Annotated in this window: 55 protein-coding genes and 1 tRNA gene (1 of these 56 running past the window's edge); 28 read left to right on the top strand and 28 right to left on the bottom strand. The window is 39.3% G+C overall.

Features of this window, described 5'->3' with window-relative positions; all coding sequences use genetic code 11:
- The 14 genes from I2F31_RS09300 to ispH form a co-directional block, all read right to left on the bottom strand.
- Nucleotides 1–725: the 5' portion of a sulfite exporter TauE/SafE family protein gene (locus I2F31_RS09300; protein WP_195768915.1), read on the bottom strand. 49 nt of this gene lie to the left of the window's left edge; the window shows 725 of its 774 coding nt (coding positions 1–725); it begins with the start codon at nt 723–725; the stop codon falls past the left edge of the window.
- A 15-nt stretch (nt 726–740) separates the two neighbouring features.
- Nucleotides 741–1,649 carry a tRNA pseudouridine(55) synthase TruB gene (truB, locus tag I2F31_RS09295; RefSeq protein WP_195768914.1) on the bottom strand — a complete coding sequence of 303 codons (909 nt, stop codon included), beginning with the start codon at nt 1,647–1,649 and terminating at the stop codon, nt 741–743.
- Between the two features lie 339 nt (nt 1,650–1,988).
- Nucleotides 1,989–2,360: a 50S ribosomal protein L19 gene (gene rplS / locus I2F31_RS09290; RefSeq protein WP_195768913.1), complete on the bottom strand. Its 372-nt coding sequence runs from the start codon at nt 2,358–2,360 to the stop codon at nt 1,989–1,991.
- Between the two features lie 146 nt (nt 2,361–2,506).
- Nucleotides 2,507–3,247 carry a tRNA (guanosine(37)-N1)-methyltransferase TrmD gene (gene trmD, locus I2F31_RS09285; RefSeq protein WP_195768912.1) on the bottom strand — a complete coding sequence of 247 codons (741 nt, stop codon included), beginning with the start codon at nt 3,245–3,247 and terminating at the stop codon, nt 2,507–2,509.
- Nucleotides 3,248–3,289: 42 nt separating this feature from the next.
- Nucleotides 3,290–3,838, bottom strand: a complete 549-nt coding sequence (gene rimM, locus I2F31_RS09280; RefSeq protein WP_195768911.1) for a ribosome maturation factor RimM — start codon at nt 3,836–3,838, stop codon at nt 3,290–3,292.
- Nucleotides 3,839–3,855: 17 nt separating this feature from the next.
- Entirely contained in the window at nt 3,856–4,113 is a 258-nt protein-coding gene (gene rpsP, locus I2F31_RS09275; protein ID WP_195768910.1) for a 30S ribosomal protein S16, read from the bottom strand.
- A gap of 129 nt (nt 4,114–4,242) precedes the next feature.
- A complete protein-coding gene (locus tag I2F31_RS09270; RefSeq protein ID WP_195768909.1) occupies nt 4,243–4,677 on the bottom strand; it encodes a type IV pilin protein in 435 nt (144 codons plus the stop codon).
- Nucleotides 4,671–5,096, bottom strand: coding sequence for a type IV pilin protein (locus I2F31_RS09265; protein ID WP_228285103.1), 426 nt, complete (start codon nt 5,094–5,096; stop codon nt 4,671–4,673). The genes I2F31_RS09270 and I2F31_RS09265 overlap by 7 nt, the downstream gene beginning before the upstream one ends.
- A 19-nt stretch (nt 5,097–5,115) precedes the next feature.
- Nucleotides 5,116–8,757: a pilus assembly protein gene (locus I2F31_RS09260; RefSeq protein ID WP_195768907.1), complete on the bottom strand. Its 3,642-nt coding sequence runs from the start codon at nt 8,755–8,757 to the stop codon at nt 5,116–5,118.
- 20 nt (nt 8,758–8,777) lie between these two features.
- Nucleotides 8,778–9,587: a pilus assembly protein PilX gene (locus tag I2F31_RS09255; protein ID WP_195768906.1), complete on the bottom strand. Its 810-nt coding sequence runs from the start codon at nt 9,585–9,587 to the stop codon at nt 8,778–8,780.
- Nucleotides 9,588–9,589: 2 nt separating this feature from the next.
- On the bottom strand, nt 9,590–10,432 hold the full coding sequence (locus tag I2F31_RS09250) for a PilW family protein (protein WP_195768905.1): 843 nt from the start codon (nt 10,430–10,432) through the stop codon (nt 9,590–9,592).
- Nucleotides 10,432–10,959, bottom strand: coding sequence for a type IV pilus modification protein PilV (gene pilV / locus I2F31_RS09245; RefSeq protein WP_213014855.1), 528 nt, complete (start codon nt 10,957–10,959; stop codon nt 10,432–10,434). Before pilV ends, I2F31_RS09250 begins: the two co-directional genes overlap by 1 nt.
- Nucleotides 10,959–11,387, bottom strand: a complete 429-nt coding sequence (locus I2F31_RS09240; RefSeq protein ID WP_228285101.1) for a pilus assembly FimT family protein — start codon at nt 11,385–11,387, stop codon at nt 10,959–10,961. Before I2F31_RS09240 ends, pilV begins: the two co-directional genes overlap by 1 nt.
- Before the next feature lie 84 nt (nt 11,388–11,471).
- Complete coding sequence (gene ispH, locus I2F31_RS09235; protein WP_195769026.1) at nt 11,472–12,422, bottom strand: 4-hydroxy-3-methylbut-2-enyl diphosphate reductase; 951 nt, start codon at nt 12,420–12,422, stop codon at nt 11,472–11,474.
- A gap of 130 nt (nt 12,423–12,552) precedes the next feature.
- Here ispH and gmk point away from each other — a divergent pair, with 130 nt between their 5' ends.
- The 9 genes from gmk to bfr all read left to right on the top strand — a co-directional run bounded on the left by gmk (nt 12,553) and on the right by bfr (nt 21,584).
- A complete protein-coding gene (gene gmk / locus I2F31_RS09230) occupies nt 12,553–13,173 on the top strand; it encodes a guanylate kinase (protein WP_195768903.1) in 621 nt (206 codons plus the stop codon).
- Nucleotides 13,174–13,248: 75 nt separating this feature from the next.
- Nucleotides 13,249–13,527 carry a DNA-directed RNA polymerase subunit omega gene (gene rpoZ / locus I2F31_RS09225; protein WP_092748667.1) on the top strand — a complete coding sequence of 93 codons (279 nt, stop codon included), beginning with the start codon at nt 13,249–13,251 and terminating at the stop codon, nt 13,525–13,527.
- 199 nt (nt 13,528–13,726) lie between these two features.
- Complete coding sequence (locus I2F31_RS09220; protein ID WP_195768902.1) at nt 13,727–15,847, top strand: RelA/SpoT family protein; 2,121 nt, start codon at nt 13,727–13,729, stop codon at nt 15,845–15,847.
- Nucleotides 15,848–15,866: 19 nt separating this feature from the next.
- Complete coding sequence (locus tag I2F31_RS09215; protein WP_195768901.1) at nt 15,867–16,247, top strand: RidA family protein; 381 nt, start codon at nt 15,867–15,869, stop codon at nt 16,245–16,247.
- A gap of 320 nt (nt 16,248–16,567) precedes the next feature.
- Nucleotides 16,568–17,680, top strand: a complete 1,113-nt coding sequence (locus tag I2F31_RS09210) for an ABC transporter ATP-binding protein (protein ID WP_195768900.1) — start codon at nt 16,568–16,570, stop codon at nt 17,678–17,680.
- Nucleotides 17,681–17,719: 39 nt separating this feature from the next.
- Nucleotides 17,720–18,742 carry an extracellular solute-binding protein gene (locus I2F31_RS09205; protein ID WP_195768899.1) on the top strand — a complete coding sequence of 341 codons (1,023 nt, stop codon included), beginning with the start codon at nt 17,720–17,722 and terminating at the stop codon, nt 18,740–18,742.
- Between the two features lie 89 nt (nt 18,743–18,831).
- Entirely contained in the window at nt 18,832–20,502 is a 1,671-nt protein-coding gene (locus I2F31_RS09200) for an ABC transporter permease (protein WP_195773813.1), read from the top strand.
- 228 nt (nt 20,503–20,730) lie between these two features.
- Entirely contained in the window at nt 20,731–20,925 is a 195-nt protein-coding gene (locus tag I2F31_RS09195) for a bacterioferritin-associated ferredoxin (RefSeq protein WP_213014854.1), read from the top strand.
- A 188-nt stretch (nt 20,926–21,113) separates the two neighbouring features.
- Entirely contained in the window at nt 21,114–21,584 is a 471-nt protein-coding gene (gene bfr / locus I2F31_RS09190; RefSeq protein ID WP_195768897.1) for a heteropolymeric bacterioferritin subunit Bfr, read from the top strand.
- Nucleotides 21,585–21,631: 47 nt separating this feature from the next.
- Here the strand turns inward: bfr and I2F31_RS09185 are convergent, their stop codons facing one another.
- The gene (locus tag I2F31_RS09185; RefSeq protein WP_195768896.1) at nt 21,632–23,251 is read right to left on the bottom strand and encodes an O-antigen ligase family protein; all 1,620 of its coding nucleotides are present in this window, start codon (nt 23,249–23,251) and stop codon (nt 21,632–21,634) included.
- Between the two features lie 189 nt (nt 23,252–23,440).
- Between I2F31_RS09185 and I2F31_RS09180 the strand changes: the two genes are divergently transcribed.
- The 3 genes from I2F31_RS09180 to I2F31_RS09170 all read left to right on the top strand — a co-directional run bounded on the left by I2F31_RS09180 (nt 23,441) and on the right by I2F31_RS09170 (nt 25,454).
- Nucleotides 23,441–24,208, top strand: a complete 768-nt coding sequence (locus tag I2F31_RS09180) for an META domain-containing protein (protein WP_195773811.1) — start codon at nt 23,441–23,443, stop codon at nt 24,206–24,208.
- 389 nt (nt 24,209–24,597) lie between these two features.
- Nucleotides 24,598–25,089 (top strand): BLUF domain-containing protein, encoded by a 492-nt coding sequence (locus I2F31_RS09175; protein WP_195768894.1) that lies wholly within the window; start codon nt 24,598–24,600, stop codon nt 25,087–25,089.
- A 104-nt stretch (nt 25,090–25,193) separates the two neighbouring features.
- A complete protein-coding gene (locus I2F31_RS09170) occupies nt 25,194–25,454 on the top strand; it encodes a hypothetical protein (RefSeq protein ID WP_195773810.1) in 261 nt (86 codons plus the stop codon).
- Between the two features lie 204 nt (nt 25,455–25,658).
- Here I2F31_RS09170 and I2F31_RS09165 read toward each other — a convergent pair whose 3' ends face one another.
- The 4 genes from I2F31_RS09165 to tpiA all read right to left on the bottom strand — a co-directional run bounded on the left by I2F31_RS09165 (nt 25,659) and on the right by tpiA (nt 27,448).
- Entirely contained in the window at nt 25,659–26,039 is a 381-nt protein-coding gene (locus I2F31_RS09165) for a CDI toxin immunity protein (protein ID WP_195768892.1), read from the bottom strand.
- Between the two features lie 126 nt (nt 26,040–26,165).
- Nucleotides 26,166–26,250: transfer RNA gene (locus I2F31_RS09160), tRNA-Leu, on the bottom strand.
- Nucleotides 26,251–26,303: 53 nt separating this feature from the next.
- Entirely contained in the window at nt 26,304–26,639 is a 336-nt protein-coding gene (gene secG / locus I2F31_RS09155) for a preprotein translocase subunit SecG (protein WP_195768891.1), read from the bottom strand.
- 14 nt (nt 26,640–26,653) lie between these two features.
- Complete coding sequence (tpiA, locus tag I2F31_RS09150; protein ID WP_195768890.1) at nt 26,654–27,448, bottom strand: triose-phosphate isomerase; 795 nt, start codon at nt 27,446–27,448, stop codon at nt 26,654–26,656.
- A gap of 228 nt (nt 27,449–27,676) precedes the next feature.
- Here tpiA and pilB point away from each other — a divergent pair, with 228 nt between their 5' ends.
- Genes pilB through coaE form a run of 4 tightly spaced genes read left to right on the top strand, consistent with a single transcriptional unit; the run spans nt 27,677 to nt 32,185 of the window.
- A complete protein-coding gene (gene pilB / locus I2F31_RS09145; RefSeq protein WP_195768889.1) occupies nt 27,677–29,473 on the top strand; it encodes a type IV-A pilus assembly ATPase PilB in 1,797 nt (598 codons plus the stop codon).
- Between the two features lie 23 nt (nt 29,474–29,496).
- A complete protein-coding gene (locus tag I2F31_RS09140) occupies nt 29,497–30,720 on the top strand; it encodes a type II secretion system F family protein (protein WP_195768888.1) in 1,224 nt (407 codons plus the stop codon).
- The gene (locus tag I2F31_RS09135) at nt 30,720–31,583 is read left to right on the top strand and encodes a prepilin peptidase (protein ID WP_195768887.1); all 864 of its coding nucleotides are present in this window, start codon (nt 30,720–30,722) and stop codon (nt 31,581–31,583) included. The genes I2F31_RS09140 and I2F31_RS09135 overlap by 1 nt, the downstream gene beginning before the upstream one ends.
- Nucleotides 31,583–32,185: a dephospho-CoA kinase gene (gene coaE / locus I2F31_RS09130; RefSeq protein WP_323127574.1), complete on the top strand. Its 603-nt coding sequence runs from the start codon at nt 31,583–31,585 to the stop codon at nt 32,183–32,185. Before I2F31_RS09135 ends, coaE begins: the two co-directional genes overlap by 1 nt.
- Here coaE and rlmB read toward each other — a convergent pair.
- Both rlmB and ppnP read right to left on the bottom strand, forming a co-directional pair.
- Entirely contained in the window at nt 32,171–32,923 is a 753-nt protein-coding gene (rlmB, locus tag I2F31_RS09125; protein ID WP_195768886.1) for a 23S rRNA (guanosine(2251)-2'-O)-methyltransferase RlmB, read from the bottom strand. The two genes, coaE and rlmB, sit on opposite strands and share 15 nt — an antisense overlap.
- A gap of 104 nt (nt 32,924–33,027) precedes the next feature.
- Nucleotides 33,028–33,351, bottom strand: a complete 324-nt coding sequence (gene ppnP / locus I2F31_RS09120) for a pyrimidine/purine nucleoside phosphorylase (RefSeq protein ID WP_195773808.1) — start codon at nt 33,349–33,351, stop codon at nt 33,028–33,030.
- A 272-nt stretch (nt 33,352–33,623) separates the two neighbouring features.
- Here ppnP and recN point away from each other — a divergent pair, with 272 nt between their 5' ends.
- The 3 genes from recN to ruvX all read left to right on the top strand — a co-directional run bounded on the left by recN (nt 33,624) and on the right by ruvX (nt 36,359).
- Nucleotides 33,624–35,288, top strand: a complete 1,665-nt coding sequence (gene recN, locus I2F31_RS09115) for a DNA repair protein RecN (RefSeq protein ID WP_195773807.1) — start codon at nt 33,624–33,626, stop codon at nt 35,286–35,288.
- Nucleotides 35,289–35,374: 86 nt separating this feature from the next.
- On the top strand, nt 35,375–35,929 hold the full coding sequence (locus I2F31_RS09110; protein ID WP_195768883.1) for a YqgE/AlgH family protein: 555 nt from the start codon (nt 35,375–35,377) through the stop codon (nt 35,927–35,929).
- Nucleotides 35,922–36,359 carry a Holliday junction resolvase RuvX gene (ruvX, locus tag I2F31_RS09105; protein WP_195768882.1) on the top strand — a complete coding sequence of 146 codons (438 nt, stop codon included), beginning with the start codon at nt 35,922–35,924 and terminating at the stop codon, nt 36,357–36,359. The genes I2F31_RS09110 and ruvX overlap by 8 nt, the downstream gene beginning before the upstream one ends.
- A 2-nt stretch (nt 36,360–36,361) precedes the next feature.
- On the opposite strand, the gene I2F31_RS09100 is transcribed toward ruvX, so the two are convergent.
- Genes I2F31_RS09100 through I2F31_RS09090 form a run of 3 tightly spaced genes read right to left on the bottom strand, consistent with a single transcriptional unit; the run spans nt 36,362 to nt 39,671 of the window.
- The gene (locus I2F31_RS09100; RefSeq protein ID WP_195768881.1) at nt 36,362–37,375 is read right to left on the bottom strand and encodes a biotin/lipoyl-binding protein; all 1,014 of its coding nucleotides are present in this window, start codon (nt 37,373–37,375) and stop codon (nt 36,362–36,364) included.
- Between the two features lie 8 nt (nt 37,376–37,383).
- On the bottom strand, nt 37,384–37,593 hold the full coding sequence (locus I2F31_RS09095; protein ID WP_195768880.1) for a DUF1656 domain-containing protein: 210 nt from the start codon (nt 37,591–37,593) through the stop codon (nt 37,384–37,386).
- Nucleotides 37,590–39,671 carry an FUSC family protein gene (locus I2F31_RS09090; protein ID WP_195773806.1) on the bottom strand — a complete coding sequence of 694 codons (2,082 nt, stop codon included), beginning with the start codon at nt 39,669–39,671 and terminating at the stop codon, nt 37,590–37,592. Before I2F31_RS09090 ends, I2F31_RS09095 begins: the two co-directional genes overlap by 4 nt.
- Before the next feature lie 248 nt (nt 39,672–39,919).
- Here I2F31_RS09090 and I2F31_RS09085 point away from each other — a divergent pair, with 248 nt between their 5' ends.
- Nucleotides 39,920–40,699, top strand: a complete 780-nt coding sequence (locus tag I2F31_RS09085; protein ID WP_195768878.1) for an IclR family transcriptional regulator — start codon at nt 39,920–39,922, stop codon at nt 40,697–40,699.
- A gap of 45 nt (nt 40,700–40,744) precedes the next feature.
- Here the strand turns inward: I2F31_RS09085 and pgsA are convergent, their stop codons facing one another.
- Both pgsA and uvrC read right to left on the bottom strand, forming a co-directional pair.
- A complete protein-coding gene (gene pgsA, locus I2F31_RS09080) occupies nt 40,745–41,335 on the bottom strand; it encodes a CDP-diacylglycerol--glycerol-3-phosphate 3-phosphatidyltransferase (protein ID WP_195768877.1) in 591 nt (196 codons plus the stop codon).
- Between the two features lie 166 nt (nt 41,336–41,501).
- The gene (uvrC, locus tag I2F31_RS09075; protein WP_213014858.1) at nt 41,502–43,256 is read right to left on the bottom strand and encodes an excinuclease ABC subunit UvrC; all 1,755 of its coding nucleotides are present in this window, start codon (nt 43,254–43,256) and stop codon (nt 41,502–41,504) included.
- 322 nt (nt 43,257–43,578) lie between these two features.
- Between uvrC and I2F31_RS09070 the strand changes: the two genes are divergently transcribed.
- The 6 genes from I2F31_RS09070 (at nt 43,579) to I2F31_RS09045 (ending at nt 52,251) form a co-directional block, all read left to right on the top strand.
- Entirely contained in the window at nt 43,579–45,630 is a 2,052-nt protein-coding gene (locus I2F31_RS09070) for a 3-hydroxyacyl-CoA dehydrogenase NAD-binding domain-containing protein (protein WP_195768875.1), read from the top strand.
- Nucleotide 45,631: 1 nt separating this feature from the next.
- Complete coding sequence (locus I2F31_RS09065) at nt 45,632–46,795, top strand: acetyl-CoA C-acyltransferase (RefSeq protein ID WP_195768874.1); 1,164 nt, start codon at nt 45,632–45,634, stop codon at nt 46,793–46,795.
- 103 nt (nt 46,796–46,898) lie between these two features.
- The gene (locus I2F31_RS09060; RefSeq protein ID WP_195768873.1) at nt 46,899–47,564 is read left to right on the top strand and encodes a DsbA family oxidoreductase; all 666 of its coding nucleotides are present in this window, start codon (nt 46,899–46,901) and stop codon (nt 47,562–47,564) included.
- Nucleotides 47,565–47,756: 192 nt separating this feature from the next.
- A complete protein-coding gene (locus I2F31_RS09055) occupies nt 47,757–49,907 on the top strand; it encodes a TonB-dependent receptor (protein ID WP_195768872.1) in 2,151 nt (716 codons plus the stop codon).
- Between the two features lie 27 nt (nt 49,908–49,934).
- Nucleotides 49,935–51,155, top strand: a complete 1,221-nt coding sequence (locus tag I2F31_RS09050; RefSeq protein WP_195768871.1) for an MFS transporter — start codon at nt 49,935–49,937, stop codon at nt 51,153–51,155.
- 7 nt (nt 51,156–51,162) lie between these two features.
- Nucleotides 51,163–52,251 (top strand): siderophore-interacting protein, encoded by a 1,089-nt coding sequence (locus I2F31_RS09045; protein ID WP_195768870.1) that lies wholly within the window; start codon nt 51,163–51,165, stop codon nt 52,249–52,251.
- A 6-nt stretch (nt 52,252–52,257) separates the two neighbouring features.
- Here I2F31_RS09045 and I2F31_RS09040 read toward each other — a convergent pair whose 3' ends face one another.
- Nucleotides 52,258–53,187: a helix-turn-helix transcriptional regulator gene (locus I2F31_RS09040; RefSeq protein WP_195768869.1), complete on the bottom strand. Its 930-nt coding sequence runs from the start codon at nt 53,185–53,187 to the stop codon at nt 52,258–52,260.
- Between the two features lie 571 nt (nt 53,188–53,758).
- Here I2F31_RS09040 and I2F31_RS09035 point away from each other — a divergent pair.
- Together I2F31_RS09035 and I2F31_RS09030 are read left to right on the top strand one after the other, a co-directional pair.
- Nucleotides 53,759–54,382 carry a LysE family translocator gene (locus I2F31_RS09035; RefSeq protein WP_195773805.1) on the top strand — a complete coding sequence of 208 codons (624 nt, stop codon included), beginning with the start codon at nt 53,759–53,761 and terminating at the stop codon, nt 54,380–54,382.
- 196 nt (nt 54,383–54,578) lie between these two features.
- On the top strand, nt 54,579–55,511 hold the full coding sequence (locus I2F31_RS09030; RefSeq protein WP_195768867.1) for a hypothetical protein: 933 nt from the start codon (nt 54,579–54,581) through the stop codon (nt 55,509–55,511).
- A gap of 47 nt (nt 55,512–55,558) precedes the next feature.
- Here the strand turns inward: I2F31_RS09030 and htpG are convergent, their stop codons facing one another.
- Entirely contained in the window at nt 55,559–57,481 is a 1,923-nt protein-coding gene (htpG, locus tag I2F31_RS09025; RefSeq protein ID WP_195768866.1) for a molecular chaperone HtpG, read from the bottom strand.
- Nucleotides 57,482–57,671: the final 190 nt, after the last annotated feature.

Genomic DNA, 57,671 nt, shown 5'->3' with positions numbered 1-57,671 from the left:
AGTACTAAAAATATTTTACGAACAAAGCCACTGCCATACTTAATCGCCACACGCACCCCAACGACTGAACCCACTACATTGGCCATGGCCATCATCAAACCAATCGTTAGTAGTACATGCCCTGTGGGTGCTAAAAAGCTTAAAGCCGCCAAATTAGTCATAAAATTACCAATTTTAGACAATGCAGATGCATGTAAAAAATCTACCCCTAAAAATCGAATAAAGAAGAAAATAAAAAAGCTACCTGTCCCTGGGCCAAAAATACCATCATAAAACCCAATAATCAGACTACCAATGGCTGCTAAAATGAGAACTTTTGTTGTCATCTCTAACTGTGTATGCACCTGACCGAAGTCTTTTTTCATAAACGTATAAATGGCAATCACAATCAGCATAACCAACACAAAAGGGCGTAAAACCGACTGTGGAATCATAGACAAACAAGCAGCACCTGCAAATGAACTCACCAAAGCACATATTGCAATAATAATTAGTAGTTTCCACTGCAACTTTACTTTCTTTGCAAAAGTATAGGCGGCCGATGCTGTACCAAAAATAGAGGATAATTTATTTGTACCAATCACAGTTGCCGTAGACATCTGCGGAAATGTACTCATTAAACCGGGAATCTGGATAAGACCACCACCACCAACAGCTGCATCTATTGCCCCTGCAGTAAATGCAAAGCCAATTAAAGTAATGGCTGTAAATACATCAATATCCATATCCGATCCTGTTATTTAATTTAAATTGAGTACACGCTTTGGTACTAGACGTTTTTTATTGGTAATTTCAGCAAGCCCTAAACAGCGTTCACCATCAAAGACCAATACTTTTTCTGCTTCTTCTGCATCGATATTACTTTCTAAGCCATTACAAAAATAAGAGGCTCTACCTTCTGGTACTTGTACTTTTGGTAAATATGACACCGCTTCAAAAGCAGGGAGTAATAATTCTTCTCGTTGCTGTTCAGTTAAGCTTTCCAAATATTCAATGGTATATTCTGGAATAATATGAAAATGTCCTGTCGCTGTACGATGCAAGGCAGACAAATGTGCGCCACAGCCAAGTGCTTCACCAATATCTTCACCTAATACACGGATATAAGTGCCTTTTGAACACACTACATCTAAAGTGAGCGTATTTTCAGTCCATTCAAGTAGCTGTAAATGCTCTACAAACACGGGACGTGGCTCTCGCTCTACCGTAATACCCTGCCGTGCAAGTTCATATAGTGGACGACCTTGTTTCTTTAAAGCCGAATACATCGGTGGAATTTGTTGCGTATGACCACGAAAAGTAGCCAATACTTGCTCAATTTTTTCTTCTGTTAATACTGGAACAGGACGCTTGTGTAAAATTTCACCCTCTACATCACCTGTAGTTGTGGTTTCACCTAACTTCAACGTGGTCTGATAACGTTTTACCGACTCTAATAAATAATGTGAAAACTTAGTCGCCTCACCCAAACAAATCGGTAAAAGCCCTGTTGCTAAAGGGTCTAATGCACCTGTATGACCTGCTTTTTCTGCACGAAATAACCAACGTACTTTTTGTAATGCTGCATTAGAGCTTATATCCAAAGGCTTATTAAGTAGAAATACGCCATGAATACGACGACGTGCTATTTTTTTCTTTTGTACAGACATGATTTATACCACCACTAAACAGCCCGCTATATTAACAAAGCACTTTATAATCATCAGCAGAATTTTAGATTTTTATCAAGAATGTATTGAATGATAGATGTAAACTTTCCTAAAACGATAAATTCAAATCATACCTAGACTATATATCACTCATTTTTGCCAACTCTTATGACGTCATCATATTTTCATTCACAATGCCTGATGGTCAATATCGTAAAGTCTATATTTTACTTATATCTACCGGATAAATATATTTTCTATGCAACAGTACAGTCGTTATTTTAAATGAAAATTAAAGCATAAAAAATGCGCCTTAATTGGCGCATTTTTGAATATCTCTTATTTTGCTTTACGTGCAGGAAGCTTTTCACGAATACGTGCAGCTTTACCAGACAATTCACGTAAGTAGTAAAGTTTCGCACGGCGTACATCACCACGGCGTTTAACTTCTACTTTAGCAACGATTGGTGAATGTGTTTGGAATACACGTTCAACACCAACACCGCTAGAAATTTTACGTACTGTAAATGCTGAGTTCAAGCCACGGTTTTTCTTTGCAATAACCACGCCTTCAAAAGCCTGAAGACGCTCACGGTCGCCCTCTTTTACTTTTACTTGAACAACAACTGTATCACCTGGTGCAAATGCAGGAATATCTGATCTTAATTGTGCATTTTCAACAGCTTGAACTAAAGGATGTTTACCACTCATTGTGGGAATCTCCAATAATGCGGCGAAGGTTTAATCTTCTCAACCGCTGGGGATAGAGGCTAAATACGCGTATCGACCCGTTTATCTTCCCCTTTACCATTTAAAATGTGTAAAGAGCCTATCTGATTCACTTAATGATTAACTCATTAAGCTTTAAATTCTTTCAGCCATTTTTTTTGCTGCGTTGTCAGTGTAGCTTGTTCGACCAATTCAGGACGACGCTCAAGCGTACGCTGATAGCGTTGTAAAAAACGCCATTTTTCAATATTACCGTGATGCCCAGACTTAAGGACTTCAGGTACAGTAATACCTTCAAAATGATCAGGCTTTGTGTATTGTGGGCAATCGAGTAAACCGTCCACAAAAGAGTCTTGCACCGCAGACAACTCATCAGACATGGTATTTGGCAACCGCCGAATAAGTGTGTCTAATAAAACCATCGCAGGAAGTTCACCACCAGACAAAACGTAATCACCAATAGACCACTCTTGGTCTACATAGCGCTGAATTAAACGCTCATCTACACCTTCATAGCGTCCACAAAGTACAATCATACCGTCATAATCGATCAGTTGATGTACCTCATTTTCATGAAGTGTTTTTCCTTGCGGCGACATATACACAACAGGTACATGTTCACAGCCTGCTTGCTTTGCAAGTTGTTTGGCATGATGAATTGCTTTTGCCAAAGGCTCAGCCATCATAACCATGCCAGGACCACCACCAAATGGACGTTCATCCACTCGCTTGTAGTGACCTTCTGCAAAATCACGAGGGTTAATACAGTGTACTTGTACAATGTCTCGTTTTATTGCACGGCCGCTAATGCCATAGGCTGTAATCGCTTCAAACATTTCAGGAAAAAGCGTAATGACTGCAAAAAACATCGCAGATTCCTCTATTCCCTGCTGTTCCAACCCAATACAGGGTTAATAATCTACGCCCCAGTTGACGTAAATACGACCAGCTTCTAGATCAACGTGTTGTACAACGTCTTTATGCCAAGGGATCATGCGTTCTTCCGAGTCAATGCTATCTGGGGTTGCGTGAACCACCATGACATCATTTGCCCCTGTTTCAAACAACTCATAGATGCGACCAAGATTAACATCCTGCTCTTGCTCATCTAAACTCAAAACGGTTAACCCTTTTAAGTCAGACCAGTAATACTCATCTACGCCTGCTTTTGGAAGTTGTGCTTTATCAACCCAAATTTCAGCACCCACTAAAGCATCTGCTGCAGTGCGATCACTCACACCTTTTAATGCAACAACAAGGCCTTTACCATGTGGTTTCCAACGTTTTACACTCATTGTTTGCCAGCCCTCTTTGGTTTTAACCAACCAAGGAAGATAGTCAAACATATTGCTCATAGGTTCTGTATTTGAATACACCCAGAGCCACCCATTTAGTCCATATGCTGAACGTAACTGCCCAATCTGTATATGATTTTCGGGTACATTCTGTGTTGGTTTCATGGGCTATTACCTACAACTTACGCAACAACAGTTGCTTTTTTAGCTTGAGCAGCTAACGCAGCAACACGCTCAGAAGGTTGAGCACCTTGAGCAACCCAGTGTGCATAACGATCAACATCTAAACGAAGTTTTTCCGCTTGACCTTGAGCAGTTGGGTTAAAGAAACCAATACGTTCGATGAAACGACCGTCACGTGCATTACGGCTATCTGTAATGATCACTTGATAAAACGGACGTTTTTTAGCACCACCGCGTGCTAGACGAATTACGACCATGTTAATACTCTCACATGTTGATAAAACTTTCTAAGCTCGGCTGAGCCTAAAAAGGCGGTTATTTTACGACATATTCTTGTAAAGTGAAAGGTCAAAGTTTGAGTTATTCACAAATTTGAATTTTAGAAGTTAGTTTGTCCAAGTCGATTGTTTAAAATTACATTCAGTTTGACCTTGTGTCCAAGATCTTTGTCCATCTTGGTTTAAGCAGACCCAGCCATTGCCATTTTGAGTTCCACTAGTCTCTGGTTTTGCTGTAAGCGTATAGCCCATTTTGTCTGTATCTACGTCTAAAGTAAGGTTGTATTTGGCAACACCCTGACTTGGATAATTTGCTGTCCCCCCCACACTAGCAAGCGTTGCTCCACTATACGTACGGTTAATCGCAATATAACTTTGTAACCGAGTCGCAACTCTCATCATTTCAGCTTGTACATCTGCTCGATTCGTATTCACTACATGATTGGTATAAGAGGGATATGCTATGGCTGCAAGCACGCCAACAATAGCAACCACAATCATGAGTTCAACAAGGGTAAACCCTTTTTGTTTTACATTTACCATGCTTCCGCCCCCGTACCACAGCCTGTTTTGTCTATATTACTAAATGTAGTATTTTTACAACGCGTACCACTACTGGTCATTAAGAATGAGGCTTGCTTAGCATCTGATGTCGTATTTTGAGCCACTATGGACCAATCTAAGCCAGTTGTATCCGTACTCGTCAACAGTTTTCCAGATTGGTCTGTAAGTGTAAAGGCATACCCCTGAACTGTACCCAAAGTAGAATTATAGTCAATATAGCTAAAATTTCGTGCCTTGTAGCGTTCTAACAAGACACTTTCATTTTGCATTGCCTGTACTGCCCGCTCTTCATTCACCTTGCGTACATAGGCCTGATAACTTGGCATAGCAACTGCCGCTAAAATAGCAACAATTACGACCACAATCATCAGCTCAATTAAGGTAAAACCTCTATTCATCATTGCGATCACCTAAAAATCACTGCCCCACCTCAGCCCAACTTCTCGGGATGATTTTTTGATTATTTTTATACTTGTTAAATGGATTTGTGCCATTTAGAACAGAAGCCACTGTAGACACCAATGTACGGTCATAACCATCTGCTGCTGGAGATACAACTGATGGTGCAACTATTCCTACACCAATTTCATTTTCTTTAACACCACCATTACACTGACCATAAGGCATACAGAATAGACTCACAGAACTTTTACCTTTCACACCCGCACCACATGCACCAGATACGCCATTTTGAGTATTGTTAAATGTTGTCACATACATATCATTATTTACAATGATTGGCATTTGAGAGACTTTTCTCGTTTGTAATGCATTCACAGAAGTCGTTTTAAACCCATAGTACCAACCTGCCGATGTCTCTACGTTTGCATCACCCATGGCAACAATTTTTTTGGCAACACTCGTATTATTAAGTGTTGCATCTTGGCTACTTAAGCCATCCACATCAGTATAGTAATATTTGCCCTGATTATTCTTATCTATATTAAAGAGTCGACTTTTAACGACATCTTTATCATAGATATTGTAAATTGCATCGTCTTTATAGTTACTATCTGTGGTATTGAACATCGGAGAACTTCTATTACCAGATCCAATTGAAAGTACTGCAAAGAGCTGATTATCTTTTCTATATAGTGAAAATGCAGGCATATCATAAAAGCGTGGGCTGTACGGACCATTATTTAAGTTCATTAAGCGAACAGGTGTTTTGGCAAAAAGACTGCTGTCTGGTGCATTGTTATTTAAATCTATACGCCATACTTGCCCACCTAAATCACCAAAATACAAGTGATCTACTAAGCCATCTAAATTTCGATCGACCGTTCGAATTTGACTCACTACACTATATTTCATCTCTGGTGCTGTCGTATATTGTACTGTTGCACTGGTATTACTTGCTGTCGCATTCGCTCCAGCCCACCACAGCAATTCACCTGTCAGTGCATCAAACATATAAACGCCCGCACCTTGCTGCGTCGATTGATTATATGATGGGGATTCATACCCAGCATATGTCCCCTTTTTACCCACAGAGTAATCAAAATAACCATCACCACCGTAACCGCCTGCGTCATATCCTCCACTAATAAACAGCACAAGACGTTTTTTTTGATTCCAGTTTACCCAACCCACTGTTGGTTTTGCCCAGCTTTGCCCTAAGAATGCCAACTCAGGATAATTTTTCGCTGTCACATCACTAGATTTGGAAAAGACTTTTTCATTTTGTGGACCAACCCTAAATAAAAGTGATGGATTGTCCATATCTTTGAGATCAAGCGCATAATAACCACGCCCCCCCATACGTAAGCCACCATAAATAATTTGCTTACCCACAGCATTATTTTCACCCTCTCCAACAGTCACACGCCCAGCACTGCTGTCTTTACTCACGTATTCGGTATAACTGGTCCACGGGGCATCTATGCCATAAAACAGACTTCCAATACCATCAGATGTACTATCTACTTTAGAAAAAGCTTGTTTTTGTGTATCAATAATCTCACTCGGTACAAAAGCAAATTTTTCAACACCACTCACCGCATCCACGACGTGAAGTAACCCTTGTGTTGTACCAAAAACAATATAATCTTTGCGCTCTTTGGTCACAATATTATTATTTTCAACCTTAATAATCCCTTCATTGGTCAGCAACAGCGGTGATGAATGCAAAATCGAACCGACCTGTCTTAATTCATCAGTGGCTTTTAAGTCATTCATGGTACTCGGTACATTATTTAAATCAATATTAAAGCCAAGTAGTGATAATAAATAACCTTTTTCTGAGCTCGAACCTTGTAAGTCCGTCATACCAATTTTTCTTAAATTGTTGGTGGCAAACCCATCACGGTTCGTCCACACCACTCGGTTAAACTCACTGTCATTTTTAACGCCTAATGGGAGTCTGGCTTTGCCCCCTCCAACCAAGTCAGTTGAACTCTGTGCCCAAAAATCATAATTACTAATAATTTCACCGGCACTATTTTGAATGTTATTTTGATTTTGGTCTTTTAAGAAACCTCCATCGACCACATATTTTTTCAAATTACCCAACCAGAGTTGATAGTTTTTATCTGGTGTAGGTTGAAACTGCGAAAAATACGCGGTATTTCGAAGTGCCAATGGATTTAAGTTATCTATTGGTACTGTTGCCGATCCTGTGGTCACTGGCGGTACTTCGCCTGTGGTGTTATTAATAAATGTGTTTACACTGGTTACAACATCTTGTGCATTCGATCCAACATACCAGCCACCTTGGCCATACACGCCCCATTTGGCCGCATTTTTTACATTTGGTCCAGCATTAGAGTTATTAATATTATCAATATTTTGTTGCTGTGTCAGCGACGGACTATATGAGGTTAAACCATTAAATTCACTACCAAAACCAACCACTGCTGTTTTAATTTGACGCCCTAAAGGATTTTTAGTTTTATCTAACAAAAGCTGTGAAAAGTCACCAATACATAACCATGCATTATCATCGCCATATACCCTCGGCCAGCCAGACTGATAAATATCATAATAATTACCTTTAATTTCAGACAATTTAAGTAGATTTGCCGAACAAATTTGTGAAGAAGCATAACTAGGTGTTAATGCATTATTCATGATATTTTTTGAACGCTCTGGCGTTGTTGCATTTGGTTGACCATCTGTTAACACATAAATACCTTGGCCAGTACATTGTGTATTACCACTATTGAATGAATCTGGTTTTTTGTATTGTGTCGCAGAATTTTTAATATCTGCCGCTACCGCATAATCCATGCCACTTACATCAGAAGGTTTTGTCGTCGTACCCATCAGATACGCTGCTACCTCAGCATAAGCATGTGCTGTTGGTGTACCATTATATGCACTTAACTTCGCAATCTGTGCTAACAGCGTTGTTCTTTGATCATCATTACCACTGACAGTCGCACTCAACGGCTTTGCGGGATCTATAATATACCCACTTCGTCCTTCCCCATTATAAGAAAATGCAGCGAGTCCAATCACCTTATCATCTGAGAGTCGTGACACAATTGATGAACCCTGCAATACCGCAAACATCCCATCTTTGACTTTGGTGATACGGTCATAAAATTTTTGTTCACTGTATTGTACATAATAGGTTGTAGAGCCCGATGTAATGGTTTTATAGTTGCTTAATTCACGAGTTGACGGTGTTGGTATACTGTAGTTGCAATCCGCTTGACTAGTTGATGGTGGATTCCCCCACCAGTAGCTTTTACAACTTTGAAAGGCACTTCCATAACGATATGTGGTTTTTTTATAAAAATATGAGATATTGCTACCCGTAGGCTTAACACTACAGTAATTCCGAGTATATAAGGGGGTTGTTGTTGAATCTTCTGACTGAGTACTAACGAAATCATATCCACTTGGTATATCACAAGCACTCTTACCTGCGATATTAGCCGCCATACTCCCAGAAATATCTAAGAGAAACATGATCGTTGGTGCTGACTTTGTTCCTGCCTGATAAATTTCAATATCACTACTATGGCTAGCCTGTGTTCCCCCACAAGCCATGATCAATAAACCAATCCACTGAGCATTTTTAAAAGTCAGTGTAATACGTTGATTTAAATTCATATTTATCATTACACGACTCTCTACACTCGTTGATAATCAGTTTGGATTAAATTGTAATCACTATATTGCGTTGAAAACGGAACACCCAATTCTTGTAAGCAGGCTGAAATGCTTTTCAAACCAGTTGCTGTTGGTGTTGATGTCACGGGAGCGACTGGGTTGTTCATATGAGAATTAAGACACGCATTAATATCTGTAGCAGATGCTGTAGACATACTCGGCATTAAAGACACCGCATAGACACGAATCACCTGATTATTCTGTGTATTGCTTGCACTACCAGCAGTTGCATTGAGTGACTGGGCATCGGTACCCACGGTATACCCTGTAAAAGCACCAGATTCACTAGATGTGGTAGATGTACCAATATTTTGGATAGACACTTGCGTTAAAATTGCATTACGGCCACTGGTAAAAAAAGTACGATTCCCTTTACTCACTTGACAGTACCCCAATGTACCAGACAGCGTTCCATTTGGCGCAGATGCACCATCTTGCCACTCTATCATGCTGTATTGCGTCACATTAAAAAAATCTGCACTATTTTTTTGATAACAAAATACAATTTCTGGCGACTTAGACATACTGTTCATAGAACGCCCTAAATTACCACTAATGGTAAGAATAAGTGCCTGAGATGCATTTTGTACTTTCATTAAAGCCGCATCAGAGCTTTGAAACAGCAATTGTCTCGCCTGAGCATTGGTTGCAATGTTTAATGAGGTCATGCTTTGTCTAACAATCATTGCTCCTATCATGGCCGTTAAAACAAGTACACACAATACAATAACTAGGGTCGCCCCCTTTTGGGTAGATAGACTGTTCTTCATAGTCAAAGACCTCCACCAATTGCATTACGCAAAGCCACTGTTTGCTCTAATACAACACGCAGGTTGTTTGTTTGTTTATCTGTTGTAAGATCACTCAATTGAACTGTCCGATCCAATACACGTACACTTTGACCTTGATTTAATGCAATATTTGTTCCTACCGTTTGGTTTGATCTCAGCAAAATTCCAAGTTTAACGCCCACAATATTATCTACACCATTGTATTGGTTAATCGCAACGTCATTTAAAGCACTGTCACTGCTTCGTTGAACAGATAAAAGAACGCGTAAATAATCCACGCCTGGCATGATTAGCTGAGCATTAGATGCTAAACTATTCACATTACCCCCTCGGTTTGACGCACAAACCAGCCCACCATTTTGTCTGACAAAATAGCGCTCAACAACATATCTACTCTCTGTCACTTGCTGTCCAGTACAGTCAAAAAAACGTTGGTTAACTTGGTCTTGCGATACAAAATACTGTATTGTTAATTGATCACTATTTACAACATCAATATGATTAGATGCACTTTTAGTTGCTTCATTTAATGTTACTAAATCTGAGCTGACTCCCACTAGGTTTTTACCACTCAACACAATTCCACCATTGGCTGAGTCATTATTTACAGTCGTTCCACTCCCACTAAAATTTGATTTTCTTATATTTCTTACCATATATTCTAGTGAAAAGTTTGACCCATCTTGAATTTCAGCAGTGGCTTGTTGTAACGCCTGACTACGCTGACCTGAAAGAAATAACATTAAGGCAATCGATGAAATCATTGTGCCAAGCAGTAGAGCTACCATGAGTTCAACCATTGTAAAGCCTTTTTGCATGTACATTAAAAGACCTCCATGACGATACATTTGGCGTTATCGCGGTATGTAAAACCATTGGCACTACTGACGGTACAAGAGTTTAAGTTTTCAGAATTTGCTGTGCTATTACTTGGTAAAGTTTTTCCCCATGCAACATAAATACACTGTTTACCATTTGAACCACTTGGACAAACTTGCATACTCATTGACATCCCTAAAGCCAGTGCATTGAAATAAGATTGTTTCACATCAAAGTCCGCTTTTTGAGCAGGAGTACAGTAGTTATTAAAACAATTTGAACCACTTTCTTTTTGACTTGTGGTGGTTGCCATTTCTGATGTATATGTCAAAATTTGTGCACTATTTATTCTTATTTTTTCAGCTAGATCTCGAGCAACATTTATGGCTAAAATACGATTTGATGCTTCTGCTCCAGCTTCAGAGGCCCTTAACTGCAAGCCAACAAAGCCTAAAATAGCAATCGATAGAATGAGTAAAGCCACTAAGACTTCAATCATCCCCACCCCCTTTTGCACCATAGAAAACTTCATCAACACACCCCATTTGCTGTCAATATGACCGTGCCAAAACGCGTTAAAGTAAAATTACTGCTCTGTGAAATTTTGCTATTACATATTGAAAAATTAGTATCAGAAGCTAAATTAGTCACCCCAACCAAATTGAATGTAACGCTGGCCAAATTGGGTGCTTTCAATACATTGTACCCAGACGGGCTCCAATTCAAAGTATCTGCAGTATCTGTTGTTTGACTATTTAAAGTTACCGTGACATCACGCCTTAAAGCAACGGCTTGGCTACGAGCCTTTGACAACTGTGCAATTAAACTTTGCATGTCCCTATTCAAACGCTGTCGTTCTAGCATATTCGAGAAAGAAGGTACTGCCATAGTGGCAATAATAGCCATAATTGCAATGGTAATCATTAGTTCAATCAGTGTAAAACCTCGTATGAATTTCAACAATACCCCCAAATAAAGTCAGCTCCAACAGCATGATAAAAAAAAGCGGACACTAAAGCCCGCTTTCATTGTATGCTGTTTTCGTTAAGATTGTACTACTTGTATTCTTAATTCTTTCGGTAAACTAAAAGTAATGTTCTCTTCACGCCCATCTAATTCTTGCGGTGCTTGTGCTCCCCAATCTTTTAAACGCTGAATCACCTGTTTAATTAAAATTTCTGGTGCTGAAGCCCCTGCTGTCACACCAATTTTACTATTGGGCTTAAACCAATCTGCTTGTAGCTCTTGTGCATTGTCAACCAAAAAAGCCGTTTTACCCATACGCTCAGCAAGCTCTCTTAAACGATTGGAGTTTGAGGAGTTTGGAGAACCCACCACCAACACCACATCACACTGCTCGGCTAGATCTCTGACGGCATCCTGACGATTCTGCGTGGCATAGCAAATATCATCTTTACGTGGCCCTTTAATTTGAGGAAATTTCTCACGTAATGCATCAATCACTTTGGCTGTATCATCAATAGAAAGCGTCGTTTGTGTAACAAAAGCCAAATACTCAGGATTAATGACCTCAAGTGCAGCAACATCTTGCTCATCTTCAACTAAATAAATTCGACCACCATATTGCAAGTCATATTGCCCCATGGTGCCTTCAACTTCCGGGTGACCATGATGTCCAATTAAAATTGCCTCTCGTCCCTCTCTTGCATATTTGGTCACTTCTATATGTACTTTCGTGACCAACGGGCATGTTGCATCAAATACTTTTAAGCCACGGCGTTTAGCTTCTTCTTGCACCGCCTTTGACACACCATGAGCACTAAAAATCACAATGTTGTCATCGGGAACTTGATCAAGCTCTTCTACAAAAATTGCACCACGTTGACGTAAATCATCAACGACAAATTTATTATGTACCACTTCATGTCGCACATAAATTGGGGGATCAAAACATTCAAGTGCTCTGTTCACGATGGCAATGGCACGATCAACCCCTGCACAAAAACCTCGTGGATTCGCCAATACAATTTCCATAAAATCCTCAATCACACTCGAAATAACTGATTTTTTGCGTTTATACGCCATTCAAATCAAATAAACTATTCAGTTTAGCGACAGTCTACTTTAAAATAGAGAAGATATTTTATCATATCAGGAAAATATCATGTCAGGCCTCTTGTTTGTTGTTTCTGCTGCATCAGGAACAGGCAAAACCTCTTTGGTAAAAGCCCTACTTGAGCGTGTGACCAACTTACACGTATCTGTATCGCACACCACCCGTGGCCAACGCCCTGGCGAACTCAACGGTGTTCACTACCACTTTACCTCAAAAGATGACTTTCTAAACCAAGTCAAACAAGATGGCTTTATTGAATATGCCGAAGTATTCGGTAACTATTATGGTACATCTCAAGCCACTGTACGCCAGCAACTTGAACAAGGCCATGATGTCTTGCTCGAAATTGATTGGCAAGGTGCAGAACAAGTACGCCATATTTTCCCACAAGCCAAACAAATCTTTATTTTACCGCCAAGCCAATTTGACTTACGCCAACGCCTTTCAAACCGAGGCACAGACAGCGTAGAAATCATTGAGCACCGTTTAAGCTGTGCCGTTGAAGACATGCAACAATATACACATTTCGATTACGTGATTATTAATGATGACTTTAACAAAGCCTTACATGACCTTGAGTCTATTGTGAGTGCAAATCGACTAAGTATGCAACAACAAGCCATACGCCATCAGGCACTGATTGAAAAATTATTACGTGCAGAACAATAAGGTCGCTTGAGTCTGGCCGAAAAGCGATTTATAATGATCGACTTGGTTAATTTTAACTCACACTAGAGATATATTATGGCACGCGTAACCGTTGAAGATTGTTTAGAACATGTAGATAACCGCTTTGAGTTAGTACTTGTAGCTAGTAAACGTGCGCGCCAACTGTCACGTCAAGGTCTTGAACCAACTGTTGAATGGGACAATGACAAACCAACCGTCGTTTCACTACGTGAAATTGCACTTGGCCATGTAACCAAAGACATTTTAAAGCAACGTGATCAAGACTACCAACGCTCTAACTTAGACCTTGCTTTATCTGCAAACAACTTAGGTTTAGACAACTTTTCATTTTAAGTCTACATCTAAAAACAAAGCCTAGTCCGTCATGCTAGGCTTTTTTTATTGACTAATTTCCAACCAATATGGCTAAAAAGATGATATTGATTGGAAAATACACTGACTTTTAACACAGAAAATTTGACAAATGCGACAGAATGCTTTTGATTAGAAGACTCACATCCTGTTTTTATCTACACTCACAAAAGGACGTTTTATGCCAGGCGAAGAAGTCAGCCAAGCCAGACGGCAGCTCAAAGAAATTATCGATGTCTATTTAAATGAATACGACATAGCACAGATATTGGCTGCATGCGACTTTGCCGACCTTGCACATGACGGCGTAACACGTAAAAGTGGTGAACCCTACATTTTACACCCAATTGCGGTATGTTGTATTTTGGCAGGCATGCGTTTAGACCGTGAAACGCTCATGGCCTCTTTACTGCATGATGTCATTGAAGATACTCACTTTACCAAAGAAGATATTATCGAACGTTTTGGTAGAACTGTTGCCGAACTAGTCGATGGCGTAACGAAACTGACCCACTCCAGTGACAAAGAGTTTAATAAAGCGGCCTCTTTTCGTAAAATTATTCAAGCTACACTCCAAGACCCACGTGTCATTATTGTAAAGTTGGCTGACCGCTATCACAACATGACCACACTTGAAGCATTACGACCAGATAAACGTGCCCGTATTGCACAAGAAACCTTTGATGTTTTTGTACCGATTGCTCGTATTGTTGGCATGAATGAAATTGCCGATCACTTAGAACACTTGTGTTACCAAAACCTCGACTTAGATACTTTTGATCAAGTGCAACAAGCATTAGAGAAAACACGTCCTCAGCGCTGTGAATACCAAAAAATATGGGAAAAAAATCTACACCAACTACTTGAACAGCATCAAATTCAAGGCCAAATTAATAAAAAGAATAATAATATTGAACTGCTACGTCACTTTTTCAAAAATGAAATTAATTTAGACCAACTTACTCGCAGTCATACTTTTGAAATCACTTTAGGCTCAATTGCAGATTGCGACCGTCTGACTGACATCTTAACAGATAACTTTAAAGTCGTTCATTTTGAAGATAATATTCGAAAACCACTCCCTGGTGGCAATCAGTCTTTAGTCATGAAACTTAAAGGTGAAAAAACCACGCTATCGCTCACCATACAAACCGAGTTAATGCAAAAGGCTGCCCGTTTAGGTGTGATTTTAGGTGAAAATGCACCACAAGCGTGTCGCTCAGCCATTCAAGCTTCTATGCAAAACTTAACAGCACTCATAGATACCGACTGCGCTAAAACCACATTTAACTATTTGCTTGACTACTTACACCAAGAAAAAATCTGGGTCTATACTCCACATGGTCAATTACATGAGCTTCCTCAAGGAGCAACCGTCGTTGACTTTGCCTATTCTGCGAGCCTATTTTTAGGCAATCATGCCATTGGGGCAAAAGTAGATGGAGAAGTAAAACCGCTATCTACACCACTACATAGCGGTCAAGTGATTGAAATTATTACAGATGTATTAGCGACCCCCAACCCAGACTGGCTAAGCTTTGTAAACACACAAAAAGCACGTCGTGCCATTCAAAATATATTACGAGAACAAAGTCCAGAAGAACAGCGTGTATTAGGCCAACAAGCGTTGACACGTGCTTTTAGACTATTTAATAAATCGACCAAAGACATTACTCAAGATCAGTGGCAAAGTGTCTTACAGTGGCGTCACATTGACTCTACCGAACGCCTGTATGAGCAAATCGCTGTAGGAGACCTTCTCCCTCAACTTGTGGCTAATCACTTATTTGCCGATGAAGTCAAAAGCCATAGTGACTCCCCTCGTCTTATTCAAGGCACAGAAGGTGTAGATGTAAAATATGCACGTTGTTGTAACCCTGTCCTTGGTGACCCAATTCAAGGGCATTTATCACGTAGAGGCTTGATTGTTCATCGCACACGTTGCAACAATTTATTGCATGAACAACATCTACATCCAGAAAGTATGATGTCACTGTATTGGAATACCGATAAAAGTGATGACATTAACTTCTCTGCATTTTTATGTATTCATCTAAAAATGGATGATGAACAAATTTCCGAATTAATTTACCAATGCCGTAAGTCACAAATTGGCGTAGAGTTTGTACATACCCAAGGCAAAAAAACTTACGTCAATATTGTGGTACACAACCGAAAAGAAATCGCTCACGTGATTCGAGATTTACGCATACACTTTGGTTTTCCACGCATACTCAGACAAGACATTCCCTTCTCTGCAAATGCAGACAGCCAGAAAACATCTGTACCCTCTCACTCATAAAATATAAAAGGATCTCTGTATGAGCCGTAAAGTGATTCATAGCGACAATGCACCTGCTGCCATTGGTACATACTCTCAAGCAATTCTTGTTGAAAAAACACTATACCTTTCGGGACAAATTGGCCTAAACCCAAAAACGATGGAACTTGTAGAGGGTATTGAAGCACAAATTCGTCAAGTCTTTGAAAATGTAAAAGCAGTGTGTGAGGCAGCCAATGGAAGCCTTGCAGATATTGCAAAACTCAATATTTTTCTTACTGATTTATCTCACTTCCAACTGGTTAACCAAATTATGGGAGAATACTTTGTTCAACCATATCCAGCCCGTGCTGCGCTTGGTGTTGCAAGCCTGCCCAAAGGTGCATTAGTTGAGATGGATGGTATTGTTATTATTGGGTAAAGCTAAGCCCAGTGATTGCCTCTAATCTGAGAGATTATGAACTTCTGAAGAGAAGATTCCTCCTACGAGACACTCTCTTCCTGAAAAACACTACCTCGCATACAGTGTTTCTCAACCAAGTTGATAATGACTTTACAATGAAAGCGACCATCGCTCTACACACTTAGAGCAAGGTGGCTTTCATCCTTAACTCCACTGCTACACGCATTCATTTTTCAATAAAAAACACATGTAGTCTTCTACAACACCCGCTCTTTATACAATTCTTTAATCTATAAAATAACTTAATGAAGTATAAAAATTAAAATGCTAGTATTGAAATGATTATCACTTCTTATTACGTCATTTCTGCTATGTCTTCTTTGCGTATTGAAAATCTCAGCAAAACATTTGGTCAACACAATGCTATCCTTAATGCCTCATGGGAAGCAGAACATGGTGAAATTATCTGCCTACTTGGGCATTCAGGCTGTGGAAAAACCACCATGTTACGCCTACTGGCAGGCTTAGAAACACCAAATCATGGCTGTATCCGCTTTGAAAATCGAATTTTATGGAGTAGCCAACACAATATTGCTACAGAGGCACGTAATATTGGTTTAGTCTTTCAAGACTATGCACTTTTTCCACATCTCAACGTATTTGATAATGTCAAATTTGGCTTAACTCATTTAAATAAATCAGAACAACAACATACCACCAAAACTGTTTTACAACATGTTGCTTTGTCTCAACACGCAGAAAAATATCCCCACACTTTGTCTGGAGGCGAACAACAACGTGTGGCTTTAGCGCGTGCTTTAGTAACAAAGCCTGACATTTTGCTTATGGATGAACCCTTTTCAAACTTAGATCGCCAACTACGAGATCGCATTCGCCAAGATACAGTTAATATTTTAAGAAAAAGTGGTACAACAACCATTATTGTGACACATGACCCTGAAGAGGCACTGCAAATTTCTGATCGAATTATTTTGATGCATGAAGGAAAAATCATTCAAATTGGAACACCAAAGCAACTGTATGACACACCCAATTGTTTATTTGCTGCTGAATATTTTTCGACCATCAATAAAATCCCTTGTACTTTAAAAAACAATACCTTGCATAGCACCTGCGGACAATTCGAATTTAATCATCAAAATAAGCTGAGCCTTACAGAAAAAGCACCACAAGAAGAATATAGATATTGTTTTCGTCCTTACCACGTAGCGCTCAGCGAAACACCACAGCATATTCAAAGCATCGCTGCCACCGTCATTTCAAGCCACTATTTAGGGCACCAACAGTCAGTACACCTCCAAATCAACAACTCCACTCACAATATTCATGCACAAGGTATTTTCCACTGTCCAACGCATGAGGGACAACAACTCTTCATCCACATTCAGCCACAGCAGGGCTTTGTTTTTTCTGAAGATTCAATACATTAGTTTTGCTCCATTTTCACCGACTTCAATATGAGACGAAAAATGAAAAATATACTTAAACGTTATACATTAGGTGGTTTGGCCTTTCTGGGCTTGACACTGAGTAGCGTGCTACAGGCAGCAGAAGTTAACCTCTATACCACACGAGAACCAGGACTGATTCAGCCTTTACTCAATGACTTTAGTCAATCTACAGGGATTAAAGTAAATACAATTTTTGTCAAAGAAGGACTTGTAGAACGGGTAAAAACTGAAGGACGACGCTCTCCTGCAGATATTTTAATGACCGTTGATTTTGGTAATTTAATAGATTTAGTCGAAAATGATTTAAGCCAAAAGGTCAGCTCTAAAGTATTAGATGCCTCTATTCCTGCCAATTTACGTGCTGCCAACGGGCATTGGTATGCCCTTTCAATGCGTGCTAGAGCCGTATATGCATCGAAAGATCGTACTCAATTTACAGCGATTCATTATGAAGACCTTGCTGACCCAAAATACAAAGGTAAAATGTGTATTCGCTCAGGTGCACACCCTTACAACACTGCTCTCATTGCAGCCTATATTGCACATCATGGCGAAGTAAAAGCAGAACAATGGCTACGTGGCATCAAAGCTAATCTCGCCCGCTCTGCAAGTGGCGGTGACCGTGACGTTGCTCGTGATATTTTAGGTAACATCTGTGATCTTGGAATTGCCAATACCTACTATGTTGGTACCATGAGTAATGGCGATGATCGACAAAAAAGTTGGGCAAATGCCATTCATGTCGTCCTACCAACCTTTAAAAATGGTGGTACTCACGTTAATGTCACGGGTGCTGTACTAGCCAAACATGCACCAAACCGTAAAGAAGCTGTTCAACTACTTGAGTTTCTTGCATCAGACCGTGGTCAAGCCATCTATGCACAAAGTGGATATGAATACCCAGTGAATAAATCTGCCAAAATAGACCCGATCATTGCAAGTTTTGGTCCATTGAATGTAGATAACATTCGCCTAAGCGATATTGCCAAATATCGTAAAGTAGCTAACCAGCTTGTAGATAAAGTTCAATTTGATCATTAACTCATCGCTAAAGTGATTCGTTATATGCTTTTGTGATAACGAATCACTGCCAATCCAATATTCATTACAGCCGATTTCATTTTTATCCTATGCAAAGTTCTCACACTTCTCATTCACGCTTTAAATTTGGCTTTTGGCTCAGTTGCTTACTGGTCTTTCTTGTTGCTTTGCCTATAGTTGCACTGCTGTGGACTGCATTACAGGGTGATCCTGAAATTTGGTTGCATCTCATTCAATACACTATTCCCCCAACCCTACTCAATACCTTCATTTTACTGTTCGGTGTTGGCGTTATTAGCATTTTCATCGGTACAAGTAGTGCGTGGCTGGTCACAGCCTATGAGTTTAAAGGGCGTTCAATCCTTGATTGGGCTTTACTTCTACCTTTAGCTGTACCCACTTATATTATTGCCTATAGCTATATCGACCTGCTACACCCAATCGGGCCTGTACAAACCATACTCAGAGAACGCCTAGGTATCACCTCTGTTAATACTTTTATTCCAAATATTCGTAGCTTATGGGGCTGTATATTTTTACTCAGTTTTGTGCTGTATCCTTACGTTTATTTAAGCACACGTGCACTGTTTACCATGCAGTCGGCAAGTTTGATTGAAGTTGCAAGAACACTCGGATTGGGCCCCATCAAATTATTTTATCGTGTCGCAATTCCTTTAGCACGACCTGCGATTGCTGTGGGTGCTAGCCTTGCCCTCATGGAAACCATCAATGATGTTGGGGCAACTGAGTTCTTAGGGGTAAAAACCCTTACCCTATCTATTTATTCTACATGGGTAAACCAGTCTAATTTGGCAGGTGCGGCTCAAATTGCGATGTTTATGCTGCTGATCATAACAGGTCTAGTCACTATGGAGCGTTTAGGACGACGCAAACAACGCTACAATATGTCCTCTCAACGCAGTCGTACAATCAGTCGAATACATGTCACTGGGTACAAAAATGTTCTATTCTTCGCAGGTGGCTGTATTCCTGTTTTATTTGGCTTTATCATTCCTACAAGCTATTTAATCATTGAAGCTTTTAAACGTGTTCGATTTAATGGATTTTCTGATCAACTCTTACATGTCTCACTCAATACACTCACCTTGTCTTTGATTGCAACGCTTGCCACTATCGTGATCGGTCTTATTTTAACCAGCACCATGCGTTTTACAGGTATATTCGCTCTTGGACGCTTGGCTAGTTTAGGTTATGCAATACCAGGTACCGTACTTGCCATTGGTGTCATGTTAGCACTCGGTTTTATTGATCGGACTGTTGGTGATTTTCTAGAATTTAAAATGGGAATTTCAACAGGGCTACTTTTTTTAGGCACAACATTTACTGTCATTTATGCATATAGTACCCGTTTCTTAGCCATCGCCGTGGGTACAACAGAAGCAGGATACCATCGAATTAGTCCACGTTTAGATGATGCTGCACGCAATCTAAAACACAAGCCAAGTGCGATTTTATACAAAATTCACCTACCTCTCTTACGCCCTGCACTTATATCTGCGGCATTGCTTATTTTTGTCGACTGTATGAAAGAACTGCCAGCAACATTACTTTTACGCCCAATGAATGTTGAAACATTGGCTACTTTTTTATATGGAGAAGCTGCTAGAGGTACATATGAAGATGGTACCATTGCAGCATTACTTATTGTTATTGTTGGCTTAATTCCTGTTATTTTGTTGGCTTATATTAGTCAAAAGCGTGAATATACTGTAAAACCATTAAAAAACACACACAAATAAAAGCGACCCAATACGTGTAGGATCCGTCCTCCGCATTGCTAACGATATAAATAACTAGAGGTTTTAATATCGTACAGCATAAACATTATAAGTGAACATTTTACAAGAGTGCCCTACTACTCACATTTTGAAAAATAGCTATCGCTTTGATAACTACAAAAACGATCTTGACAATCGATAATAATTATCAATAATGTAACCATTCTCAAATAAATGTGAGTTCATCTGATGTACGTGTGCTTGTGCCGAGGTATCACAGACCAAGATATTAAAGATGCTGTACAAAATGGTGCAGAAACCTTTCGTGATGTACGTGATCAACTTGATCTTGCAACGTGCTGTGGTCGCTGTGCACCTGAAGCAAAAAGTATTATTCGTGAAGAACTGTCTGAAATTGCGGCTCGTATTTCTGTAGCAGCCTAAACGCAAACTAAACGATTACCCCTGCTTTATCCCATCAAATCAAACACTGTATATAATTGTTTTTGATTATGATTTCCATTTGCTGTTCAAAAAACAACTCGCTTTGTATGCCATGCTTCGTTAGCATATACCCTATATAGATTGCCTTGTAATCACATAAGGCACCAAAATTGTGTGGAGTATATGAAATGAAAGGCAATCGTGACGTTATTAACCAGCTTAACCAAGTGCTATACCATCACCTTACTGCAATTAACCAATATTTCCTACACTCTCGTATGTTTAATGATTGGGGTATTGAAAAACTCGGTGCAGCCGAATATAAAGAATCTATTCGTCAAATGAAACATGCCGATAAAGTCATTGAGCGTATTTTATTTCTAGAAGGTCTACCTAACTTACAACACTTAGGTAAACTCTATATCGGGCAACACACGCTAGAAGTATTACAGTGTGATGTACGTAAGGTCAAAGAAAATATTGAAGCACTGGCACTGTGTGTAAAGATCGCTGAAGACAAACAAGATTATGTAACCCGTGATTTCATCCAAGAAATTTTAGAATCTGAAGAAGAGTATTTAGATTGGGCAGATACGCAAATTGACTTAACTGAAACCGTAAGCATTGAAAACTACATTCAAAGCAATTTAAGTAAATAATAGCCTTTTAAAAAAAAGCACATCAAAATACGATGTGCTTTTTTATATTAGGGCCGTTTCGCCAATTGATCAACCGCATAATTGACACGATACAACCCTTTAATCAACTGTAACTGATGTTCAGCCTGTTGTTGCTGATGGTTAAATGCTAAAAGTTGCGCATATTTATACAAATCATATTCTGTTGGCGAGACCAACACAGCACGGTGAAACTGTTGTACTTGTTCAGGTGAAAGCGAGCCAAAGCGGTTTAGTGCATACCAACTACAACGGGCTTTGTATTCTGTAAGCAATATAATTTGACTGCTTGCTGTTTTATCTACCCCATTTTCAGCATGCTTTCTGGCCAAAGATAATTCATCGACCGCCACAATATAATCACGCCAAACCAAGCCATACAGCAAAATACACAATACTAAAAAACTGGTGTTAAACCATGATTTGAGCAAAAAGACCTTTTGACCCACCACATCTGCTTGAATAAAACCTAGCAAAAATGCACTTGGAAATAAAAAGTAAGCGTAGTTTTGAGGAAATTCAAGCATGGCATGGATCATCACAGACAGAACCATAAGCGAAGCAATCAGATTTTCTTTACAACGGACCACCTGATTGAGCTTAAAAAGCCAATATGAAAAATAACCAATAATTGCTGTACCTAATGGTATGCCATTCCAAACCAACAGCTCTAACACTACATTATGGGCGCTATTGGTTCGCTCACTGTGTACAATAAAGTCTGCACCAACCAACTGAGCAATACTGGTTTGATTCCAACCGTAACCAAACCAAGGTTGCTCACGAATGGCATATAACATTTGAGCCCATATACCAAATCTAGAGTGGCTAGAATTGGCACGTTGTACCACATCAACCATCTGTGCTTGTGACCAACCCAATTGTACTAACCAGCCATTTAATACAGGTAGCCACAACAAGCTGTTTATGTAGACCAACAACCATAAAACCAAATGTTTATGTGTTAAACGATAATCATCATGTTTATATTTATAAAGAATGTACGCTGTGAGAACAATACATGCAATCCACGGCGTTCTAGACTGCGTTAAAGCAATCGTAAATATAATTAAGCCAGCGATCATCGCTATGATTAACTGCGGTAAAATACGCTTTTCAAATAAATACCACGCCCCAAATAAGCTCATCAGCAAAAATGTAGCAAAGTTATTGGGTTGTGCAAAATTGGCATATGGACGATTACCTCTGAGCTGCATCATCCCCCACATACTTTTTTCTAAATCTAACCACTGCAACAATGCAACACAACAACTCACCACGGCAACACAACACATTAAAATAGATAAATATTTTAAAATACATGCTTTGCCATAGTCTTTTGCAAGGTTAAAGCCAAGTACTGCCGTCACAGCAAAGCCAAGTAAATAGCATGCACTCAAAAATGCTTTACTAAAATATAGCTCTATACCAAAACACCACTGTAACAACGGTATGCTCACCACCAACAACCACAATAATTGCAATTTAGGGCACTGTAATGGACGTTCGATATACACTGCCAATAGGCAAAATACACTTGCATAAGTCAACATTTCACTAGAGAACGTAAGCCATGGCGTATAGTGGTCGGGTGACAACCAAGCCAAGCCCAGTAAAAACGCAGCAAGTAGAAAAAGAAAACGTGGCATGGAATTAAAAGTACAAAAATAAAGGAGCGATTATAAATAAATTTCGTGCATACAACTGTAATAAAAAAATTATTTGTATCGCCAACATCCCTATGGAGTTTACGTAAAATATCAATATATTGAATAAATACAACAGACAGCAACACAGAGGCATTTATACTGGATTTAATACCCCAAGGAATATTTTTCATGAATAATAAGTACTTACTACTTGCAGTCCTTCCTTTTTTATTCGCCGCATGCCAAAACTTACCACAACAGCATACAAATAAGCCAAATACCATGCTCACTGAAAATAAAGCCATTCATTTAAGCCAAACACTGACTGATTATTACTGGTCTTATCAAACCCAGAACAATCTACCCAACATCACAGTTAATTTTGATAAAAACCAACGCTTCAATATAGCTACAGGTTGCAACCAACAAGGTGGAACATGGCAACTTAAAGACCAAGCCCTTACAACATCTCCACTACACTCAACGCTGATGATGTGTAGCCCAGAGCTTATGCTTCAAGAAAAGCGATCGGCAGATTTATTTAGCCAAGCACAATTAAAAATACAAATGAGCCATGACCAAGCACATACACCACAATTACAATTGACTGATAAAAATGGAAAAACCTATCTTTTCAAAGGAGAAATAAAACCTGAAGCACAGTACCAATCTGAGGGGGAAATTATCTTCTTGGCGATTGCTCCTGAAGCTAAGCCTTGTTTAACGAACCCAAATGCTGAGTGCCTACAAGTCAAAGAAATTAAGTACAATGATCAAGGTATACAAAGTGATATTGATCAAAATTGGAAAATACTGCCTGAAAGCATACAAGGCTACACTCATGACCCTAAAATGAAGAAAGTCATACGTGTCAAACGCTTCAAAAGTAAAGAAGCCCCTCTAAAATATGCATATATTTATGATATGACCGTTCAGCAAGACATACTCACGCCCTAGCCTGATTATATAAATAGGAATAGCGACTGAGATGTAACTCTAGTCAGTCGCTATACCAAATCATTTAATACAGTACAAATTTAAATATTTCAAATGTTTAGAGAAATTTGGAGTAAAAATTTAAACCTATAAAAAATCCACATAAGAAAACTGATTCAAAAATATATTTTTTACACGACATTTTAATTTATTATTAAAGTACTACCCTATCAAAACTATTTCTTCATCTAATTTAAATAACATAAGATTAAAATTAATCGCTCAAAAGACTTATTAAATTGAAAAAATATTTTGAAAAAAATATTTAGATCAAGCATCATAATGCATGAAATATCTGTATTTTTCCAAAATTCAAAAGATCTAATAAAAAATAATGTCAGGTGAAACTTATGTTATCCCAATTATACTATATAAGTAAGCGAGAAGAATCAGGTGACCTTCTTTCTGATCTAAGCCAAATCCTAACGTCAGCCATACGTTTTAATCAGACACAACATATTTGTGGTGTTCTCTACTACGCCAACAACTGCTTTTTTCAATGTTTAGAAGGCGAAAAAGAAGTTATCGCTCAATTATTTGAGCGCATACAACAAGATCCTCGGCACAAAGAGCTACGAGTAATTTCAACCAAGGAAATATTTGAAGTCAATTTTAGCCAATGGTCTATGAAGTATGTCCAAAAAAACAAAACCATTGACTTATTTTTTAAAAAATGTGGTTTTGATTCTTTTCAACCACATCTATTAACTGAGGCTGACACAAATGCACTTCTAAGTTGTCTTATTAGCGCAGAAAACACCTCATTAAATCAAAAGAAAGCATCAAATGAGAGTAATCATACCAAAGGATATAAACGTGGGTACATGAACTATATAGCATAATAAAAGTGGCATTCACCTACACTTATCTTTGACCTATACAGTTAGACAATTTTTTCTAGTTAAGAGAATTAAATTCACCCACTTTAATATTGCAGGATAAAGACATGCTTAGAGCACTCATTACCCTAAAAGCTAAAGATGAAAGTCATATATTGTATTTTGAGAGAATGATTGAAATTGCTAAAAGCCATTGTTATGGCATATGGGTTAACCGTAACAGCTCAGAAATTATCAATCCAACACATTACCCCATATTTGATAAAGTGACTCAAGGCCAAGTCATTATACTCAATTGTATTGAGTACATAGTCACAGAAGTAAGCCAGCTAATTGCACAATATAAAGTGTTTCACATTTGGATATAAAAACTCCCCCTTATATTCTATGCTCATCCAATCACTAAAATTACTTATAAAACCAAAAGTAAGCATATGATTTCTTCTTTTTAAATGCTAACCACTTTATTTTTGACTACGCTTTACCTCTACAGCTTTTCAGACATGTGGTATCGGCAAGAGTGATGTAATTCATGTGATAGGCTAGGTTTTCTCATTGACCTAAACGGCCTCTCAAAAAACCTTATAGCCCATTTTAATAATACGATAAGGAAATTGTTCCTGAACAATAAAGTCTTGATTAAAAATAAATACTTTACAAGAAAGTGCAGTCACATCATCAAAATGACTTAAAACAGTATCTAACCTAGATTTAAAGACGGGCACATCTTGACTGTCTGCAACAACATACACATCAACAGACATAAGATGATTCTTTTTAAATTCTTCTAAATCGTTATATTCTTGGGTGCGAAGGTATTGCCAATCAACTGTACTATATGGTGTTAAATACTCACCTAATTGCTTAAGTACTAGAAGTTCTTCCTCTTTATTGTCAATAATTTGACAATCTTTACCCAATGCGATTTGACACTCTTCAAACAATAGATTCATTTATAATATTTCACGAAAAGTAGCACTTTTAAATGGTTGAATCTTTTTTATAAGCAACAAAAAAGGCTCAATTCTTTTAGAATTAAGCCTTTAATGAGTATCCAATACTGCAAGTTATTGCACTATTGGTGCGGAAGGGGGGACTTGAACCCCCACGCCCGAAAGCACTACCACCTCAAGGTAGCGTGTCTACCAATTCCACCACCACCGCATTTGCAGGCATTCTATTCCTTTCACTAAAAAAAGAAAAGTACCTAAGCCAAATTAATTGGCTGTTTTTGATGTATTTGTCGAATTTACACCCGAATTTGGTGCTGGGGCAGTCACCGGTGCTTGATGATCTGGTACTAGACTATACGCATCAGCCGTCTGTTTTTTCGCAAATACCGCTAATGTAATACTTGTAACAAAAAAAAGTGCGGTCAAAATACCTGTCAAACGGGTCAGGAAATTGCCCGAGCCAGATGCTCCGAACACTGTACCTGCACCGCCACCACCAAAAGAAGCACCTGCATCTGCACCTTTACCATGTTGTACTAGAACCAAGACAATCATACCAACTGCCAACAAAACATGTACAACAAGCACAAATGTTTGCATGAACTCACCTTACCTTATTTTTTACCTGCAAAAGATGCTGCAATCTTATAAAAAGACGTAGCACTAAGAGATGCACCACCTACAAGTGCACCATTAATATCTGGACATGCGGCAAAATCCGCTGCGTTTTCAGGCTTCACACTGCCACCATATAAAATCGCAACACGATCACTCGCATCTGTAATTTGTTTCAAGCCATCACGAATCTTTGCATGCATGGCTTGTGCATCTTGTGCAGATGCCGTTTTACCCGTACCAATCGCCCAGATTGGCTCATAGGCAATAATAATACGGTCTTCCCATTGCGTAGCCGTAACCACAGAGGCAATGTCTTTCACTTGCTGTAACACGACAGCTTCAGCTTCACCACTTTCTCGTTGTGCCAAGCTTTCACCAACACAGTAGACAACGGTTAAACCTGCATCTAAAGCGTTTTTAATTTTAGCACATAAAATCTCTGTATTATCGCCAAGTAACTCACGGCGTTCCGAGTGTCCAACCAGTACATAAGATACCTGTGCATCTTTTAACAATTCTGCACTCACATCGCCTGTGTAAGCACCTGTGCCTGCAAAACGTGATACATCTTGTGCAACAACATGTACAGTACGGTTATAACCCGTAAAGCTGTCTTTCAATGACACTAAAGAAAGATACGTAGGTGCAATTGCAATATTACACTGTTGCTGTGCAATCGGAGCCAATTGTAGAGATTGATTAAACTCCTGAGCCCACTTTTGCACGTCGGCAGTCACAGGGTTCATTTTCCAATTTCCAATCACCCAAGGTACAATCGTTGGTACTGACATCTCAAACACCTTATTATCGTGAATTAATATATGCAGTTATTTTACACACTTTTTTTTATTTTACCTTTTTTTTTACAAGTTGCTATGTTTTGCTAGCGTAGAAAAGATTTTTAACTGTAATATGGGTAAAATAAATGTCAACTAAGCTATAGACGTTTAATATATTTTTCTTTAATTTCTTATTTTCATTGATTGCCGCAGTGGCTCAAACGACATCGGGCAGTGCTCATGACTAACGCTCCTACTCCCTCTCAACTCAGTGGCTTTATGCTCACTTTGGTCAACGATGGACACTTTTCAGAAGAAACACTGAGAGAGTGCCTCGCTCAAGCGAAGAAAATGGATATCGACTTTGTTCGATACCTAGTGGACTATAAAAGCTTCTCTCCCAAGACTTTAGCACAAACGTTTGCCAAAGCCTTTCACTTACCGTTATTTGACTTATTTTCTTTTAGGTTTGAGGAGCTCCCTCACGATGCACTTGATACGGAACTCGTTGCATCTCACCAAATTTTACCCTTAATCAAAGACAATAAACGCTTTGTGATTGCCACTAGTAATCCTGAGCACATTGAAACACTCGAAAAAATACTGTATCAAAATGATATTGAAGCAAAAAAGTTTCGTACCATGGAAGGTATAGTTAGTATACAAAGTGACAGCTACATTAAGCCAACATGGGTCGTGGTTGAACACAACAAACTTGAATACCTCGTACAGCAAAATGCACAGAATCAGAAAGTGATTGAGGAAGAAAATCTCACTGAAGATGAACAACAAATTCGACAAGAGAAACAACTCAAAGGCGATGAGCTAAAATTTGATGCAGAACCCTTTAGAAACAAAGACAATCCGAACGAATTACCCATCATAAAGTATGTAAATGCACTACTTTTTGATGCCATTCGTTTAAAAGCCTCTGACTTACACTTTGAACCTTATGAAAAATCATACCGAGTACGCTACCGTATTGATGGTATTTTACGACAAATTGCTAGCCCACCTATCGATGAAGCGAATCGCATCTCTTCACGTTTAAAAGTCATGTCACAAATGGACATTTCTGAAAAAAGAATGCCACAAGATGGACGTATTAAACTTAAAGTGGCTGAAGATAAAGCCATTGATTTTCGTGTGAACTCTTTGCCAACCTTATTTGGTGAAAAAATTGTACTGCGTATTCTAGACCCATCTAGTGCCATGCTTGGTATTGATGTATTGGGTTATGAGCCTGCACAAAAAAAGCTTTTTTTAGATGCATTACATCAGCCACAAGGCATGGTTCTGATTACAGGGCCTACAGGTTCAGGGAAAACAGTGTCCTTATATACAGGGCTTAATATTTTAAATACGGAAAGTGCCAATATTTCAACAGCGGAAGACCCTGTAGAGATTAACTTAGAAGGCATTAACCAAGTCAATGTAAACGCAAAAGTTGGACTTAACTTTGCAACAGCACTACGTTCTTTTTTACGTCAAGATCCAGACATCATTATGGTGGGGGAGATTCGTGATATAGAAACTGCTGAAATTGCCGTTAAAGCGGCTCAAACAGGACATATGGTACTGTCTACACTACATACCAACAGTGCCCCTGAAACACTTACTCGACTGCGTAATATGGGTGTACCCTCTTTTAATATTGCAACCTCAGTCAATTTGGTCATCGCACAACGACTGGTTCGAAAACTGTGTTCTCGCTGTAAAAGACCAATCAACATTCCCAACAAAAGCCTGCTAGAATTAGGCTTTACCAATGAAGACCTGACGCAACAATCGGTCACTATTTTCGAAGCAGTAGGATGCTCTGAATGTAGAGAAGGTTACAAAGGTCGAGTCGGCGTGTATGAGGTGATGAAAATCACCCCCGAAATTGCTCAACTCATCATGGAAGATGCCAACTCAATTCAAATTGCAAAAAAAGCACAAGAATTGGGCTTTAACAACTTACGTCGCTCAGGCTTAAACAAAGTCATGCAAGGTCTTACCACACTGCAAGAAGTTAACCGTGTCACTAGCGACTAACCCATACAACACATGAGATAAACATGGCAACAAATGCAGAAAAACTACAGACTTTTTCTTACGTTGGAGTGGATAGAAAAGGGGCTAAAACCAGCGGTGAGCTAACAGCAAAAAATATGGCTTTAGCCAAAGCAAGTCTACGCAAACAAGGGATTAATGTTTCAAAAATTAACCCTAAGCGGAAAGATTTACTTGAAGGCCTATTTAAAAAAGGTGTATCGACACTCGATATCACTATTTTTACCCGCCAATTGGCCACCATGATGAAAGCAGGTGTACCTTTAGTACAAAGCTTTGAAATTGTTGCAGGCGGTCTTGAAAATCCTGCTATGCGTGACATTGTATTAGGTATTAAAGTTGAAGTAGAAAATGGTAGTACCTTTGCTCAAGCATTAAAAAAGTACCCAAAATACTTTGACCAACTGTTTTGTGCCCTCATTGAGTCTGGTGAACAATCTGGTGCACTTGAAACCATGCTTGACCGTGTTGCAATTTATAAAGAAAAAAGCGAACAGTTAAAGCAAAAAATCAAAAAAGCCATTAAATATCCAATCTCGGTCATTGTTGTGGCTTTCATTGTCACCATTATTTTGATGGTGAAAGTCGTGCCTGTATTCCAAAGCCTATTTTCATCTTTTGGTGCAGAATTACCCGCATTCACTCAAATGGTTGTGAATATGTCAAATTGGATGCAATCGTATTGGTATATTTTAATTGCCGCGATTGTCGCCAGTGTGATTGGTATTTCTCAAAGCTACAAACGCAGCCAAGGCCTACGTAATCGTGTTGACCATTTAGTCCTTAAATTGCCTATTTTTGGTGGTTTGATCTACAAATCAATTATTGCACGTTATAGTCGTACACTGGCCACTACCTTTGCTGCAGGCGTACCACTCATTGATGCTTTAGAATCTACAGCCAAAGCAACCAACAATATTGTCTATGAAACCGCCGTGATGCGTATTCGTGATGATGTAGCAGCTGGTCAACAGCTTCAGTTCTCTATGCGTCAAACTGAACGCTTTCCATCTATGGCGATTCAAATGGTTGCGATTGGTGAGGAGTCAGGTGCATTAGATACCATGCTTGATAAAGTCGCTACCTATTACGAAGAAGAAGTCGACAATGCAGTCGATGGTTTAACCTCTATGATGGAACCACTCATTATGGCAGTTTTAGGTGTTTTAGTGGGTGGTCTTGTGGTTGCGATGTATCTACCAATCTTCCAAATGGGGTCTGTGGTTTAGTGAGTGAATTGATCGATCTATTTAGCCAAAATAGTATATTATTTTATAGTGTGATTGCTGTACTGAGTTTATGTGTAGGCAGTTTTTTGAATGTAGTGATTTTTAGAACGCCGAAAATCATGGAACAGGCATGGCAAAATGAATGCCAAATGCTACTTCACCCCAATGAGCCCATCATTGAACATGAAAAACTCAGTTTAAACATGCCACGCTCACATTGTCGTGGCTGCAAATCAGCGATTCATTGGTATCAAAATATTCCTATTATCAGCTGGTTGGCACTTAGAGGAAAATGCTCAAATTGCCAAGAACCGATTAGTATTCGTTACCCATTTATAGAGTTGCTCACTTGCGTGTGCTCTGTTGCAGTGGCTTACAGTTTTGGCCCTACGCTACATACGGTCTTCGCACTCATTTTCACATGGTTACTTATCACACTGTCTTTTATTGATTTCGATACCCAGTACCTACCAGACCGCTTTACCTTTACCCTACTCGGCTTTGGTTTAGCTGCCAATAGTATGCAACTGTTTGTGAGCCCAGTGAGTGCAATTTGGGGGGCAATCATTGGTTTTTTATGTTTATGGGTGGTGTGTGTGATCTATAAACTGATCACAGGTAAAGATGGTATGGGATATGGTGACTTTAAGCTTTTGGCCGCTTTAGGTGCTTGCTTAGGGCCACTGATGTTACCGCTGATTATTTTACTTTCATCGTTGTTAGGCTCCATTATTGGGGTCATTTTAATGAAAAGAAGAAAAGAAAGCCTACCTTTTGCATTTGGCCCTTACATTGCACTTGCAGGTTGGATTGCACTCATGTGGGGCGATCAAATCATGCAAATCTATTTGGGGAGTTACTAGTGTCTACGCTCACAATTGGCTTAACAGGTGGCATTGGCAGTGGCAAAACCCTAGCGAGCAACTGGTTTTCCACACAAGGCATTACCGTGGTGGATGCAGATATTGTTGCACGACAGGTTGTAAAGGTCGGACAACCTGCATTGGCTGAAATAGCCCGAGTATTTGGTGAGCAGACACTTTTACCAGATGGCTCACTGCACCGTGCCTATTTACGTGATATCATTTTTAATCATGCAGAAGCAAAAAAACAACTTGAGCAGATTACGCACCCAATCATTCGCAGCGAAATCATTCGGCAACTGGCACACGCAGATAGCCCATACCGTATTTTAGTCTCACCACTACTGTTTGAAACCAATCAACATCAATTAACACAAAGAACGCTACTGATTGACACCTCAGAAGAACTACAACAACAACGTGCTTCAGCACGTGACCAACAGTCGATACAAAACATTCGACAAATTATTGCCACACAAATGCCAAGACGAGAAAAACAACAACGTGCCGATGATGTCGTACTCAATACAGGAGCAATTGAGCAACTGTATGCTCAATTACAACCATTACACCAACGTTATTTGGCTTTAGCTCAGGTGTAAACGCTGACGGCACGCTTCATACAAAGCCATACCTGTTGCAACACTCACATTTAAACTTTGTAAGTTACCTGCCATTGGAATATACGCTTTTTCATCACACTGAGCTTGAGTAATTGGACGTAAGCCTGTGTCTTCTGCACCCATCACCACAACCACTGCACCTGAAAAATCACACTGTTGAATCGGCTTTGCTTGTTCATCAAGCATAGTGCCGACCACACGGTAAAAAGCCGTGTCTTTCAAATGAGCCAATGTACGTGCCAAATTAGTCACTTGAATAAACTTTACTTTTTCAGCACCACCTGCCGCTACTTTTCGAGCTGTCGGTGTCAAACTTGCAGAACGGTCACGAGAAACAATCACAGCTTGCACCCCCATAGCGGCGGCAGTACGAATACATGCTCCTAAATTGTGTGGGTCGGTGACTTGATCGAGTGCCAACAACAACGCTTGTGGTTGTTGCTTAACTAACTGGTCTAAATCTTTTTCATTTAAAGTTGGTTGTGGTCGTACCGCAGCCACCACACCTTGATGATAAGGCAAGCCTGCCATTTTCTCTAAATTATCACGGCTGGCCTTTTGCACACTAATTCCAAAAGGTTCTGCCAGACTTAAAAGGTGTTGTAAACGCTGATCATCTCGCCCTTTTAAGGTAAATAATGTCAGCACTCGCTCAGGTTCCAACTCCAACAAAGACTCAACAGAGTGAACACCATAATAATATTCTGGCTTTGCCATGATGCAATGACCTCAAATTTAAAAAATAAAATCCTGTAAAGCAGTTCACTTTACAGGATAAAAGTATGGGTTATTTTAGCTGATTTTAATCTATTTAGCTAAGCTTAACCTTCTAAATGACACACATAATCTAAGACTTGATCCGTTTCAATTTTAAATGTGCTTTCACCAGGCACATAAAAAGACTGCCCTGCACGAAATAGCTCTGCTTGCTCACTACCTGCAATACGAACACGGCACTCGCCAGAAATAATTTCCATACGCTCAGGTACATGTGTTTCAAACGTTAAAACCTGATCACTAGGTAAGATCACGCCTAAGGTTTTTTTTGTACCATCTTCAAATTTCACCGTGTGGCTTACACATAACCCATTAAAATAAACATTAGATTTTTTCACCACAGATACATAATCGAACTGAACTGACATCTTTTTTTCCACCCTATGATTAATATATTCTGCCAATTAATATATTTATTTACTTACAACAACCATGCCATATTGACATAGTTTTATCTACTTAAATTGGTAAATTTATCGAAAAACCATGACAGCAATATTGTAGTATTCATACAATCTACTGATAAAATAGATTGGCAGACGATATTTTTTCAGTATTATCTTTTATAAGATACTTTTTAGTGCAACTGTCGCAGTTTAATGCCACGTAAAATAACACTTCGCACATTATGGATGCGTATATGCTCACACATTTAACACTTATCAATTTTGCTTTAGCCGAACATTTGGCCTTAGATATTGCATCAGGATTTAATGTTTTAACAGGTGAGACAGGTGCAGGTAAATCATTACTGCTAGATTCACTGTCTGCATGTCTAGGCGAGCGTACAGATGCCAGTTTAGTCCGTTTTGGTACAGAAAAAGCAGATGTTACCGCTGTGTTTAGCTGTAAAAAAGATTCTCCCGAAGCCACATGGCTTACTCAAAAAGAACTTGATGATGACTCAGGTGAAATTCATTTACGGCGTGTTATTTTTGCTACAGGTCGTAGTAAGGCATGGGTCAATGGCCGTCCAACCAGTTTAACTGAACTCAAAGAGCTTGGCAGACTACTAGTGCAACTTTACAGTCAACACAGCCAACAACAACTGCTTGCTCCGCCCTACCCCAAACAATGGCTTGACCACGTACACCAGTTTGCACAACCTGCCCAAGCTGTCCGCCAAGCTTATGCCATTTGGCATAAAACCATTCGCCAACACCAAGAGGCATTGGCCGCACAAACCTCTAGACAACAACGTATTGAACAATTAGAAATTCAGATTGAAGAACTAGAAATAATAGCAGAAAAAAACTACACCGAAATTGAACAGGAGTTTGACCGCTTTAGCCATCATGAAGCCATTATGCAAGACAGTGCCTATGGCCTGAATGTACTCGATGAAGACGAACAAAACATTGCTCAAGCATTGGCAAGTGTCGTAAAACGCCTAGAAACACATGCAGGCCGTAGCACCGAGTTACAAGACATTTATACGTCTTTAAGCAATGCACAAAGCGAAATTAATGATGCGACTTTAGCCTTTCGGCATTTTATTGACAAACAAAGCTTTGACCCCGAGCGTATGGAGCAACTCAACCACGAGTTAGAAGTATTTCACCGTTTAGCCCGTAAATACCGCACTCAGCCTGAGCAACTCAAAGTACAATATCTCAGTTGCCAAGAACAACTCGATACACTGCTACAACAAGAAGACCCAACCACTTTAGCCAGTTTAGTGACTGAGCTTGAAGCAGACTTCTTTGAAAAAGCCCGTCATTTAGATAAAATCCGTCAAGAAGCAGCACCTCATCTTGCTCGGCAACTCACAAAACAAATTAAAACACTGGCACTGCCTGAAGCACACTTTGAATTTAAATTCGAACCGTTAGAACAAGCAACTGCTGAAGGGCTCAGTAATATTCAACTGTTGTTTACTGCAAATAAAGGCATACCTGCACAACCTTTGGCTAAAGTGGCTTCAGGCGGTGAATTGTCACGTATTGCACTGGTGATGCAAGTCATGAATGCTGAACGTACCGAAGCTGAAATGATTGTCTTTGATGAAATTGATGTGGGCATTAGTGGTGGCACTGCCGAAATCGTTGGACGTTTACTCAGTAAACTCGCACAACACGTACAAATTTTATGTATTACTCACCAAGCACAAGTGGCCGCCCAGTCAGACCAACACTTATTTGTGCAAAAGCAACAAACAGACCCTGCAAGTAGTACCATTTTTCAGCTCAGTGAAGAACAGTGTATCCATGAGCTTGCACGTATGACAGGTGGGGTGGAGATTAATCAAACGACCTTACAACATGCAAAACAACTCAGAGCACTTAAATTTCAAGTCAAAAAATAAGCCAACAGACTTGGCGTATATGGCATGTTCTTGTATGTTAGAACATCTACAAATTCACTATGTAACACCCTTGGAGCACACTTTAGGTGACAAAACAATATTTAACACATCGTTGTTTAATTGCACCACCCGGTATGCACGATGATACCTTTGCAAATACACTCATTTATTTAGCACGCCATGATGCAGATGGTGCACAAGGCATTGTTCTAAACCAACCTAGCAATATTGAAATTAAAGAACTCCTCAACGACTTAGATATTGATGCAGACCACGTCAACCCACATGCCGTTTTACAAGGTGGCCCTTTACGCCCAGAAGCAGGCTTTGTCTTACATACCGGCCAACCAACATGGCACTCTTCTATTGCCATTGGTGAAAATGTTTGTATTACCACCAGTAAAGATATTTTAGATGCCATTGCCCACAATGAAGGCGTAGACAACTACCAAATTGCACTCGGTTATGCCAGTTGGCAAAAAGACCAACTCGAAGCTGAAATTGCCCGTGGGGATTGGCTCATTTGTGAGTCAGACATGGACTTAATTTTTAATTTGGCTTACACCGACCGACTCAGTGCTGCCTACAAGAAAATTGGCGTAGACCCAACCCGTCTTTCAGTGGAGATTGGGCATGCCTAATTCCATCAATAGTATTATGGCCTTTGACTTTGGCACACAGAAAATGGGCATGGCGATTGGCCAAAGTAGCATACAGTCGAGTACACCCTTGGCACAGTTCCCCATGAAAGATGGTATTCCACAGTGGGAGCAATTGCTCAAGATTGTGAAAGAGTGGCAACCTGATTTATTTTTGGTCGGCTTACCCCTTAATATGGATGATAGCGAATCAGAACTTTCGCTGAGAGCACGTAAATTTGCACGGCGTTTACGTCATCAAACCAACATTGAAACCTATATGGTCGATGAGCGGCTCACGACACGCAATGCCCGTGAGCAGCTTGAAGGCTATCAGAAACAAGGGCGTGGAAAATCACTCTCGGCCGACAGTCTTGCAGCGGCTATTTTGATTGAAAACTGGTACGAGTACCCAACACCCATCAAACCTTAAAACTAGTGCTTCTGTGCCGTAGGTAAAATTCTTACGGTTGCAGTTCTCCCCGCCACAAAGGTCATTACATTCTTTGGTTCTTCATCTAGCATAATTTTCACAGGAATACGCTGTGCCAAACGCACCCACGTAAATGTTGGGTTCACATTGGCCAACAATGAACTACTTGCACTACGCTCACGATCTTCAATCCCCGATGCAATGCCTTGTACATGTCCTTTCATAACATTTGAATCACCCATTAGCTCAATACTGGCTAAATCGCCCACATGTATTTTACTCAGCTTGGTTTCTTCAAAATAGCCCACCACATATAACTGCTTACGGTCAACCATTGCTGCAACTGCTTGCCCTACTTTCACATAATCACCCACACGCATATCAAAATTAGACAACGTGCCATCAGCAGGAGCAACCACAGAAGAACGCTCTAGGTTTAAAGTAGCTAAATTCAAATTACTTTGAGCAACAGCAATCAGTGCATGTTGTTGTTTAATATTGGCCTGTGCTTGCTCAATACTGGCTTCTAGCTGTTTATCTTCTGCATGTGACTGTGCTTTCACTGCCAATACTTGGTCTTGCTCTTGTTTTGAAATTGCACCGTTCATTAAATTGGCATAACGCATGGCATTTTGGTCGGCCAATTTTGTATTGGCAACCGACTTCACCACACTGGCTTTGGTCTGTGCCAAACTCGCCTCTGCTTGGGCTAAGCCTGCTTGGGCTTTGGCTAAATCAGACTTGGCTTGTGCCACACTCAAGGCTTGACGTGCTGTGTCTACTTCAAACAAAAGCTGACCTTTTTTAACCGTCTGATTGTCTTGTACCAATACTTGAGTGACCAAGCCTGATACATCGGAAGACACTTCTATAACATCTGCTCTTACACGGCCATCTCGTGTCCATGGCTCTGCATTATAATAGTCCCATAAATGCCATACTGTGAGTACGGCAAGTATAATTAACACCAGCATAAGCAATGGTCTAACTGCTTTACGCACCTCAAATGAACTCATTGAATAACCTACTTCACCGTAAACCAAATAAAAATATAGTGCATGCATAACAAACACAGCAGATACAAACACACATGAAACACACCAACAAACATCACCCAACCACGCTCTACACACACACGCGTGCAACGACTCACCACTAAAAACAGCACATAGGCCAAAATCGCTTGCACTAAAAAGCTCGGAATAAATACGCCATACAGATTAAAATCACTCATGCAACTTGCTCCACATGCTCACGTATGCCCATTTGCTTAAAAATACTATTTTCAATGTTATTTAAACTCATACAAACACGTTGTTTAATATTGCTATTTTCTTCGCAGATCAAAGCCTCACGAATGTCTTGTAAAACAATAAACAACTGCGTTTGCATTTCAGCTGTGACCTGCCCATGTTTTTCTAAGGCTTGAAATAACGCGACACATACACCTTGTAACCTCAGCAAGGCCTGCTGTAAGGGCGGTGAAATGAGTTGTGATGATGCCAACTCATGCAGCCGAGATAAATCAACTGTGGCACTGGTTTCAATCAATGCATGTTGCATTGCCTGTTTAATATCTTTGGACTGCACCAATTTACTATTGAGCACGCCAATGCGGTCAATCATGCTTCGCAAACGTACTCTAAAGGCAGTACCGTAAGACATATAAACCATTTTTTGCATGGCACGATAATGCCTTTGTAAAATACGTGTAGCGGTTTGTTCAGGTGACATGGCACGAATAAAATAAATACTCACCAAAGCACACAACACCCCTAAAACCATGGCAAAATCTGCATCTAAAAATGAGACCGCATCCATGGCATAACGATTTTGCAGGTTCATAGACATAATACTCACCACGCCCAAAACTAAGCCTAAAGCCATTAAGTTTGGTCGTGAAATCAGCAATGTAAATGAGATGACTGCAGGGGCAAGTACCAATGCCAACTGCCAAAACTGACTAATATTTGGAAATATGGCAAAGGCGTATACAAATACAATGCAAAATGAAGTCACGCTACCCCAAAAAAATATTTTTAAGGCAGGTATCGGATTATCTATGGCCGTTAAAATACAAGAACAAACGGCGGCCATTTGTGCCATCATAAACCCAGCTTTCCAACCGGTTAAAATCCACACTGCCACTGCAAAAAAGGTACTACATAAGGCGGCTAAGCCCCCTCTAACTGCCACACCATGGTCTCGGTGTAAACTTGGGTAATGTGTCGTTAATGGCACAATATTTTCTGGAAAATCTTTACGCCCTTGCTGAATAGATTGCCAAATAAAATGAACGATTCGTACATTATGAATATAATGGCGTAAGTCCATTTGCAAACTATTGAATACCGTTAAATCATCTTGTCCAACATGTTGTCTAAGCTGTGTAAAAATCACAGAAAAATGATCGGACAATGCTTCTAATTCAGTTTCTTCAAGGGTTTTATTTTGATGTAAAAAACCTAAAACATCATCAGACAACTGCACTAAAATAGCGTCAAACTCAGCATTTTTTTGGGGCTGTAATTGTTTCAATCGTTCAGACATTGCCACCAAATTGGTCACTGCCATCGCAAGCTGATGTAGCATCTCTTGTATTGGTTTGGTCATGCCTTTTAAGTCAGAGTTTTCAAACCACAAATGCACCGCCATACTGTGTATTTCACTCATTTCACGAGTGATGGTTGCCACTTCTTGGCTATAGTCTTGTGGCTTTAAATCAAAAGTAAATACCTTCTTAAACAGTGCATCTAGACTACTCAGATTACCTTCAACACGCTGTTGAATAATTGGCCCAATATGCACAGGTAAAATGACTGCAGACACCACAGCCGAACAAATCACAGCAATACCAATTTCTAAAAAACGAGCCAGCGCAATATCAAAAATACTATGTGTGTCTATGCTATTAATGGCATTAAATACAATCATGGCCACCGTATAACCAGACAACATGAGCATATAGCTACGAGGGGTACGGTCAAGCAAAGAAACATACAAACAAAAGCCAACCCAACCTGCAATCACACTGGCAAACAACCACGGCGTATTAATTAAATGAGGCATTATCGCCACTGCAACCACTGCCCCCACCGCTGTGCCTGCTAAACGATACAGTGCTTTAGATGACAGCATACCCGCATAAGGATTTGCAATAATCATGACTGTACCAATCGACCAAATTGGATTAAGCAAATCGAGCGAGAAGGAAATAAATAGTGCGGACATTGCTGCAATATAGGTCTTTATCGCAAAGATCCAATCGAGCTTACTCGGACGAAAAGCCACGAGCTGTTTCAAAATTTGCATGATGTTCCTTCGCACCTAGAATTTATGTCATCTGACCACAGACAATACGTCGCCACACGCCACGCAATAACAATATATTTTCTTTATTAGATATTTATTTAAATTATGATGGCAAAACAAACTTAAAAAGTCAACAAAATATCTTAATATGATAATTCACTAGTTATTAAGTTTTAATTATTACCTGAGTTATGCTAAAAAGACCATGACATCACCGTGATTGCGCATTGAAGGAAAAATAACGCACCATGTCTATGACCAGTTTTGGAAAAATATTGACTGTACTCGACTTATTTTCAGTGAGTAGACCCGTCATTAATGTTGACCTCATTTGCGATGAGTTGGGACTTTCAAAGCCAACCAGTTATCGTTATTTAAAAGAGTTGGTTGCTACAGGATTACTGCAACGCATCTGTGGCACATCTGGCGATTACATGCTTGGGCCAAAAATTGCAGTGCTTGATTATATTTCTAGAGCCACCGACCCTTTGGTTCAAATGAGTATTCCATTTATGAAAGATATTGCAGAGCTAACCGAGTTAGACTGCATGTTAACTTTTTTAAACCATGACTATTGTATAGACCTACACAGCGAGTCATTTCAAAAACATAAACTGCTGTCTTATGGCCGTGGCAACCCACGTTCTGTGTATATGGGCTCATCGCCTAAAATTATGGTGTCGCATTTAAGTAAAAAAAGCTTACAAGCCTTTTATGAAAAATATGCCACAAACCTCATCGAAACAGGTTTTGCCAACAGTGAAGATGTTTTTCTACAACGCATGAAAAAAATTAAAAAACAAGGCTATTATTTTTCACAAGGTGAAGTACTAGAAAATTATGCAGGACTGGCCGTGCCGATTGATTATTCTAAGAAACTACCACCGTTGGCACTCACCATTATTGGGTCAAAAAATCGCTTTAGTTTTGTTGACTTAAATAAACTGATTGCCATGCTTAAAGACAGTGCGAGACAAATTGAACAGCAGTATTTTGAGCTGATTCATCAAGCTGAAGCGGAGCAATAAAAAAAACACCTCTCAAGAGGTGTTTTAAACAATACAAAGCTGACACTAAGGCTGTTTTAAAAACGGCCATGCCGCTCTTAAGTAAATGACCATCGACCATAAAGTTAAAATCACGGCAGCATACAAAATAATATAAGCTAAAATATCGAGTGGTTGCCAGTTTAGTAAAAATACACTAATCGAAATCATCTGAAAGGCTGTTTTATATTTTCCCACCGTAGACACAGCCACATTGGTACGCGCACCAAGCTCCGCCATCCATTCACGTAAAGCAGATACCGTAATTTCACGTGAAATAATCACAATGGCTGCAAATGCCATAAATATGGTTGGCTTCCATTGCACCAGCACAATTAAAGCAGCAGCAACCATCAGTTTATCTGCCACAGGGTCTAAAAAACGCCCAAAGGCAGAGGTCTGATTAAGTACACGTGCCAAATAGCCATCAAACCAATCTGTCACAGCGGCTAAAATAAATACAGAGGTGAGTAATGCATGACGAAAAACAATGCTATGTTCACTACCATGCACACCAATCACAGGTGGCCAATACGCAATCAGTAAAAAAACGGGGATTAATGCAATCCTTGCGATGGTCAACACATTTGGAATATTCAGGATCTGCCCTGTACTCATGATCTACTCGCCACCTTGCTTTGCCGATTGTGTGTGCAATCTCATTAGATTAAATAAATTGTATCTAAATATGATGCCACTTTATACGAAATCGGCAACACTGTCGACCATGAAAATCGAGCGAATTTGTCAAGTATTGCTCCCTTCGTCAATCTTTGCCTATGCGTTACTCATGTAACACCTTATAAATGGTACGAGCCATTGCAGATCCAATGCCAGATACCCCAGTTAGCTCTTTTTCAGAGGCTTTTAATACCCCTTGCATACCGCCAAAATGGGTTAGCAAATCACGGCGACGTTTTTGACCCAAACCGGGTATCACTTCAAGCACAGACCCCGCACGGCGTTTATCTCTCTTGGCACGGTGTTTGGTTATGGCAAAGCGATGCGCTTCATCACGTACCTGTTGTATTAAGTGCAAGGCTTTGCTGTCTTCGGGTAACTGTATTTTTTCACCATGGGTAAAGTGTAGTGTCTCTAAACCTGGTTTACGCCCTTCGCCCTTAGACACCCCCACCATAAATGCATCTAAATTCAGCTCTTGCATCACTTCCATTGCCATATGGAGTTGCCCTTTACCCCCATCGATAAGTAATAAATCAGGTAACATGGCTTTTTTGTAACGGCGAGTCAGTGCTTGACGCATGGCAGCATAATCATCCCCTGCTTGTATATCTTCAATATCAAACTGTCGATAATCTCGCTTCCGCATACCGCCTTGGTCAAATACCACACAAGATGCCACCGTGGCCTCACCCATGGTATGACTAATATCAAAACACTCTATACGGTCTACACTACGCCCAAGTAACTGCTGTAACTGATGAAATCGCTCATGTAACTCTAAATGATTACTGAGCTGTCCTTTAATGGCATGTTCGACATTCATTTGTGCCAGTTGTAACCATTCGGCACGCGTTTCTCTTACACTCGATTTAATATGTATACGTTTTTCTAAACTTTGCGAAAGGGCTTGTTCAAGCTGTGCTTGGTCAGGCAAGGCTTGGTTAATAATTAACTCTTGTGGGACTTCATCGGCAACCTGAAAATAAAAGTTCGCCATAAAGTCACTGAGCATTTGACCAAGATCATCACTTAGCATATCTGGAAAATAGCTCTTACCACCCAACATACGCCCATTTCGTACATGCATAATTTGTACGCAGGTGACCCCTGCAAGATGTGCTATGGCTAAAATATCGGCCTCGCCTTTGACTTTATACACCGCTTGCTGTGCAGAGACTTCACGTAATAAACTCAAACGATCTCTATAAAACACTGCTTTTTCAAACTCAAGTTTTTCTGCGGCTTGCTCCATATTTTCAATCAGTTCCTGATTTAAGGCTTTGGTATTGCCTTGTAAAAACTGTATGGAATTATCAACATCTTGTTTATAACTTTCAGGTGACACCAAACCCACACACGGTGCGGTACAGCGTTTAATTTGATACTGCAAACACGGTCGTTTACGCTGAGCAAAATAGCTATTTTCACACTGCCGTACGTTAAATAATTTTTGTAAGGTCAGTAGCATATCTTTGGCGGCATATGCACTTGGATATGGGCCAAAAAACCGTCCTGCTTGATGTCGTCCTTTGCCTCGCCCACTGGCAATGCGTGGATAGGGCTGATCTGCCGAGACATAAATATAAACGTATGACTTATCATCTCTGAGCAAAATATTATATGGTGGGCGGTGTAACTTAATTAGGTTTTGTTCTAACAACAATGCTTCTGTTTCAGAACGCACAATCATGGTTTCTATGTCATGAATCCGAGCCACCAATGCTTTGGTTTTTGGGTGGTCGATGGTTTTAACAAAATAGTTAGACACCCTGTTTTTTAAGTTTTTGGCTTTACCCACATACAACAGCTCGCCCTGCTCACCCAGCATTTTATACACACCCGGCAATTGCGTCATGTGATGAAGTATTTTTTGAATATGTACACTGGTATTTGGGTTCACGCCATGCCTTCTTTTGCCAACCAACTTGTCTTATGTAATGTATGCGTGCATATTTTCAAGGCTTACAGCATAAAAAAACCATGACTTTCGTTAAATGCAATTTGTCCCAACACAATCTTGTTAATTTACACTAAAATAGTCACGAGCATAAATTTTAGATTTTAAACCCACAACATACAGACAAAACGTAAAGGTTCAGTTATTTTAAAATAACACCCTTTAACACCTATCACATGGGCATGTGGTCATACTCATACACACATAAGGAGATTAGGGCATGATTTATAATGGCCCTGCGATAAGCATACAACGATTAGAACAGGATATTGCAGCACTACGTTTTAAAGTGCCACAGGATAATACAACGCTTTTTCACAGCGACTTTTTTAATGATTTAGACAACGCTTTAAATTGTTTAGACAACGAACGCCATATTTCAGGGTTACTGCTTTTAGACTTACACTGCTCATTTTCAACCTTGTGTCAGTACTATCAACAACAATTACAAACACCCTGTAGCGAAGAGCATTTAACCCATTTTCAGACGCAGCTTAACCGTATAGAAGACTATAGCTTTCCAACGGTGGCTTTGATTGAACAACAGGTATTTGGCCCTGCCGCTGAAATTGCTCTATGTAGTGATTACCGCATCTGCACTCATCAAGCACAACTATTTTTAGCAGCACCAAGCTTTGGACAAAGCCTGAATTTGGGTGCAAGCGTTCGCCTGCCTCGACTGATTGGCCTTGAACCTGCCCTTGATGCTTTACAACAGCACAGCCCATACACTGCCACGAAGCTACTTCATTTAGGGCTTGCAGATGCCCAAATCACGACAGATGATACCCTCAACAGTGCAGTGCTGTATCTACAATTAAAACAGCAACAACCTAAACCATTCGACAAAACACAGCCTATTCAACTGAGCAGTATTGCTCAATTTATGATTTTTGATCAGGCACGAGCACAGACCTACCAACAAAAGCCATTGGCACATTACCCTGCCTACAAAATTTTACTCGACACATTAGAGCAGTCCGTCAATTTAACACGCTCAGAGGCACAACAGCTTGAGCAACAGGCTTACCTAAAAATAAACAACACATGGCAAGCCCAAGCATTAACCACACAATATTGTTCACAATACCTCACACAGCAACATCAATCAGAAGCGCTACACACCGTGGCTTGTGTGGTCAACAGCTATCAACCATGGCTTGGTCATCTTCTTAAACAAGGGTTACAAGTCTATGTTGAAGACACAGGGCAAGACTTTAACCACAGTACATTTGAGCAAGCCCTTGAAAAAGCCCATATAACATCAGATCGGTCTGGTCAAACTATATATACTCGCTACACCCCACTTAACCCTAACATTGAGTATGTCTTTGATCTCGTGGCAGAAAACTTAAATACCAAAGTGGCTCGCTTAAAAGACATACAAACCCAAGTGGCAAAAAACTCTGTGGTATTAGTCAACAGTCCAATACTTTCAGCACAAACATTGGCGGAACAACTTGACCAACCCGAGCACGTACTGGTGATGCATCAATTTACAAGCCCACACCACACACCATTGGTTGAGTTAGTTACACATACCAAAGTGAGCCAAGATACACTCACTCAAGTTTCTAGCCATTTACAACAACTCGGTCAAATGCCTATTTTAGTTAGCCCTCAAATGGGTTTATTTAGTCAGCATATTTTAACGGCGTATATCACTATACTGTCTGATCTGATCCATGAAGGCATCGACTTTGCTTGTATTGATCACGCCCTACAAGAATTTGGCTTTTTAGAAGGCCCTGCGGCACTGATTGACCGTGTTGGTTTAAAACAATATGTTGCTGTCGAAAAAAATGTACGTGGCAAACAAGCCATTATTCCTAAACCGATTCAACACCTTGTTGAGCAAGGGCATTTAGGTAAAGTACACGGGTTTGGCTTTTACCGTTACGACAATAGTGCCCAAAAAGCCCAAACTAACCATACCGTATATGATGTATTGTATGGCGAGCAACCTTTTCATGTGGTTGAAAATGAATACATTATTGACCGTGTTTTAATTACATTATGTAATGCCACACTCCATGCAATCACTCAAGGCATCATCAAAAATGCTCAACAAGCAGATCTTGCTTTAGTACATGGTTTTGGCTTTCCAGACATCTATGTCGGGCCGTGCTATTACATACAACACATTGGTTTAGAACAATATATTGCTTTATGCAACCGCTATGCTCACTTAGGTGAGAGCTACCACGCACCGGCCGAGATTCAACATAGACTATCAACACAGCAATTATTTTATACGCAGGGAGTGGTTTAACATGTCGAAAATCAAACCACACGATATCGTTATTGTAGATTGTGCCCGTAGTGCCATGACACCTGTATATCAGGGACAATTTCAACACCTACAACCCGAGCAATTGGCTGCACGAGTTGTGACTGGACTTTTACAACGCCATCGCTTTGACCTGAACGATATAGATGCATTGATGCTCGGTTGTGCGCACCAAGAACAACAACAAAGCCAAAATATTGCACGGCGTGTTGGCTTATTGGCCCAACTCCCCACACAGATTAACGCCCATAGCATTAATGCATTAACAGGTTCATCCATGCAGGCGTTGCATCATGCCACTGCACATATTATGGCAGCACAAGCCGATGTATTTGTACTGGCAGGTCTAGAGCATATCACGCCATTAACCACCGCACAGGCATCGACTGAAGCCAGTAAATATTACCCATCTATGGCACAGCACAGTGCGTATAGCCATGATGTCTTGGCAAATATGTATGAGATTAGCCGAGAACAACAAGACCAAATGGCCTTTGCTTCACGGCAAAAAGCACAACTTGCACAGCAAAGAGGCTTACTAAAATCACAGATCATTGCTTTAGAGGGTCAAGCCAATGACGGTTCAGCGATGTTATGTATCGAAGATACAACCGTTGATGCAGACCCATCACTACTCGACTTAAAACAACATACAACACTGTCTCACTTGCCAAATGCAAGTCTTACATTAGGCAACAGTACTGTGCCTGCAAGTGGTGCTTCTGCCATGTTAGTCATGTCACACCACTACGCAAAGCAATGTGGCTTAAAAGCACGTGCCGTGATTCGAGCCAATGCCGTGGCGAGTTGTGACCCTGCGATTGCCCCATTTGCAGCTGTACCTGCCACACAAAAAGCATTAAAACGAGCCAATCTAAGCACCCAAGACATACAGCATTTTGAAATACATGAAGCTTCTGCCAGCCAATACCTTGCCACGGTGCAGGCTTTACAACTGTCAGAGCAACAACAGTCCATTAACCCCTACGGTGGTGCCATTGCTTTCGGTGATGCCAGTGGTGCAACAGGGCTACATCTGCTCACCTCACTGCTACACGGTATGGAACAGCAAGACCATCAGTTTGGTTTAGCCAATTTAGCCATGCCTTTAGGTCAGGGGATGTGTACAATCATCGAAAGAATATAACGAGGTGTACATATTATGGGCTTGGGCTAAGTTTCTTACCTTGCCTTTTAATACTTTACCTCCATGTATACAACGGTCAATTTAATATTTTCGGGAAAAAAAGATGCGTGTAGATATTTGGTCAGATGTCGTATGTCCATTTTGTTATATTGCAAAAAAACGCTTAGAACGCGTTGCAAGTGAAATGCAAGAACCATTAGAAATTTACTGGCACAGTTTCCAACTCGACCCAGATGCACCCACATCACATCAATCGTCTAACACCGAGCGTTTAGCAGTTAAATACCAACGCAGTGTAGAAGATGTTGAAGACATGCAACGCAAAATTGCAGAAATGGCTGCTGAAGAAGGCATTGATTTTCAATGGCAAAAAGCCAACTCAGGCAACAGCTTTAATGCGCATCGTCTTATTCATATGGCACAAAGTAAAAATCTAGGTTCAGAAGCACAAGAAGCCTTTTTTAAAGCCTATATGACCGAAGGCCTTGCCATTGGTGAGCGTGAAGTACTGGATGAAATTGCCTCTCGTATTGGCCTAGAACATGGCGAAGTAGAAGATGTTTTAGACTCTAATGCCTTTGCCGATTTTGTAAAATATGATGAAGAATTAGCACGAGATAAACTCAAAGTAACAGCTGTACCATTTTTTGTATTTGACCAACGTGTGGCTTTAGCAGGTGCACAGCCTGCACAAGTCTTGCAAGATGTGATCACTAAAGTGCGTCACGACCAAGCCAATGCAGATGACACACCCACTGAGGCAAAATAATTTTAGGGGGTGGCTTTCAGAGTCACCCCTTTTTTTAATAAGATAAATACCCAATCAACCCTATCATTAAAACTATAAATTTCAATAACTTTACCTATTTTTATAAATTACTCCCGATCACTCCTATTCATTGAGAATGATTATTAGTAATATTGCGTAACTTTTTATGCTTGAATAATAACAAGGCGCAAAATGAATAACATGTTAGGTTTTAAATTAAAATTATCTGTATTGGGGCTTAGTATCACTTGCATCATGTTGTCTCAAGTGGCACAGGCAAAACAAGAAAATTATAGCAATCTACCCGTAATTACTGTTGAAGCAAGCAAAGAATCGAAAAATACAATTTCAGCTGGGCAAGTGAGTCGTCAGAGTCAAATTGGTATGTTGGGTAATAAAGATACACTTAACACCCCATTTAGTACAGCGAGCTATACAGCAAAATACATAGAAGATCATCAAGCAAAAAGTGTCGCAGAAGCATTGGCAAATGAACCCTCTGTACGCAATTACTTTGGGGGGAATAGTTTAGGTGAGTATTTTAATATTCGTGGTTTAAATGTCACAACTGAAGAATTTGCATGGAATGGCCTGTATGGTTTAAGCCCACATAATCGTACACCAACGGAGTTTTTAGAGCGTGTAGAAGTATTGCGTGGAACAAGTGCGATGCTTTATGGTATGTCTCTTGGCGGAAGTGTCGGTGGTACAGTCAATTTAGTACCTAAACGTGCAACAGACGAACCTATGACACGCTTTACAACAAGCTATACATCAAAATCAAATATTGATGGACATTTAGATGTTGGACATCGCTTTGGTGAAGGTAATAAGTTTGGTGTTCGTGTAAATGCAGTGAAAGGTCATGGAGATACAACGCTTGATGGACAAACTGAAGACCGAACACTTGGATCCATTGCATTGGATTATCGTGGAGATCGGTTAAGAACATCATTAGATGCATATTATATTAAAGAAAAATATGAAGGCGGTATGCCATTAATGGCGTATTTTACAACCTCTTCTATTTTGAAAGCACCAAAAGCTTCTACGAATATTATGCAGAGTGCATACGCAAGTAGTGAAACAAAAGCCATTATTGGACATGCGGAATATGATTTTGTACCAAATTGGACAGCGTATATCAGTAGTGGCACCAAAGAGCAAGAGTCACATGGCGCAATTGCAAATAATGCACTATGTACTGTAAACAGTACAGATGGTGGTTGTATTGCGATTGGACGTAATATCACGAATATTACACATACGACTTCAGGAGAGCTGGGTCTACGTGGGCAGTTTAAAACTGGCGTTATTGATCATAATCTTGTATTAAGCGGAAATGTAGAAAAACAAAATACAGACTCGGGTTACAGTACATTGTCATGGAAGTCAAATATCTACGCACCAACCAATAATAATTTGTTTCCAAATGATCCAACTTTCGTACCAAAAACTAAAGAAATTACATTGTCGAGTGTTGCACTTGCCGATAATCTTTCTTTTGTCGATGACAAGTATCAACTGCTACTTGGAACGCGTTTCCAAAATGTAAAAAGCCAGAGTTGGACAAATAGTGGAACAGCGATTACAGGAACAACATCTTATAAAAAGAGTGCAGTAACACCAGCAATAGGATTCGTGATTAAGCCTTGGAATAACTCTATTTCTCTATATGGTAACTATATCGAAGGCCTAAGCCAAGGTGATCAAGTTACAGTAACAACTGCTACAAACTATGGCCAAGTTTTTGCACCTTATAAAACCAAGCAGTATGAACTTGGCACAAAATGGGAACATGGAGCCTTTAGAAATACATTAAGTCTTTATCAAATTAATAAACCAAGCATGATCTATGATAAATCGAGTAATAGCTATAACGCAGATGGTGAACAGCGTAATCGTGGTATAGAGTGGACGACTGCGGGCAATATCACAACAGATGTACGCTTACTCGGTGGCATAAGTTATATAGATGCGATTACCACGAAAACTGCATCTGATGCCTATAACGGAAATAGAGCTTATGGTGTGCCACATTGGCAATCCAATCTTGGCTTAGAGTGGGATATTGCACAATTACAAGGATTAACCTTGACCACCAACACGATTTATACCGGCAGTGAGTATGTAGATACAGCAAACACAAAACAGATTCCAAGTTGGTTTCGTTGGGATCTAGGCGCCCGCTATATTACATCTATTTCTGGACATAAAACCACGTTTATTGGTGGCGTAGAGAATGTAATGAATAAAAGTTATTGGACTGGTGTTTATGCTGGATATTACCTCTCTGAAGGTTCACCACGTACACTCAAACTGTCTATGTCATTTAACTTTTAATTAATTTTTGGCTTCGGAATGTTGCACATGAATCATGATAAAAAACCATGGCCATTACTTATTAGTGTATATACAACACAATACATTGGCATTACCTTTATTATTTCAGCAACATTCGCCATACTCAGGCAAAGCGGTATTGCTTTAGATAAACTTGCTTTAATTAATTTAGTAGCATTGCCGTTATTAGGAAAGGTGTTATATGCCCCGTTAGTTGATAGCTTTAGAGTCTACTTTCAAGGCCAATATCGATCTTGGTTGCTCTTAGCCCAATTTATGATGACTACCTTACTGTTTATTTGTGGCTTCTTAGATATACAACGACATTTTTCTACAATTTTAACACTGTTTATTATTTATACATTTTTTATGAGTGTACAAGATGTAGCAGTTGATGCATTGGCATGTAAAATATTTATTGCTTCTGAAAGACAGTTTGCAAACAGCATTCAATATTCAAGCAATTTAATGGGGAATATTATTGGTGGTGGATTACTTCTTATTTTATACCCTTGGCTACATTGGCAAGGTGCACTATGGATCTTGGCATTTTTAACTGCGATTTCAAATGTACAAATTTTCTTTTATAAGGAACCTGAAAGTATTTATGAAAATCCACATAAAAATGTTTCAGAACAATTTAAAAGTCTTGCACAGCAAATTAAAGTTTTTATAAAACAACATAAAACTTGGTTCTGTTTATTATTTATTTATCCAATCGGTTTTACAGCAGTATTTGGAATGCTTAACCCTTTATTGGTTGATGCAAAATGGTCACTTACAGATATTGGATTTGCAACTAAGATATTTGGTTCGATTGTGGGTATATTCTCAGCATTTTTAGCAAGTTTTCTCATTAATAAACTACGCCGTAAGTTTGCACTGATTGTATTGACCTTACTACAGGCAAGTGCACTTCTTTTATTTATTCCACTGACTTTGGGCTATACCCATAAAGTAATGGTTTACAGTGCTATTTTCGCTTATTTCATTGCCAACCCTGGCTTGATGTCTGCCCTATCTACATTAATTATGGACAGGGCATCTCTCATGCCAGCAAAAGCAACTTTCTTTAGCTTACAGTTTAGTTTAGTTGTATTTATGGGGTTTGCTTATTCAGCACTTGGCTTGGCATTAGCACAGCATATTGGTTATACCGCTGTTGTCTTTTCAACATTTGCTTGCGCACTGATTGTCACTGCACTGACATGGAAATTTTTGCCTGATACTCCTTTAGAAAATCACTGAGCTTATTATGAAGAATTACACCACTATTCAAGAGCAAGATCGAAAACTTGATGTTATGGATCATGTGAACCAAGATCACACTAAAGAGTTATTAATGATTGCGCAAAGTTATGGAAAGAATATGGAAATCTCTGAAGCACATATCATTGATATTTTTGAAGAAGGTATATTGTTACAGGTACGTGAGCATTCAGCGTTCAATAAATTATTTGTAGACTTTGAATTACAAGGTGACTTAGAAGAGCAAATTTTATATTTGGCATACAATTCATTTGTTAAACAAAAAATTGAATTTACAAATAATACAAAGCAATACTTTGAAGTGATTGAAAAAAAACAAATCACTAAAAATATGACGAGGCTAACCATCGAAAGCCAAAGACCACTTCCTGAGTATTATGCAGGCTATGCCTATGGTTTAATCTTAAAAGTTTTAGAAAAGTCACAACCCATTAAAGTTAAAAAATCGAATAAAAGTGGACTGATTAAAAATACATTTGATCGTGGCTTTTTGTGGGTTATGAAGCATTTATCAAGCCAAAAACGCCAAAAATTGCTTGAAACCATGAATAGAGATATTCGTCTTTATACATTACGTCAGTCTTTTGGTAGTCAACAAGGCTACATTGATATTTTCACGCATGGTCATAGTGCCGGTAGCCAATGGGTAGAGCAGTTACAGATTGGCTCAATCGTGGCGAGCCGTACAGAAACTGATGATAAGCACGAACACTTACATGAAGGGCAAGCCATCTTAATTGCAGATGAAACAGCTTATCCTGCTTTAGCGGGTATTTTAGATTTCTGGAAGAACCCTCAATCACCCATAGTTATTTTGCTGTGTAACGATACAGAAGACTTACGCTATTTTGAAGGTTACTCATTTCCACAAAATACTGTTGTAAAACATATAAATTGTGATGCCTTACAACAAGGTACACAAGCCATTGAATATTTAAGTTATATTGAAAAAATAGACAACGTTTGGGGGGCTTTAGAAAATACATCGGCTAAGCAAGTTAGACATTATTTGCGTAATCAACGTAATCTATTGAGTAAAAACAACCACATTAAAGGCTACTGGCGATTAATCTAAGATTATTTATGGTTCATAGTGATAAAAATTCATAAATACACGTTTTAAATACTGAGCACTGCTATACCCTGTTTGTATAGCGACATATTCAAGAGAAAACCCTTCTTTAAGCAATGATTGAGCACATCTCATTCGTGCTTTGAGGAGGTATTCACCAATGGTATAACCTGTCGTTTCTTTAAAGAACTGTTTTAAGTAACATTCATTTATACCAACTTGTTTTGCTAAATCACGAATAGTAATTTTTTTATAAAATTGTGCATCTAAAATCTCAATTGCTCGTTTAATTGGTAAAAGAGCTTGGTGCTGATATTGCTTGTTTTTTAACAACAAACTAATTAGCTCTAAAGTTGCTCCTTCTAAGTGAAGTAAGTCTAATACAGTTTTTGCCGTTGGCAAATTGAGTAAGTATTGAGCGTGATGCTGTATATCTTTATTGGGTATTTCAAGTATATGTATTGCAGGTGAATGACTATTTAAGAAAAATTGAATAAAAAAGTTACTTGCATCTTCTGGAGGTGTTAATTTTTCCAATAAATCTTGATCAAAATCAAGTGTAAGCAAAGACATTTCTTGATTTGCTTGTAGATAAATGGTTTGTTTCCCAAGGATTCCTCGGCGTAATATAATTTTTGGAGACTCTATAATATACTCTTGATTAAGATCACTATTTTTAATGTAGTGCGTACCTGAAAGTAATAAAGTGATACCAAAAGAGAATAAATGTCGATTCCCAGTCATTTGAAGTGGTCTTCTTAACCAATATTTTCCTTTACCAATGCACAAACGATTAAAATCATACAATTCTGTAAAACCTTGACCTTCCGATGGGTTAAATAGATTGAGTTGATGGTTTGGTAGTTGGGAAATAGTATCTATATAAAGCCCATTTGAACAATTTATGATTTCTTTATGTATATCAATAAATTTAGACATATGGTAGTCTCAGTAAGATTCTAGAGTAAACAATAATGATTTTCATTAAAAATATTATCAGTCTTTCATCTTATTTCAATTAAATGTATTAAAAAAACAGAATAATTTACATCACCGAATAACCCACTATTTGATTAGTTTGCTTATTAACATGACAAACCTGATACGCACATAAAGACTCAACCTTATTTCTTTATTTTAAATAGTTTGATCTATCTTAGTTAATTGAATAGCTATCATATTTTTGCGATGATTATTTACTAAATCAATACTTTATAACTTCAATTTTTCTTTCAAGTTTTAGTAAACATATCTAGCACCTGTATAGACTGAGTTTTGGCTGTTTTATATACTTGAGATATTTATTTTGTTTTAAAAATGCCAATCGTTTGATTCAAATTTTATAAAAAATCATCGTCTGTACAAAATAAAGCGGTAATATCATGCATAGTCGCTAGGGCTTAGAGTTGTGTTAAAATTCCATAAATATCTCTAGCCACCTGATTTTTCAACTATATTCTTATCTCTGATAAGCGTTAATTTAGAATTATAAAAACCATAGGTAAACAACATGCTAGACATCAACTGGTTATTATACTGCTCTTATCTAGCCACCATTTGTGCCATTATTATTACACCTGGGCCGAACTCACTGTTAATGGTGCAACATTCCATTGCCTATGGAAAAAAAGCTTCGCTATTTAATGCACTGGGTAGTGCAACTGCAGCTCTACTACTCATGCTCATTTCAAGCATTGGCTTACAAATAATTCTGACGCCACATCTCTTGCAATTTCTTTCTATTATTGGTGCAATTTATCTCATATATTTAGGTATAAGCACCATAAAACACAGTAAAAATTTTACTGCCCACGCCCTACTTCAACCATCACAAGTGACAGGTTTTAAATTTTTTAAAGATGCTTTTTTCGTTGGAATAAGCAACCCCAAAGACATTTTGTTCTTTTTACTTTTCATGCCCCAGTTTCTTGATAACACTATCAGCTTTACTGTCGCATCAAGTCTATTAATCATTGGTTGGGTGGTCTGTGACCTTTTGATTATGAGCCTATATGCTCTTTTGGCCGGTAAAATTCAGAAACTTTCACAACATAATCTGCAACGTATCTCACATATATCAGGTGGTATTATTACCCTCATTGGTACGAGCATTTTGATTAAAATGATCATTTAACAAGGGTTTAATGAAGCAAAACGATTAAGCATAAGTTCGTGACCGCATAAATCATCAAACAGTGACATCAAACTTTACTATTATGCTCATATAATGTCATTGCTAGCATTCGGGTCAGAATTAAACACCGTATATTTTCAGTTTATTTTAAGTGTGTCGTAGAAAATCATGTACAAATATTTTTTAAAGAATCACTGTGGCTCAATTATACAATAACACCTGTGGTGTGCTGATTATTCCATGTATTTTGGGGTGTACACTGTATACAATGCCCGTTTTTTTAAGTGCAAAAACATGGGCAAGGCTTCCTTTCAACCAAAATTCTACCAGCCACAGAAAAAAACACCATGTACACAAACCCAAGCAGGTACAAGAGCCCACCCTACCGCCACCGCCTGTGACTCCAGAATATGTTTTAGGTTTTGACCCATATTCACCCGAGTTTGCGAATGAACTCATGGCCGTATTTCGCCAAGACTCTTTAGCCACACGCCTCAAAAAAAATGAGAAAGCACATCATAAAGTACGTACACTTGGTACAACAAAGAAAAAAACCAGCACAAAAAAAGCGACTAAAGCCAAAGAAAAGTTATGGATTGGTCAAATACTACAAGATGTATCTAAGGTTTTACCGTTTCAAAGTAACCTAGACCTAGGATCTAACTCTACCTCAGATGTGTATGTACAAGTGAGTGCAGCCAAAAGCTGGCCGTTATTTGCAAATTGGAATTTAGATACCAGCCAAACCTTTCGCTATGGTGCACAAAGCAAAAACTACTCTGAAACAGACTTTAATTTCTCACAAAAAAGTACTAGCTCTGACCTGATGTCTAATCAGTTGTCTGTCATTAAAACCTACGAGTCACAATACAACTGGAGTGACAAATTATTTATGAAAAAGAAACTATGGTTAGACTATCAGCTAACCTATGGTTTATATACCAGTGGCTTATATAATAAAGACAAAAAAGAAGTCGAACTACAAAGCTGGGGGCCTTATTTAGGCTGGCGTTTGCCCTTATGGCGTACGTGGTTATATTTGGACAATGATATTTCTTATTATAAAGACACCACCTCTAGTGATGGTTATAACTTCAATGTTAGCTTGCAACTTGAAGCGATTTTTTAAAATACCAAAAGGCTTATAAATAAGCCTTTTGGTACAAACCTTTGTTCTTACTTCACCAATAGGCTATTAATACGTTTTACATAGGCCGCTGGATCTTCTGGTAAACCACCTTCAGCAATTACCGCCTGATCAAAGATGACATTTGCTAGGTCATCAAATTGCCCTGTTTGCTCCAATTTTTTCACCAATGGGTGCTCAGGATTAATTTCAAGCGTTGGCTTCATGTCAGGTACAGCTTGACCTGCTTGTTTCAGCATACGTGCCAACTGTGGTGACAACTCACCTTCATTGGTCACTAAACATGCAGGTGAATCGACCAAACGGGTGGTTACACGTACATCTTTAGTTTTGTCTTTTAATGCTTCTGTGAGTTTATCTACCACAGGTTTAAATTGCTCTTGGGCTTGCTCAAGGGCTTTTTTCTCTTCAGCATCTTGTAAGTCACCTAAGTCAACTGCACCTTTAGCAATACTTTGCATGGCCACGCCGTCAAATTCATGTACAAAATTCATTGCCCATTCATCTACACGGTCAGCCATCAATAATACTTCAATGCCTTTTTTCTTGAACAATTCAAGTTGTGGCGAGTTTTTAGCCGCAGATAAGCTGTCTGCTGTCACGTAGTAAATGGCTTTTTGCCCTTCTTTCATACGTGCTTTGTAATCTGCAAGTGACGTTGTCACTTCATCATTGGTTGATGTAGCAAAACGTAGTATTTTTAAAATACGGTCACGGTTACCCGTATCTTCACCTAGGCCTTCTTTCAGCACTGAACCAAATTCAGCATAGAATTGCTTGAACTTTTCTTGGTCTTTTTCATCTTCAGATTTTGCCAAACCATCAATCAGTGTTAAAACACGGCGAGCATTACCTTCTCGAATCAGCTTCACATCACGACTTTCTTGCAACAACTCACGGCTGACATTCAGTGGTAGGTCTGCACTGTCTACAACCCCTTGCACAAAACGCAAGTAGTTTGGAATCAGGTTGTCGGCATCGTCCATAATAAACACACGTTTCACATACAGCTTAATGCCTGCTTTTGCTTCACGCGTAAAAATATCATGTGGTGCTTTACTTGGAATATACAATAACTGCGTATATTCAGTATTCCCTTCTACACGGTTATGCGACCATACCAATGGCTCATCAAATGCATGGGTTAAGTTTTTATAAAACTCAACATATTGCTCATCAGTCACATCGTTTTTACTGCGTGTCCATAAAGCACTGGCTGAGTTAATGGCTTCCCACTCATCTGTTTTAACCATTTGACCGCCTTTTGGTGTTTCACCTTCAGCGACCTCCTCTTCTTGCCATACTTCTTTTTGCATTTGAATAGGTAGGCTAATATGGTCTGAGTATTTATTAACAATCTGTTTTACTTTATATGATTGTAAGTAGTCCAAAGCATCTTCACGTAAATGTAAAATGATGTCTGTTCCACGTGAAGTCTTGTTGATTTTTTCAACAACAAAATCACCTGTACCACCACTTGTCCAACGTACCGCTTCATCATGTGAAGCACCTGCACGGCGTGACTCAACCACAATTTGATCTGCCACAATAAAACCTGAGTAAAAGCCTACACCAAACTGACCAATCAGTTGTGCATCTGACTTCTGATCTCCCGTTAGCTTAGACATAAAGTCTTTAGTGCCAGATTTTGCAATTGTACCTAGGTTTTCAATTGCCTCTTGTTCACTTAAACCAATCCCGTTGTCTGAAATGGTAATGGTTTTATTGGCTTCATCTAAAGCAATACGAACATGTAAATCTGGGTCATTTTCATAAAAATCTGGGTGATTGATACTTTCAAAACGTAACTTATCACACGCATCTGAGGCGTTAGACACCAACTCTCTTAAAAAAATTTCAGGGTTAGAATATAACGCATGTGTTACTAAATGGAGTAACTGTGCCACTTCGGCTTGAAAACTATGTTTTTGTGAAGAGTTTTGATCGCTCATCATCTTTCCTCAATGATCTGATTTATTGTAAAGATGCTTTTATCAATGGTGTAACTGAAAAAAATTTCAAGTGTATTTTTTATTTTTATGTCTCGTTGTCTTTTTACACGCATAAAAAAACAGCTTCATACCCACCGTATAAAGCTGTTTTTTCAAGCTAACGTTTAAAATTTATAGCTAACACCTAATG

Source organism: Acinetobacter rathckeae, assembly GCF_015627125.1.
Classification (GTDB): domain Bacteria; phylum Pseudomonadota; class Gammaproteobacteria; order Pseudomonadales; family Moraxellaceae; genus Acinetobacter; species Acinetobacter rathckeae.
Note: the sequence above shows the minus strand (reverse complement) of the source record. Positions and strands in the feature narration are given on the sequence as shown.

Bases quoted from the DNA above. Each gene is read 5' to 3' on its own strand.
- truB (WP_195768914.1), bottom strand. From the start codon at position 1,649: ATGTCTGTACAAAAGAAAAAAATAGCACGTCGTCGTATTCATGGCGTA.
- rplS (WP_195768913.1), bottom strand. From the start codon at position 2,360: ATGAGTGGTAAACATCCTTTAGTTCAAGCTGTTGAAAATGCACAATTA.
- trmD (WP_195768912.1), bottom strand. From the start codon at position 3,247: ATGTTTTTTGCAGTCATTACGCTTTTTCCTGAAATGTTTGAAGCGATT.
- rimM (WP_195768911.1), bottom strand. From the start codon at position 3,838: ATGAAACCAACACAGAATGTACCCGAAAATCATATACAGATTGGGCAG.
- rpsP (WP_195768910.1), bottom strand. From the start codon at position 4,113: ATGGTCGTAATTCGTCTAGCACGCGGTGGTGCTAAAAAACGTCCGTTT.
- I2F31_RS09270 (WP_195768909.1), bottom strand. From the start codon at position 4,677: ATGGTAAATGTAAAACAAAAAGGGTTTACCCTTGTTGAACTCATGATT.
- I2F31_RS09265 (WP_228285103.1), bottom strand. From the start codon at position 5,096: ATGAATAGAGGTTTTACCTTAATTGAGCTGATGATTGTGGTCGTAATT.
- I2F31_RS09260 (WP_195768907.1), bottom strand. From the start codon at position 8,757: ATGAATTTAAATCAACGTATTACACTGACTTTTAAAAATGCTCAGTGG.
- I2F31_RS09255 (WP_195768906.1), bottom strand. From the start codon at position 9,587: ATGAAGAACAGTCTATCTACCCAAAAGGGGGCGACCCTAGTTATTGTA.
- I2F31_RS09250 (WP_195768905.1), bottom strand. From the start codon at position 10,432: ATGTACATGCAAAAAGGCTTTACAATGGTTGAACTCATGGTAGCTCTA.
- pilV (WP_213014855.1), bottom strand. From the start codon at position 10,959: ATGAAGTTTTCTATGGTGCAAAAGGGGGTGGGGATGATTGAAGTCTTA.
- ispH (WP_195769026.1), bottom strand. From the start codon at position 12,422: ATGGAAATTGTATTGGCGAATCCACGAGGTTTTTGTGCAGGGGTTGAT.
- gmk (WP_195768903.1), top strand. From the start codon at position 12,553: ATGTCAGGCCTCTTGTTTGTTGTTTCTGCTGCATCAGGAACAGGCAAA.
- rpoZ (WP_092748667.1), top strand. From the start codon at position 13,249: ATGGCACGCGTAACCGTTGAAGATTGTTTAGAACATGTAGATAACCGC.
- I2F31_RS09220 (WP_195768902.1), top strand. From the start codon at position 13,727: ATGCCAGGCGAAGAAGTCAGCCAAGCCAGACGGCAGCTCAAAGAAATT.
- I2F31_RS09215 (WP_195768901.1), top strand. From the start codon at position 15,867: ATGAGCCGTAAAGTGATTCATAGCGACAATGCACCTGCTGCCATTGGT.
- I2F31_RS09210 (WP_195768900.1), top strand. From the start codon at position 16,568: ATGATTATCACTTCTTATTACGTCATTTCTGCTATGTCTTCTTTGCGT.
- I2F31_RS09205 (WP_195768899.1), top strand. From the start codon at position 17,720: ATGAAAAATATACTTAAACGTTATACATTAGGTGGTTTGGCCTTTCTG.
- I2F31_RS09200 (WP_195773813.1), top strand. From the start codon at position 18,832: ATGCAAAGTTCTCACACTTCTCATTCACGCTTTAAATTTGGCTTTTGG.
- I2F31_RS09195 (WP_213014854.1), top strand. From the start codon at position 20,731: ATGTACGTGTGCTTGTGCCGAGGTATCACAGACCAAGATATTAAAGAT.
- bfr (WP_195768897.1), top strand. From the start codon at position 21,114: ATGAAAGGCAATCGTGACGTTATTAACCAGCTTAACCAAGTGCTATAC.
- I2F31_RS09185 (WP_195768896.1), bottom strand. From the start codon at position 23,251: ATGCCACGTTTTCTTTTTCTACTTGCTGCGTTTTTACTGGGCTTGGCT.
- I2F31_RS09180 (WP_195773811.1), top strand. From the start codon at position 23,441: ATGAATAATAAGTACTTACTACTTGCAGTCCTTCCTTTTTTATTCGCC.
- I2F31_RS09175 (WP_195768894.1), top strand. From the start codon at position 24,598: ATGTTATCCCAATTATACTATATAAGTAAGCGAGAAGAATCAGGTGAC.
- I2F31_RS09170 (WP_195773810.1), top strand. From the start codon at position 25,194: ATGCTTAGAGCACTCATTACCCTAAAAGCTAAAGATGAAAGTCATATA.
- I2F31_RS09165 (WP_195768892.1), bottom strand. From the start codon at position 26,039: ATGAATCTATTGTTTGAAGAGTGTCAAATCGCATTGGGTAAAGATTGT.
- secG (WP_195768891.1), bottom strand. From the start codon at position 26,639: ATGCAAACATTTGTGCTTGTTGTACATGTTTTGTTGGCAGTTGGTATG.
- tpiA (WP_195768890.1), bottom strand. From the start codon at position 27,448: ATGTCAGTACCAACGATTGTACCTTGGGTGATTGGAAATTGGAAAATG.
- pilB (WP_195768889.1), top strand. From the start codon at position 27,677: ATGACTAACGCTCCTACTCCCTCTCAACTCAGTGGCTTTATGCTCACT.
- I2F31_RS09140 (WP_195768888.1), top strand. From the start codon at position 29,497: ATGGCAACAAATGCAGAAAAACTACAGACTTTTTCTTACGTTGGAGTG.
- rlmB (WP_195768886.1), bottom strand. From the start codon at position 32,923: ATGGCAAAGCCAGAATATTATTATGGTGTTCACTCTGTTGAGTCTTTG.
- ppnP (WP_195773808.1), bottom strand. From the start codon at position 33,351: ATGTCAGTTCAGTTCGATTATGTATCTGTGGTGAAAAAATCTAATGTT.
- recN (WP_195773807.1), top strand. From the start codon at position 33,624: ATGCTCACACATTTAACACTTATCAATTTTGCTTTAGCCGAACATTTG.
- ruvX (WP_195768882.1), top strand. From the start codon at position 35,922: ATGCCTAATTCCATCAATAGTATTATGGCCTTTGACTTTGGCACACAG.
- I2F31_RS09100 (WP_195768881.1), bottom strand. From the start codon at position 37,375: ATGAGTTCATTTGAGGTGCGTAAAGCAGTTAGACCATTGCTTATGCTG.
- I2F31_RS09095 (WP_195768880.1), bottom strand. From the start codon at position 37,593: ATGAGTGATTTTAATCTGTATGGCGTATTTATTCCGAGCTTTTTAGTG.
- I2F31_RS09090 (WP_195773806.1), bottom strand. From the start codon at position 39,671: ATGCAAATTTTGAAACAGCTCGTGGCTTTTCGTCCGAGTAAGCTCGAT.
- I2F31_RS09085 (WP_195768878.1), top strand. From the start codon at position 39,920: ATGTCTATGACCAGTTTTGGAAAAATATTGACTGTACTCGACTTATTT.
- pgsA (WP_195768877.1), bottom strand. From the start codon at position 41,335: ATGAGTACAGGGCAGATCCTGAATATTCCAAATGTGTTGACCATCGCA.
- uvrC (WP_213014858.1), bottom strand. From the start codon at position 43,256: ATGACGCAATTGCCGGGTGTGTATAAAATGCTGGGTGAGCAGGGCGAG.
- I2F31_RS09070 (WP_195768875.1), top strand. From the start codon at position 43,579: ATGATTTATAATGGCCCTGCGATAAGCATACAACGATTAGAACAGGAT.
- I2F31_RS09065 (WP_195768874.1), top strand. From the start codon at position 45,632: ATGTCGAAAATCAAACCACACGATATCGTTATTGTAGATTGTGCCCGT.
- I2F31_RS09060 (WP_195768873.1), top strand. From the start codon at position 46,899: ATGCGTGTAGATATTTGGTCAGATGTCGTATGTCCATTTTGTTATATT.
- I2F31_RS09055 (WP_195768872.1), top strand. From the start codon at position 47,757: ATGAATAACATGTTAGGTTTTAAATTAAAATTATCTGTATTGGGGCTT.
- I2F31_RS09050 (WP_195768871.1), top strand. From the start codon at position 49,935: ATGAATCATGATAAAAAACCATGGCCATTACTTATTAGTGTATATACA.
- I2F31_RS09045 (WP_195768870.1), top strand. From the start codon at position 51,163: ATGAAGAATTACACCACTATTCAAGAGCAAGATCGAAAACTTGATGTT.
- I2F31_RS09040 (WP_195768869.1), bottom strand. From the start codon at position 53,187: ATGTCTAAATTTATTGATATACATAAAGAAATCATAAATTGTTCAAAT.
- I2F31_RS09035 (WP_195773805.1), top strand. From the start codon at position 53,759: ATGCTAGACATCAACTGGTTATTATACTGCTCTTATCTAGCCACCATT.
- htpG (WP_195768866.1), bottom strand. From the start codon at position 57,481: ATGAGCGATCAAAACTCTTCACAAAAACATAGTTTTCAAGCCGAAGTG.